This window comes from Hymenobacter arcticus, assembly GCF_054779975.1.
Genome location: NZ_BAAGXF010000001.1, coordinates 113914 through 171180 on the forward strand (window position 1 = coordinate 113914; position 57267 = coordinate 171180).

General features: G+C 59.5%; 49 protein-coding genes (2 of these 49 cut by a window edge). 34 read left to right on the forward strand and 15 right to left on the reverse strand.

Annotated elements, in window-relative coordinates; all coding sequences use genetic code 11:
* Both ACYVGC_RS00490 and ACYVGC_RS00495 read left to right on the forward strand, forming a co-directional pair.
* Positions 1 to 1228: the 3' portion of a DEAD/DEAH box helicase gene (locus tag ACYVGC_RS00490; protein WP_460581814.1), read on the forward strand. Its footprint begins 224 nt before the window's first position; only the last 1228 of its 1452 coding nucleotides appear in the window; the start codon falls outside the window, past its left edge; the stop codon is at positions 1226 to 1228.
* A 169-nt stretch (positions 1229 to 1397) separates the two neighbouring features.
* Positions 1398 to 1877, forward strand: a complete 480-nt coding sequence (locus ACYVGC_RS00495; RefSeq protein WP_460581815.1) for a hypothetical protein — start codon at positions 1398 to 1400, stop codon at positions 1875 to 1877.
* Positions 1878 to 1992: 115 nt separating this feature from the next.
* Here ACYVGC_RS00495 and ACYVGC_RS00500 read toward each other — a convergent pair whose 3' ends face one another.
* The 3 genes from ACYVGC_RS00500 to ACYVGC_RS00510 form a co-directional block, all read right to left on the reverse strand.
* Complete coding sequence (locus ACYVGC_RS00500; protein ID WP_283566006.1) at positions 1993 to 2169, reverse strand: hypothetical protein; 177 nt, start codon at positions 2167 to 2169, stop codon at positions 1993 to 1995.
* Positions 2170 to 3160: 991 nt separating this feature from the next.
* Entirely contained in the window at positions 3161 to 4072 is a 912-nt protein-coding gene (locus ACYVGC_RS00505; protein ID WP_460581816.1) for a helix-turn-helix domain-containing protein, read from the reverse strand.
* Positions 4073 to 4386: 314 nt separating this feature from the next.
* Positions 4387 to 6144, reverse strand: coding sequence for a L,D-transpeptidase family protein (locus tag ACYVGC_RS00510; RefSeq protein WP_460581817.1), 1758 nt, complete (start codon positions 6142 to 6144; stop codon positions 4387 to 4389).
* A 372-nt stretch (positions 6145 to 6516) separates the two neighbouring features.
* On the opposite strand from ACYVGC_RS00510, the gene ACYVGC_RS00515 reads away from it, so the two are divergent.
* Together ACYVGC_RS00515 and ACYVGC_RS00520 are read left to right on the forward strand one after the other, a co-directional pair.
* Positions 6517 to 8331, forward strand: a complete 1815-nt coding sequence (locus tag ACYVGC_RS00515; RefSeq protein WP_460581818.1) for a M1 family metallopeptidase — start codon at positions 6517 to 6519, stop codon at positions 8329 to 8331.
* A gap of 122 nt (positions 8332 to 8453) precedes the next feature.
* Positions 8454 to 9362, forward strand: coding sequence for a cyanophycinase (locus tag ACYVGC_RS00520; RefSeq protein ID WP_460581819.1), 909 nt, complete (start codon positions 8454 to 8456; stop codon positions 9360 to 9362).
* 11 nt (positions 9363 to 9373) lie between these two features.
* Here the strand turns inward: ACYVGC_RS00520 and ACYVGC_RS00525 are convergent, their stop codons facing one another.
* Together ACYVGC_RS00525 and ACYVGC_RS00530 are read right to left on the reverse strand one after the other, a co-directional pair.
* The gene (locus tag ACYVGC_RS00525) at positions 9374 to 10309 is read right to left on the reverse strand and encodes an alpha/beta hydrolase family protein (RefSeq protein WP_460581820.1); all 936 of its coding nucleotides are present in this window, start codon (positions 10307 to 10309) and stop codon (positions 9374 to 9376) included.
* Between the two features lie 120 nt (positions 10310 to 10429).
* Positions 10430 to 11365 (reverse strand): isoaspartyl peptidase/L-asparaginase family protein, encoded by a 936-nt coding sequence (locus tag ACYVGC_RS00530; protein WP_460581821.1) that lies wholly within the window; start codon positions 11363 to 11365, stop codon positions 10430 to 10432.
* A gap of 270 nt (positions 11366 to 11635) precedes the next feature.
* Between ACYVGC_RS00530 and ACYVGC_RS00535 the strand changes: the two genes are divergently transcribed.
* Together ACYVGC_RS00535 and ACYVGC_RS00540 are read left to right on the forward strand one after the other, a co-directional pair.
* Positions 11636 to 12064 (forward strand): DUF3127 domain-containing protein, encoded by a 429-nt coding sequence (locus ACYVGC_RS00535; RefSeq protein WP_460581822.1) that lies wholly within the window; start codon positions 11636 to 11638, stop codon positions 12062 to 12064.
* 155 nt (positions 12065 to 12219) lie between these two features.
* Positions 12220 to 12849 carry an RNA-binding domain-containing protein gene (locus ACYVGC_RS00540; protein WP_460581823.1) on the forward strand — a complete coding sequence of 210 codons (630 nt, stop codon included), beginning with the start codon at positions 12220 to 12222 and terminating at the stop codon, positions 12847 to 12849.
* Positions 12850 to 13204: 355 nt separating this feature from the next.
* Here the strand turns inward: ACYVGC_RS00540 and ACYVGC_RS00545 are convergent, their stop codons facing one another.
* The gene (locus tag ACYVGC_RS00545; protein ID WP_460581824.1) at positions 13205 to 14728 is read right to left on the reverse strand and encodes an alpha/beta hydrolase-fold protein; all 1524 of its coding nucleotides are present in this window, start codon (positions 14726 to 14728) and stop codon (positions 13205 to 13207) included.
* Positions 14729 to 14843: 115 nt separating this feature from the next.
* On the opposite strand from ACYVGC_RS00545, the gene ACYVGC_RS00550 reads away from it, so the two are divergent.
* The 8 genes from ACYVGC_RS00550 to ACYVGC_RS00585 all read left to right on the forward strand — a co-directional run bounded on the left by ACYVGC_RS00550 (position 14844) and on the right by ACYVGC_RS00585 (position 22055).
* Complete coding sequence (locus tag ACYVGC_RS00550) at positions 14844 to 15548, forward strand: alpha/beta hydrolase-fold protein (protein WP_460582404.1); 705 nt, start codon at positions 14844 to 14846, stop codon at positions 15546 to 15548.
* Between the two features lie 84 nt (positions 15549 to 15632).
* Positions 15633 to 16802 carry an ATP-grasp domain-containing protein gene (locus ACYVGC_RS00555; protein ID WP_460581825.1) on the forward strand — a complete coding sequence of 390 codons (1170 nt, stop codon included), beginning with the start codon at positions 15633 to 15635 and terminating at the stop codon, positions 16800 to 16802.
* A gap of 129 nt (positions 16803 to 16931) precedes the next feature.
* A complete protein-coding gene (locus ACYVGC_RS00560) occupies positions 16932 to 18035 on the forward strand; it encodes a carboxylate-amine ligase (protein ID WP_460581826.1) in 1104 nt (367 codons plus the stop codon).
* A 117-nt stretch (positions 18036 to 18152) separates the two neighbouring features.
* On the forward strand, positions 18153 to 18947 hold the full coding sequence (locus ACYVGC_RS00565) for a type 1 glutamine amidotransferase (RefSeq protein ID WP_460581827.1): 795 nt from the start codon (positions 18153 to 18155) through the stop codon (positions 18945 to 18947).
* A 79-nt stretch (positions 18948 to 19026) separates the two neighbouring features.
* Positions 19027 to 20217: a hypothetical protein gene (locus ACYVGC_RS00570; RefSeq protein WP_460581828.1), complete on the forward strand. Its 1191-nt coding sequence runs from the start codon at positions 19027 to 19029 to the stop codon at positions 20215 to 20217.
* A gap of 83 nt (positions 20218 to 20300) precedes the next feature.
* Positions 20301 to 20792 (forward strand): YkvA family protein, encoded by a 492-nt coding sequence (locus ACYVGC_RS00575; protein ID WP_460581829.1) that lies wholly within the window; start codon positions 20301 to 20303, stop codon positions 20790 to 20792.
* Positions 20793 to 20856: 64 nt separating this feature from the next.
* The gene (locus ACYVGC_RS00580; RefSeq protein WP_460581830.1) at positions 20857 to 21156 is read left to right on the forward strand and encodes a YciI family protein; all 300 of its coding nucleotides are present in this window, start codon (positions 20857 to 20859) and stop codon (positions 21154 to 21156) included.
* A 128-nt stretch (positions 21157 to 21284) separates the two neighbouring features.
* Positions 21285 to 22055 carry a LysM peptidoglycan-binding domain-containing protein gene (locus tag ACYVGC_RS00585; RefSeq protein WP_460582405.1) on the forward strand — a complete coding sequence of 257 codons (771 nt, stop codon included), beginning with the start codon at positions 21285 to 21287 and terminating at the stop codon, positions 22053 to 22055.
* A 99-nt stretch (positions 22056 to 22154) separates the two neighbouring features.
* On the opposite strand, the gene ACYVGC_RS00590 is transcribed toward ACYVGC_RS00585, so the two are convergent.
* A complete protein-coding gene (locus tag ACYVGC_RS00590; RefSeq protein WP_460581831.1) occupies positions 22155 to 23003 on the reverse strand; it encodes an SDR family oxidoreductase in 849 nt (282 codons plus the stop codon).
* 163 nt (positions 23004 to 23166) lie between these two features.
* On the opposite strand from ACYVGC_RS00590, the gene ACYVGC_RS00595 reads away from it, so the two are divergent.
* The 3 genes from ACYVGC_RS00595 to ACYVGC_RS00605 all read left to right on the forward strand — a co-directional run bounded on the left by ACYVGC_RS00595 (position 23167) and on the right by ACYVGC_RS00605 (position 25944).
* On the forward strand, positions 23167 to 24027 hold the full coding sequence (locus ACYVGC_RS00595) for a Rossmann-fold NAD(P)-binding domain-containing protein (protein WP_460581832.1): 861 nt from the start codon (positions 23167 to 23169) through the stop codon (positions 24025 to 24027).
* A gap of 29 nt (positions 24028 to 24056) precedes the next feature.
* Positions 24057 to 25352 carry a BaiN/RdsA family NAD(P)/FAD-dependent oxidoreductase gene (locus tag ACYVGC_RS00600; protein WP_460581833.1) on the forward strand — a complete coding sequence of 432 codons (1296 nt, stop codon included), beginning with the start codon at positions 24057 to 24059 and terminating at the stop codon, positions 25350 to 25352.
* 139 nt (positions 25353 to 25491) lie between these two features.
* Positions 25492 to 25944 (forward strand): ferritin family protein, encoded by a 453-nt coding sequence (locus tag ACYVGC_RS00605; RefSeq protein ID WP_460581834.1) that lies wholly within the window; start codon positions 25492 to 25494, stop codon positions 25942 to 25944.
* Between the two features lie 222 nt (positions 25945 to 26166).
* Here the strand turns inward: ACYVGC_RS00605 and ACYVGC_RS00610 are convergent, their stop codons facing one another.
* Complete coding sequence (locus ACYVGC_RS00610; protein ID WP_460581835.1) at positions 26167 to 28161, reverse strand: DEAD/DEAH box helicase; 1995 nt, start codon at positions 28159 to 28161, stop codon at positions 26167 to 26169.
* A 462-nt stretch (positions 28162 to 28623) separates the two neighbouring features.
* A complete protein-coding gene (locus ACYVGC_RS00615; protein WP_151088786.1) occupies positions 28624 to 28821 on the reverse strand; it encodes a cold-shock protein in 198 nt (65 codons plus the stop codon).
* 154 nt (positions 28822 to 28975) lie between these two features.
* Between ACYVGC_RS00615 and ACYVGC_RS00620 the strand changes: the two genes are divergently transcribed.
* Positions 28976 to 29401, forward strand: coding sequence for an acyl-CoA thioesterase (locus tag ACYVGC_RS00620; RefSeq protein ID WP_460581836.1), 426 nt, complete (start codon positions 28976 to 28978; stop codon positions 29399 to 29401).
* Here ACYVGC_RS00620 and ACYVGC_RS00625 read toward each other — a convergent pair.
* Positions 29398 to 29823: a hypothetical protein gene (locus ACYVGC_RS00625; protein WP_460581837.1), complete on the reverse strand. Its 426-nt coding sequence runs from the start codon at positions 29821 to 29823 to the stop codon at positions 29398 to 29400. The two genes, ACYVGC_RS00620 and ACYVGC_RS00625, sit on opposite strands and share 4 nt — an antisense overlap.
* A 20-nt stretch (positions 29824 to 29843) precedes the next feature.
* On the opposite strand from ACYVGC_RS00625, the gene ACYVGC_RS00630 reads away from it, so the two are divergent.
* From ACYVGC_RS00630 to ACYVGC_RS00650, 5 genes are all read left to right on the forward strand, one after another.
* Positions 29844 to 33341, forward strand: coding sequence for a UvrD-helicase domain-containing protein (locus ACYVGC_RS00630; RefSeq protein WP_460581838.1), 3498 nt, complete (start codon positions 29844 to 29846; stop codon positions 33339 to 33341).
* Positions 33342 to 33450: 109 nt separating this feature from the next.
* Positions 33451 to 35220, forward strand: coding sequence for a DUF885 domain-containing protein (locus ACYVGC_RS00635; RefSeq protein WP_460581839.1), 1770 nt, complete (start codon positions 33451 to 33453; stop codon positions 35218 to 35220).
* 68 nt (positions 35221 to 35288) lie between these two features.
* Complete coding sequence (locus ACYVGC_RS00640; protein ID WP_460581840.1) at positions 35289 to 35642, forward strand: thioredoxin family protein; 354 nt, start codon at positions 35289 to 35291, stop codon at positions 35640 to 35642.
* 171 nt (positions 35643 to 35813) lie between these two features.
* Positions 35814 to 36797 carry a glycosyltransferase family protein gene (locus ACYVGC_RS00645; RefSeq protein WP_460581841.1) on the forward strand — a complete coding sequence of 328 codons (984 nt, stop codon included), beginning with the start codon at positions 35814 to 35816 and terminating at the stop codon, positions 36795 to 36797.
* Positions 36798 to 36845: 48 nt separating this feature from the next.
* The gene (locus ACYVGC_RS00650; RefSeq protein WP_460581842.1) at positions 36846 to 37613 is read left to right on the forward strand and encodes a YdcF family protein; all 768 of its coding nucleotides are present in this window, start codon (positions 36846 to 36848) and stop codon (positions 37611 to 37613) included.
* Between the two features lie 67 nt (positions 37614 to 37680).
* Here the strand turns inward: ACYVGC_RS00650 and ACYVGC_RS00655 are convergent, their stop codons facing one another.
* Entirely contained in the window at positions 37681 to 39078 is a 1398-nt protein-coding gene (locus tag ACYVGC_RS00655) for an NAD-dependent succinate-semialdehyde dehydrogenase (RefSeq protein ID WP_460581843.1), read from the reverse strand.
* Between the two features lie 226 nt (positions 39079 to 39304).
* Here ACYVGC_RS00655 and ACYVGC_RS00660 point away from each other — a divergent pair, with 226 nt between their 5' ends.
* From ACYVGC_RS00660 to ACYVGC_RS00670, 3 genes are all read left to right on the forward strand, one after another.
* A complete protein-coding gene (locus ACYVGC_RS00660) occupies positions 39305 to 39865 on the forward strand; it encodes an RNA polymerase sigma factor (RefSeq protein ID WP_460581844.1) in 561 nt (186 codons plus the stop codon).
* Positions 39866 to 39879: 14 nt separating this feature from the next.
* On the forward strand, positions 39880 to 40770 hold the full coding sequence (locus ACYVGC_RS00665) for an anti-sigma factor domain-containing protein (protein ID WP_460581845.1): 891 nt from the start codon (positions 39880 to 39882) through the stop codon (positions 40768 to 40770).
* A 136-nt stretch (positions 40771 to 40906) separates the two neighbouring features.
* Positions 40907 to 41452, forward strand: coding sequence for a heme NO-binding domain-containing protein (locus ACYVGC_RS00670; protein WP_460581846.1), 546 nt, complete (start codon positions 40907 to 40909; stop codon positions 41450 to 41452).
* Between the two features lie 68 nt (positions 41453 to 41520).
* Here ACYVGC_RS00670 and xseB read toward each other — a convergent pair whose 3' ends face one another.
* Both xseB and xseA read right to left on the reverse strand, forming a co-directional pair.
* A complete protein-coding gene (xseB, locus tag ACYVGC_RS00675; protein ID WP_460581847.1) occupies positions 41521 to 41817 on the reverse strand; it encodes an exodeoxyribonuclease VII small subunit in 297 nt (98 codons plus the stop codon).
* Between the two features lie 28 nt (positions 41818 to 41845).
* On the reverse strand, positions 41846 to 43237 hold the full coding sequence (gene xseA, locus ACYVGC_RS00680) for an exodeoxyribonuclease VII large subunit (protein WP_460581848.1): 1392 nt from the start codon (positions 43235 to 43237) through the stop codon (positions 41846 to 41848).
* Between the two features lie 189 nt (positions 43238 to 43426).
* On the opposite strand from xseA, the gene ACYVGC_RS00685 reads away from it, so the two are divergent.
* Complete coding sequence (locus tag ACYVGC_RS00685) at positions 43427 to 45484, forward strand: M13 family metallopeptidase (protein ID WP_460581849.1); 2058 nt, start codon at positions 43427 to 43429, stop codon at positions 45482 to 45484.
* A 58-nt stretch (positions 45485 to 45542) separates the two neighbouring features.
* On the opposite strand, the gene ACYVGC_RS00690 is transcribed toward ACYVGC_RS00685, so the two are convergent.
* Positions 45543 to 46601, reverse strand: a complete 1059-nt coding sequence (locus tag ACYVGC_RS00690) for an acyltransferase family protein (RefSeq protein WP_460581850.1) — start codon at positions 46599 to 46601, stop codon at positions 45543 to 45545.
* A 167-nt stretch (positions 46602 to 46768) separates the two neighbouring features.
* On the opposite strand from ACYVGC_RS00690, the gene ACYVGC_RS00695 reads away from it, so the two are divergent.
* The 5 genes from ACYVGC_RS00695 (at position 46769) to ACYVGC_RS00715 (ending at position 54342) form a co-directional block, all read left to right on the forward strand.
* Complete coding sequence (locus ACYVGC_RS00695) at positions 46769 to 48829, forward strand: M13 family metallopeptidase (protein WP_460581851.1); 2061 nt, start codon at positions 46769 to 46771, stop codon at positions 48827 to 48829.
* Between the two features lie 231 nt (positions 48830 to 49060).
* Positions 49061 to 50563, forward strand: a complete 1503-nt coding sequence (locus ACYVGC_RS00700; protein WP_460581852.1) for a type IIL restriction-modification enzyme MmeI — start codon at positions 49061 to 49063, stop codon at positions 50561 to 50563.
* Entirely contained in the window at positions 50553 to 51893 is a 1341-nt protein-coding gene (locus ACYVGC_RS00705) for a type IIL restriction-modification enzyme MmeI (RefSeq protein WP_460581853.1), read from the forward strand. The genes ACYVGC_RS00700 and ACYVGC_RS00705 overlap by 11 nt, the downstream gene beginning before the upstream one ends.
* 282 nt (positions 51894 to 52175) lie before the next feature.
* The gene (locus ACYVGC_RS00710) at positions 52176 to 53378 is read left to right on the forward strand and encodes a zinc dependent phospholipase C family protein (RefSeq protein WP_460581854.1); all 1203 of its coding nucleotides are present in this window, start codon (positions 52176 to 52178) and stop codon (positions 53376 to 53378) included.
* 217 nt (positions 53379 to 53595) lie between these two features.
* Positions 53596 to 54342, forward strand: a complete 747-nt coding sequence (locus tag ACYVGC_RS00715) for a peptidylprolyl isomerase (protein ID WP_460581855.1) — start codon at positions 53596 to 53598, stop codon at positions 54340 to 54342.
* A 157-nt stretch (positions 54343 to 54499) separates the two neighbouring features.
* Here the strand turns inward: ACYVGC_RS00715 and ACYVGC_RS00720 are convergent, their stop codons facing one another.
* A complete protein-coding gene (locus ACYVGC_RS00720; protein WP_460581856.1) occupies positions 54500 to 55801 on the reverse strand; it encodes a metal-dependent hydrolase family protein in 1302 nt (433 codons plus the stop codon).
* A gap of 102 nt (positions 55802 to 55903) precedes the next feature.
* Here ACYVGC_RS00720 and ACYVGC_RS00725 point away from each other — a divergent pair, with 102 nt between their 5' ends.
* Together ACYVGC_RS00725 and ACYVGC_RS00730 are read left to right on the forward strand one after the other, a co-directional pair.
* Positions 55904 to 56158, forward strand: a complete 255-nt coding sequence (locus tag ACYVGC_RS00725) for an acyl-CoA-binding protein (protein ID WP_460581857.1) — start codon at positions 55904 to 55906, stop codon at positions 56156 to 56158.
* 139 nt (positions 56159 to 56297) lie between these two features.
* On the forward strand, positions 56298 to 57267 hold the 5' portion of the coding sequence (locus ACYVGC_RS00730) for a hypothetical protein (RefSeq protein ID WP_460581858.1). The gene runs 74 nt beyond the window's last position; the window shows 970 of its 1044 coding nt (coding positions 1-970); the start codon lies at positions 56298 to 56300; the stop codon falls past the right edge of the window.

Sequence of the window (57267 nt, forward strand, 5' to 3'; positions counted from 1 at the left end):
CCCCCGCGGCCGCGTGCGCTGCCTCATTCTCACGCCCACCCGCGAGCTGGCCATCCAGATTGGCGAGAGCTTTAAGGCCTACGGCCGCCACCTGCCGCAGCTGCGCTCCACCGTTATTTTCGGGGGCGTGGGCCAAAACCCGCAGGTGCAAGCCTTGCAGCGGGGCGTCGAAATATTGGTAGCCACCCCCGGCCGCCTGCTCGATTTGATGAATCAGGGCTACGTGAACTTGCAGCACGTGGAAGTTTTCGTGCTCGACGAAGCCGACCGCATGCTCGACATGGGCTTCATCCACGACATCAAGCGCATCTTGCCTAAGCTGCCCGCCGGCCGCCAGAGCCTGTTTTTCTCGGCCACCATGCCGAATGTTATCAAGGAGCTTTCGGCCACCATCCTGCGCCCCAACCCGGTGCAGGTAGCCGTAACGCCCGTGTCGAGCACCGCCGACACGGTAACCCAATCGGTGTTCCTAGTTGACAAAAACGACAAGCCCGCCCTGTTACGCCACGTGCTCAAGGACCCCGCCATCAAGCGCGTGCTCGTGTTTACCCGCACCAAGCACGGCGCCAACAAGGTGACCGAAACCCTGGAAAAGGCCCAAATCACGGCCGAAGCCATCCACGGCAACAAGAGCCAGAACCACCGTCAGCGCGCCCTCAGCAACTTCAAGGCGGGCACCACCCGCGTACTGGTAGCTACCGACATTGCCGCCCGCGGCATCGACGTGGATGAGCTGACCCACGTTATCAACTACGAAGTACCTAACGAGCCCGAAACCTACGTGCACCGCATCGGCCGCACCGGCCGCGCCGGGGCTTTCGGCACGGCGTTTACATTTGTAGAGGAAGAAGAGCGCGCATATCTACAAGATATTCAGAAACTTATCCGCAAGCAGCTCGACGTAGATAAGGAGCATCCGTACTCCACCAACAGCGTGGCCCCGGTGGCGCTGATGGGCAATGAGCGCATCATCCGGCCCAAAGGCCCGGCTGGCCGCCCCGCCCGCGATGGGCGCAGCGGTGGCGGTAGTGGCCAGGGCCGCAGCGGGGCCCCGCGTTCCAGCGGCTCTACCTCGGGCGGTGGCCGCAGCGAGCACCGCGGCGGCGGGCGGCCCCAATCGTCGGGCGGCGGCGAGCGCTCGGCTTCGGGGGGTGGCGCACCGCGCAGCAGCCGGCCCTTCTCGGGCGGGCGTGGCGGCAGCGAGGGTGGCAACCGCCGCTCCAGCTAAGCTGGCCTTTCAATAGCACTTGGTTGAATTAATTTCCGGTTGCTTAGCTTCTTACCCGAAGCTAAGCAACCGGATTTTTTTTACCTTCGCAGAAACAAAAACCCGGCAGACTGGCTTTTTCAGGTAGCTTCCTCGTCTTACTCTAACGCCGTTTTTCTGGCTCATTAGCATGACTTCCCGCGTTTCCCTCCCCCTCATTCAGGCGCTGCGCGACACCGCCCGCCGCCTCGCCGCCGAAGCCCCCTACCAGTGGGGCCACATGGGCAGCTGCAACTGCGGCCATTTGGCCCAGACCGTGACGCGCCTCACCAAGGCCGAAATTCACACCCAGGCCCTGCAGCGCTACGGCGACTGGGAGCGCCAACTTGTGGACTACTGCCCCACCAGTGGCCTGCCTTTCGACCAAACTATCGACGAGATGCTGGCGATGGGCTTCTCGCGCTCAGACCTCACCAACCTCGAAAAGCTTGGTGACCCAGCCGTGCGCATCGGCATTCCGTTTGAGCGGCGCAATGCCATGCGCCACAACCAGCGCGACGACGTGGTGCTGTACCTGCGCACCTGGGCCGACCTGCTGGAGCAGCAGCTGGTCGCTACCCTGCCCATGCCCGCCTTTGCCGAGCCTACCCTGGAGGCCGCGCACGCTTAGACGTACGCGCCATCATCCAGCCCAACAACAGAAAGCCCCGGCTACGCAAATTGCGTAGCCGGGGCTTTCTGTTGTTGGGCTGGGCCAGCCACGGGGACTGACTCAGCAGGCTGAGTTAATAGTTGACGTTGCTGCGCTGGGCCTCGCGGTAGCCTTCGGCGCGGTGTTCGCGCTTGTAGGCGGCATCGGCGCTAGGGTCTTTCTCCGCGTCGGGGGCCGTGGAGCAGGCAGCGGTCAAAAACAGGGCCGCGCTGGCGGCCAGCAGCAGAGAGTAGGTGCGCAAGCTTTTCATACCGCGAAGGTAAGGCCTAGCGGCCTAAAGCTGAAAGTCAGCCGTGGCATATTTTACCAAGCGGCTCCTCATTTCGTCCGGTCTGCCTAGCTGGCCATGGGTTTTCAGAGGCCTTCTGCAAGCACCTCCGCAGCAGCACTACTTAGCACTTGCGAACCCCTATTTACAATTGATTAAGACTCGAAAAATAGCTTAGTGAGTACGATACTGCTCCCTTGCGGCGGCTACAAAAGTCGCGGTTGCTGCTGAGCAGGGCTAGTATGGTTGGCTGAGTTATTTACTAGCATTTTCGGCCGTTATTCTGCAACTCTGTTACTAGAAGGTTCTCTATCGGCTCACTGAGTACTTACTTAGTTAGTTCACGTTTTTTGCATTTCAGCAAGCTAGCTAGGAGTCAACTTGGTTAGCAACCACACGTACTACTCAGTGCCAAAAGCATCCCTGACGACAATTGCATTAAAAAAATATAAGAACCGCTGAAAAATTAGTTCTTTTTACCTGCATTAAGTCTTTTAGTTAAAAGAGATAACCTCTTGAAAATAAGAAACTTATTTCATAATAAAAATCATTATGCAATCACTGAAAGAGTGGCAGCTTCCCATTTAACTTAACCCAGTTTAGCGGTGTGGCTTACCAAGGTAGCGGATCGGCTAAATCGAGCCGATTTCAGCATCTGTTTTCAGTTCGCGACGGGCACGACGGATTGAACTATGCGCCCAACTGCTTAGGCAAACGCTGTTAGCCTGCGCTGGCTGGCTGCTAAGGTAGGCTAACCGCTATCGATTATTGTCGGCACTACCCCCATTAGTAGAGAATAAGCCGACAGCCACCTGTGTTTTTGGCTTCTGCTTCCCCTCATTGCCCGTTGGAACAATGCTTAGCGCAAAGCCGCACCCGGGAGGTTTTATCCCTGCTGACAAATGGTCCGTGCAAAGCGGTCGCTTAGTTCTTACTGCTAGCAGCCAAACGTTTTGCAGGAGCCAATGCAAGCTCAGGCCTCGGGCTGATAATCGGCGAAAGAGCCATCTTGGTAGAAGATAACGATGCGCCGGATTGCCTTGCCTGAGTTGCCCAGAAAGGGGAGTAGCGCGGCCTCGGTTGATTCCTCGCGCCCGGCCGGCTTGGCAACAGCCGTAGTCATCGGCAGCGCCGGCCCGGTAGCAGGAGCTACCACGTAGCTGCTCATCGCTACCGCCGGCATTGGCGGGGTCACGGCTGGCGGCACCGAACTAGCTGGCGCAGCCGGCACAAACCGCGCGGCTCGGAATGGCTTACCCGCCGCGGGAAAAGGCGGTGAAACCGGCGCGAAACCGGCAGGAGCCGGCAGTGCGTGCGTAGCAACCGGAACTTCAATGCGGGGCGCAGCAGCTGTGCGGGGCGGGGCGGCGGGACTGGCCGGAGCAATGGGCTGTTTTTCGGCCTCTGAAGCAGCTAGGCTGCTAGCCGCATCAGGCTCTTCGGCTGGCACAATTGCCTCCGGGCCTAAGAAGGTGGCACGGGGAGCCGGGCTGGCCATCCTCAGTGGCTGGGGAACCATAGCAGCCGTGCTCGGTGCGGCGGGAGGCGCCGTTGGCACTGCACTGGCTACCTCGGGTGCTGGAAGTACCGTATCGGGGGTGGCACTGGCTACGGCTGGAGGAGCTACGCTTGGTGCTACCGGGGCATCGGTGGGGGCCAGAGCTGCCGTAGTGGTTGCCTCCAGCATTTCACCAAGGCCGCTTAGCAGCCAGGGCAGCGAAATATCAGGGAAAGCGCTGATAATGCGCTGCACCACTTCCAGGCTGGGCTTATTACGCTCGCTCAGAATATGGCTCATCACGGGCCGGCCGACCCCAATAAAGTCGGCAAACTGCGTGGGGGTGAGTTGTTTAGTATCCAGCAGCTGCCGAATGCGAGTTACCATATCAATCCTATTTGCTTCACAAATGTACGGAGCGATACCGCTGGTTCCTACTAGCTAAAGAAAACACAATTGATAACAAAAGTATGAGTACAAGGAAAGATATTCTATTTACAGATGTTTTACACATGTTAACAATTGATTTTCTTTCTTAATGCGACACAATTGTTTATGATAACCTCGTCAAAACAAATGCAATGCTTATTATTGACTGCCTCTTCAACTGCACAAAAAGACCCCAGCACATTTGTACTGGGGCCTCAATAAGCAGTAACAACTATCTGGCCAACTTAGAACAAGCCACCCGGAATTAGATATTAGTTGAAGTACTCTTTAGCGAGCGACTTGTCGTGGCCGTAGATGTCGTCGCGGAAGTGCGCGTGGCCATCGGCATCAGCCCAGGCCGTGAGGTAGACCAGGTACACGGGCAGCTTTTCCTTGAGGGTGATGTACTTCTCGCGGTGCTGGGCAATGGTATCCTCAATGGTAGGCTGGTCCCAGTTGGAGTTATTGCGCAGCAGGTAGGTGGCCAGCTTCACCGGCTCCTCCACCCGCACGCAGCCGTGGCTGAAGCTGCGCTTGGTTTGCGAAAACAGCTCGTTGTGGGGCGTGTCGTGGAGGTAGATATCGTTGGAGTTGGGGAAGATGAACTTCACGTCGCCGAGGTCATTTTTGGGTCCTGGGCGGCGGCGCACGGTGTACTTGAAGTTGGCCTGCGTCACGTTGGCCCAATCGATGCTAGCGGGGTCTACTACCTTGGCTTTGCGGCCGTAGCCCTGCACCACCTCCATGTCGAGGCGGTCGAGGTAGCTGGGGTTGGCCGTGAGCTTGCCGCGCAACTCCTTGTCGATAATGCTGTAGGGCACGTTCCAGTAGGGGGCCAGCACCACGTACTCCATCTTGTCGGAAAAGACGGGGGTAGCGGTGAGCGTTTTTCCCACGATGACGCGCATGGTGAGGGCTTCCTTGCCCTGCTCAAACACCCGCAACCGGTACTCGGGAATGTTGACGAGCAGGTAATCGGGCTCAAATTTTTTGGGCAGCCAGCGCCAGCGCTCCATGTTCAGGATAACCTGATTGATGCGCTCCTGGATGGGCACGTTGAGCTGGCGCAGGGTTTCGCCGCTCACCAGGCCGGTGGGCGGCAGGCCGAGGTCACGTTGAAAATTTTTCACGGCCGTTACCAGTTTGGGGTCGTAGCCGCTGGGGGCGGGGGCCGTCACGTTGTTGACGGGCGTAGCCGTGGCCGCTACCGTGGCCGGGGTCTGGCCGGTGGCTTCGCCGCCTAGCAAGCGCTGGCGCAGCAGGTCTACTACGGGCAGCGCATCGCCGGGCTTGAGGTGGGTGGTCCCCGGCAGCGCGGGCCAGCCGCCGGCCGTCTGCCGGGCCCGCAACAGGGCCAGCGCTTTCTTGAGGTGGTTGTACTCGGGGTGCAGCGGCGCAAAATCATAGTACGGGTACGTGCTCTCCCGCTCGCGCAGAATGGTCATGAGCGCGTGGTCGAGCTTGATTTTATTGCGCTTGACTTTCCACGCTTCGTTCTTGGTATCGCGGGGATTGGCCACGCCCCGGTAGTAGTCCGAAGCCCAGGCAAAATAGGTGCCCGACAGTGCCACGTCGAGCGTGCGCTCCAGCTGGTTACGGCGCGCAGTGTCCTGGTCCACACCTTTGAGCGTGGCTAGCATATCATCTAACTTCTTGACGTTATAGCGCTTAGGGTCAAGGCCATCATCCTTTGCTTTAGCTACTACCGTCAGGAACGTGGCGGCCTGGGGCACGAGCTGATGCTGCTTGAACCAGCCTAGCCGAAACTGCCGCTCGCGGTAAAACTTACGGGCCCAGCGCTCCTGCGCCTTAAAGTGGGCGTCGGCCTGCATGGCCCGAATGACGAATACGCTATCGAGGCGCGGCTCGGGGCCGCTGGTGTCGGCGGCCGTAACCTGGCCGGTTTTGGAGCTGGCCTGGTCGGCCTGGTTGGCTTGGTCGCCACCACAGGCCACCAGTAGAAACGGCAGCGTCAGCAAGCCCAGAAACAGGGCTGCTGATAGAAAATGAAGTTGAAGCTGTTTGAGCATTACTTGAAAAAGATGGGCGGCAGGCGGCGCGCTGGCTACTGCCAGCAGGCCCCGGCTCCCGCCCCGAGGTGGCATGAAAGGTGCTCGTTTTACTGAGCAGCTACCGGGCAGGTTGTACCGGCATAGTCAGGCCTTACGCAAATAACGCGCCCAAGCGCCCAGATACGGTTGACCAAATTGAGTGAAGGGCCGTATTTTTTAGCTGCCCGCCACGGCGTGGGCTGACCACTGGCTCCCGTTGCTACCGAGCCCCTGACATTACCGGGCCGCAGGCAGGGGCGGCCCCTTGCACCTCAACTCAGCTGATTCCGACAATCAACCTGACGCTTTGAAAGCGTAAAGCTTTTTGTTCAACATGCTATATTTCTTACCATGGCTTTTCTTGCTGCTTCCCCCGCCGACCCGCACAGCTATGCCCCTACCGGGCTGCTCCGAGCCCGACACCTGCGACTGGTCCTGACCGTCGATTTTGCGCAGCGCACGCTCGCTGGCACTGCCACTTGGCTCTTAGCTGGTGGCCCCGCTCCCACACCCGCCGAGCTGGTACTCGACACCCGCGGCCTGCTGTTGGAAGCCGTGCAGCTGGGCGAAGCGGCCAACGGCCCGGCCGCCAACTACCACCTCACCCCCGCCGACGCGGTGCTGGGGCAGGCCCTCCGCATCTGGGTGCCGGCGGGTACGGCGGCGGTGCGCATCACCTACCGCACGGTGCCCGAGGCCGCTGCGTTGCAATGGCTGACCCCAGCCCAAATAGCGGGCGCGCACCCGTTTTTGTTCACGCAGTCGCAAGCCATTCTGGCGCGTACCTGGCTGCCCTGCCCCGACTCGCCAGGCCTGCGCTTCAGCTACGAGGCCACCGTGGAAGTGCTGGGCCCGGAGCGCGGCCAGCTGCTGGCCCTGATGAGCGCCGAGAACCCGCAGGCCACTGCCGCCGATGGCCGCTACCACTTCCGGCAGCCGCAGCCGATGCCGGCCTACCTGCTGGCGCTGGCCGTGGGCCAGCTCGACTTTGCCCCACTGAGCGGGCGCACCGGCCTCTACGCCGAGCCGGCCACGCTGCCCCGCGCCGCCCACGAGTTTGCGGAGCTGGAGGCGATGGTGGTGGCGGCTGAACAATTGTATGAACCCTATCAATGGGGGCGTTACGATTTGTTGGTACTGCCAGGTAGCTTTCCATTTGGCGGTATGGAAAATCCATGTCTAACATTTGTAACACCCACAATTATAACCGGCGACCGCAGCATGACCAGCCTGGTGGCGCACGAGCTGGCCCACTCGTGGAGCGGTAACCTGGTTACAAATGCAACCTGGAATGATTTCTGGCTGAACGAGGGCTTCACCGTGTATTTCGAGCGCCGCATTATAGAGCAGCTCCACGGCCGGCCCTACGCCGAGATGCTGCAAGTGCTGGGCGAAGCCGACTTGCACCACACCCTGGCGGAGCTGGGCCCGGCCAGCCCGGCCACCCACCTGCGCCTGCACCTGGCGGGCCGCGACCCCGATGAGGGCCTCAACGACATTGCCTACGAAAAAGGCTGCCTGCTCCTGCTAACCCTGGAGCAGCTGGTGGGCCGCCCGCGGCTCGACGCCTTTATTACGGAGTACTTCGCGCACTTCGCCTTCCAAAGCATGGACACCGACCGCTTCGCCAGCTACCTCACTCAAACACTGCTGACGGCCGAGGAGGAGGCGCGCCTTCACCTGCCCGCCTGGCTCGATGGCCCCGGCCTGCCGGCTGGCGCACCCGTGGCCCGGTCGGCGCGCTTCGTGGCCGTGGCGGCGGCGCTGGCCCGGCTGGCCGCCGGCACCCCACCCGCCGAGCTGCGCTCTATAACTAAGGAGTGGAGCAGCCAGGAGTGGGCGCACTTTTTGCGCGGCCTGCCCCCTACCCTGCCGGCCGCCGACCTGGCGCAGCTCGATGCGGCCTTCCACTTCACGGCCTCCGGCAACGCGGAGCTGCTGGCTGCCTGGTTTCCGCTGGCGCTGCGAGCTGGCTACGCACCGGCCAATGCCGCACTCGAAGACTTTCTGCTCCGCGTGGGGCGGCGCAAATTCCTGGTGCCCCTCTACCGGGCGCTGCTGGCCGCGCCAAACGGCCGGGTCCGGGCGCAGCAGCTTTACCAGCGGGCACGGCCCAACTACCACTCGGTAGCCACGGGCAGCCTCGACGCACTGGTGCTGGGGTGAGTGGCCCCGGCCGTGCTGTACCCCAGGACGCCCGACCGATTCTCGTAATTTCCCGGCCGGCTGGTAATCCCCAAAACGGCAGCCGTACTTTTGCCTTCTTCCAATCAGACTAGCTACTACCGTTGAAACATCTTATTCCACGCGGCAAGCTCATTGCTATCGGGGGCAACGAGGATAAGGGCACCTACCCTACCGTTCGAAGCAAGCGCCAGTATTACCTGAATTTTTTTGAACTGGGTATTCTCAAGCGCGTCGTGTCCGAGTCGGGCAAAGATGACCCGCGCATTGAGGTCGTCACCACTGCCTCCATGATTCCGCAGGAAGTGGGTCCGATTTACATCGGCTCCTTCGCCATGCTCAACTGCCACAACATTGGCATTATGGACATCCGCACGCCCGCCGATGCCCGGCAGCCCGAATACCTGGCCCGCCTGCTGGCTGCTGACGTGGTCATGTTTTCAGGCGGCAACCAGTCGCGCCTGCGCGAGATGTTTGGCGAAACCGATTTTCTCGATACCCTCACCCGTCGCTACTACGCCGAGCCCAACTTCGTAATCGCCGGCACCAGCGCCGGGGCCATGGCCATGTCGCAGCACATGATACGCGGCGGCTCGGTGCCCGATGCCTTGCTGAAAGGCGCCGTAAAAATGGGCACCGGCTTCGGGCTGATTGCCACCGCCCTCATCGACTCGCACTTTGTGAAGCGCGGGCGCTTCGGCCGCCTCATCGAGGCGGTGGCTCTTTACCCCAAGCTCATCGGCATTGGGCTGGGCGAAGACACGGGCGTGCTCATTACCGACGGCCACCTAGTCGAAACCATCGGCTCGAACCTGGTCATCATTCTGGATGGCCACGAGATTGAACACAATAACACGGCGGCCGCCAAAAAGGGGACGACCCTTTCCATCGAAAACTTCAAGATGCACGTGCTGGCCAAAGGCAACGTGTACTGCATCACGGAGCGTAAGTTTTACGTGAGCAAAGAGGCCGTCGCGCCCGCTACACCGCCCAACGCCACGCCGGCTACCTAAGCCACGCGTTCTTAATCATTAAAATTTTTATTTACAGCTTGTTCCGATAAATCCAGATTAGACGTTGGCCCCTCATCCAGTAAGATTTTCTGGGCAATCAACCGGTTGGTTGGGCTCAGAATGCTGAAATGGCTCGCGCCCCGCACGGGGATAAACCGAACCTTGGGATTGGTCGACGTTTTGGCCATTGCCCGCAACGATTCAATGTTGCCCTCCTCCGTGCCCTCAAATACCCAGACCGGGGTTTGAATCGAATTCAGCCATAGCCCCGGCGTGCGCAGCTCGACTTCGCGCTGGTTGGCTACGTTGAAAGGCAAGAACCCCGAATCGGTGCCGTAGTCGGCGGCACTTTCTACCGCCCCAAATGCGAAGGTGGCGCGGTACTGGTTGGTGCTTTCGGCCACCAGCAGCGCCAGCGTGCCGCCGGTGCTGTGGCCCCCCAGGTAAATGCGCTTGGCATCAACGTAGTCTTGGGCCTGCAAAAACTTAGTGGCGGCCAGCACATCATCCACCTCGCCCAAAAACCCTTCTTTACGGCCAGGGTTATCATTGCCGCCGCGCAGAGAAGGAAACAGCATTACGATGCCCGCCCGGCGGTAGGCACTGGCCGTCTGGTCGTTATCGGCGGGCGCGGGCGTCCACACGTCGCCAATAGAGTTGCAGTCGCCGCCCGCTAGCCAGATAATAGCCGGATGCTTCTTGCCATCGTGCGGGTCTGGCGTGAGGTAGGCCGCCAACTTCCCAACGGACGACTCGTAGCTAACCAATTGAAAATCTTTAGTTTGCGGTTCTTCAACCGGCTCTTGCTCAGTGGCCTGCGCTGTAAGCTGCGTTTTGAAGCCGCGGCGGGCATCGGCCAGCGAAAGCTTCGTTTCCGTTTTTGCTGGCTGCGGCTCGCAGCCGGTAGCAGTAAGCAACAATAACAGCGCAATTGGCAGCAGTTTCATAGGCTATGCGAGTGCCTGCTAGTGGCGGCCAAAGCTACTGCCTGGCCGACTTCACCACCAAGTTACCTTAGCAACAATCAAGTAATCAATGATTCTTTTTATACTAAGCTACGCTTTCAGCTAATAGATTTCCACCTGCTCCTCCCCGGCCGCGTTGCGGCTGGCGCGGTACATACCTTCCGAGTTGAAGGGCAGCGCCAGGTTGCCGGCCGCGTCCACGGCAATGAGGCCACCCTCGCCGCCCACCGGGGCTAGCTTATCGTGCACCACCACGCGGCAGGCCTCGGCCAACGACAATCCTTTGTACTCCATGAGGCAGGCCACGTCGTAGCCCACCACGGCCCGAATAAAAAACTCGCCGTGCCCGGTACAGCTAATGGCGCAGCGCGCATCGGCCCAGGTGCCCGCCCCAATAAGCGGCGTGTCGCCAATGCGCGAGTAGCGCTTGTTGGTCATGCCGCCGGTGCTGGTGGCGGCGGCCAAGTGGCCGCGCTGGTCGCGGGCCACGGCCCCCACGGTGCCTTTTTTCCAGTTGGGGTCGGCGGCCGGGGCCGGGCTGGCCACGTGGTCGAGCTGCATGCGGCCGGCCGCAATGGCCTCCTGCAGCTGGTCGAAGCGCTGCTGCGTGAAAAAATACTCGGCAGGCTGCATGGGCAGGCCGTGCTCGCGGGCCAGGTCGTCGGCCCCGGGGTAGGCCAGCAGCACGTGCTCGGTAGCCTCCATCACAAGGCGCGCGGCCCGAATGGGGTTTTGTACCTGGCGCACGCCGGCCACGGCCCCAGCCCGGCGGGTGGCCCCGTCCATGAGAGCGGCATCCATCTCGTGGTGGCCGTCGTGGGTAAACACGGCCCCGCGCCCGGCATTGAAGAGCGGGCAGTCTTCGAGGCTGCGCACGGTGGCCTCTACGGCGTCGAGGGCGGGCGCGCCCTGGGCTAGCAGGGCCGTGCCCGTCGCCAGCGCGGCGCGCAGCGCGGCCCGGTAATTGGCTTCTAGCGTGGGCGTAAGCGAGGTGCGGGCAATGGTGCCAGCGCCCCCGTGCAGGGCAAGAGCAAACATATTATGATTGAGCAATTAACTAAGTTTCTTGCGCAAGAACGGCACTTTCTACGGCTTCTACTGGTTAAAACAGTACGTATCAGCAATAATTTATTGCCTGCCAAGTAGTTAGCCTACAAACTGTGCGCTATTTTTTTTAGCCAAACCTGCGGTAAGTACCTGTAAACTGCGGGGTAGCTACCAAGCTATTCTGCCAAAAACCCGGCTTTCTTCGGTTTTTTTTCGTAGGTTTGGCCTTTAGTTTTCTCCATTTCAAATTTCCCCTTTCCGATGGCATACGACGTAACCGGCCGCCTGCACGAAATCTTTGACGAACAGCAGGTAAGCGAAAAATTCCGCAAGCGCGAGTTCGTCCTCGAAGTGCAGGATGGCCAATATCCTGAGCAAATTAAGTTTCAGCTGGTGCAAGACAAGACGGCCCTCATCGACCCCTACAAAACGGGCGACGAGGTGAAGGTGACCTTCAACCTGCGCGGCCGTGGCTTCAACAAGAACGGCCAGATGCTGTACTTCACCAACCTTGAAGCCTGGCGCATTGAGGCGGCTACGGCCGGCGCTCCCGCCGGTGGCGGTGGCTCGGCCTACCAGCCCCAGGCCCGCCCGGCCGCTCCCCAGAATCAGAACCCCAGCCTCCAGGCGCAGCCCCGCCCCGCGGCGCAGCCCATCGCCGGCGACGACGACAACGACCTGCCTTTCTAAGTTGGCTATCAGCTAAAAGCTGCTAGCTATTAACTTGTTCAATGTGCCGCTTTCCTGTTTGGGGAGCGGCACATTTGCGTTTCAACCTGCGTTCAGTGCCTTGTACTCACAAAAAAGCTAACAGCTACTAGCTGAGAGCTAACAGCTTAAAAGAAATGGACTTACGCGCACTTATCAGCCGGGGCGAGGGCGAACGGCTCGAATTCAAAAAGAAAACCACCCACCCCACCCGCATTGCGCGCACGCTGGCTTCGCTGGCCAACACGCACGGCGGCCAGGTGCTGGTTGGCGTGGAGGACGATGGCCGAATCGTGGGCGTGCGCGATGCTGAGGAAGAGATGTTTGTGCTGCGCGACGCCGCAGCGCACTACGTTGACCCGCCCCTCACGCTGAACTTCCGCGAAGTGGAAACTGAGGATGAGCTTATCGTGCTGGTAGTCAGTGTATCCGAAAGTCCTACCAAACCCCACCGCGCCCAAATAGCCCCCGGCGAGTGGCGCAGCTACGTGCGCGTGCACAACGAAAGCGTGCAAGCTAGCAGCCTCACTGAAAAAGTTTTAGCGCACGAGCAGCCCGAAACCGCTTTCGAGAAACTACCGCTGAATAAGGACGAGCTGCGCGTGCTCGACTACCTTAAAAACACGCAGCCCCGCATCACGGTGGCCCAGTACACCAAGCTCATCAACGTGAGCCGCCGCCGCGCCTACCGCACCCTCATCAAGCTGGTGCTGCATGGCTACTTGCGCTACCACGACAAAGAAAAAGAGCCTTATTATACCTTGTAGGTGAGATTTTTATCAAGGCCTAAAGCTGGCTCTCTTGACTCTCGCAAATACAAAAAGGCCGCCTAATTGGCGGCCTTTAGCATGGCTAACAATAGCGTTGCTCACAGAATCTGTGAAACTCCCGCTACGTAGTGAACTAGTCTTGTTTGCGAGCGCGGGCTACTTTCTTCTCGTCCTTCTCAGCTTTCTTTTCTTTTGTTGTTTTAGCGGGCTCTTTCTTTTTCTCTTTTCGGGCGTCTTGGGCTTTGGCCATGAGTGAAAATGGTTGGGGTGGAGGGAATAAAAACTAGGTCAGCGCTGCAAATTAACGCATTCTGGCCGGTTGATGTTGTGTAGCAGGCGCGTTGCTTACTGGTTAAGCAGTAGGCAGAGCCGGCCAGTAGCGCTCGCGCAAAATGCGCAAGTGGTGCTGCTCGTGGCCCGCCGTAATAAACAGCAGCGACCGCACCGTGACGGGGCCGCCGTTGGCGCGGCCGGCGCGGTCGAGCTGTCCGCCATTCAGCCCCGCAAAAAAGGCGATGGTGGCAGCACGCACGGCGTGGTATTCGGTTAGCAAATCGCTCATCGTATGGTCATTAGCTTCGCTATTGGCCACGTAGTCATCCTGCTCGAAGCCGGGTAGCTCCTGCGCATCGGTGCGGGCAAAGCGCAGGGCGCGGTAGGTGAAGATGCGCTCACTATCGGTGATGTGTACCAGCATTTCCTTGGGCGTCCACTTGCCGGGGGCGTAGCGCATCAGCGCTTGCGCCTCAGTGAGACCCGAGAATTCGCGGTGCAGCTCGGCGGCTTGCTGGCGCAGCTGCGCCAAGGGGTCGGCATCGGCGGGCACCAAGTCGATATAGGCTTGCGTATAAGGCAGATACGTGCCGGGCGCGGGGCGCTCCTGGCTGGCAGTGGGGGCAACGGACATAGGGGCAAAGGTAGCCGCCCGCCGCAGATACTGAAATTTCAGATGAGCCGCGCCAAGTGGGCGGCGCACCAATGGTCGGCCACCCAGCCGCCAGCGCGCCGGGCGCGGCTCCCGGGCCGCCACCTCGGCCGGTACCAACTCCTTGATACCGAAGGCCCAGCGCAAAAAATCGGGCATGATGGTGCCCCAGGTATCGGGGTGGTGATGGCCGCCGGGCACCTCCAAGTAGCGCGCGGCAGCGGTGGGCAAGCCCTGCGCCGCCAGGGCCGCCAGCATATCCAGGGTATCATCAATGGCGTCGATGATGCCGTTGTGGTTGCGGTCAGTGGTTTCGTCGTCGGTGCCGGTTTGCAGCCAGAACTGCTGGCCGGGCCGGGCCGGGCGGGCCGCTATCAGGCTGTGCATCAGGCGGTCGGCATCGGTATAGCCGTCGTTCAGCCCCCGGCCCCGCCACCAGAAGGAGCCGCTGAACGCACCCCCGCGCAAAAACGCCTCGGGGTGGTGCCAGGCCAGGTCGAAGGCCATGAGACCACCCAGCGACATGCCCGCCACGGCGGCCTCGGCGGGGTTGGCGCTGGCGTGGTAGTGCGCCTGCACATAGGGAAGCAACTCCTTGAGCATGAAGTCGGTGTAGCGGCCGGCGCGGCTGCCCCGGCCCAGGTAGTCGGGCCGGGCGGCCACGCCGTACTCCTGCAGGCGGTCGGCCGCGTGAATGGCCACCAGCACAAACGGCCGCACCTCGCCCCGCCGAAACATACGGTTGAGCGTAGCCGGCAGGTGCAGGCGCCCCAAGTCCTGCCCATCCTGGAGGTAGAGTACCGGGTAGGGCTGCGCGGCCCGCGCCGAAAAGGCGGGCGGCAGCACCACATCCAGGCGCACCACGCGGCCCAGCGCCACCGAAAACAAAGACTCATCGCGCCGCACTACCACGGTAGCTCCGCGCGGCGACTGAAACCTAAAAACTGCCATTGGCTTGCAAATAAACACGCCTCGCCCCATTTTAAAGAAAAGTTGGCCGTTCGGTTTTCCTGCTTAGTTTGCGGCCGGTTCCGGTGTGCGCGTCATCCCCGCCGGCCCCTGCCTCTTGCACGAAGAATATCGCCGCTTCTACTCCCAGCACCTGGGCACCGACATGGAAATGCTGGTCGTGGGCGACTACGGCTACCCCGTCCTCATTTTTCCTACCTCCAACGGCCGCTACTACGAGGCCCGCGATTTTCAACTCACCGAGTCGGTGCGCTGGTTTGTGGAGAACAAGCTTATCAAGCTGTTCTGCATCGACAGCGGCGACAAATGGAGCTGGTACGCCAAGCACCTGCACCCCGGTACCCGCGTGCACAACCATGGTCTCTACGACCGCATGATTAGTGAGGAGCTGGTGCCCAGCATTCAGCACGAGTGCCAGGTGGATAAAATCGGGGTAGCTGGCTGCTCACTCGGTGGTTATCAAGCACTTAACTATTCCTTTCGCCACCCCAACCAGGTAGCCCACATGTTCTCGATGGGCGCCGCCTTCGACATTCGCATGTTCTTGGAAGGGCACTACGATGAGCAGGCGTATTTCCATAATCCGCTCGATTACATGCCTAATGCTCAGGATGATAACTTCTACCAGATGAACATCGTGCTGGGCACCGCCGAAGACGACTTTTGCAAGGGCTCCAACTACCAGATGTCGGAGATTCTCTCGCGCAAAGGCATCCCGCACCGCCTCGACGTGCGGCCGGGCACCCACGACTGGCCCGTGTGGCGCGACATGTTCCCCACCTACGTCTCCTCTATCCTTTAGGCAGTTACTTTCGTAAACGCTTCAGCGCTTGCGCAGATTCCTACCCTTTCCAACTCCTTAGAACACTCCGTTCTTCCCCTACCCATGAAAAAAATTGGCATCTTGTTCGGCCAGGAAAACACCTTTCCCCAGGCCTTTGTGGACCGCGTTAACCAGAAAGCCGTTGATGGCATCACGGCTGAGTTCGTTAATATTCAGGAAGTAGAGCAGGCCGTTGCTACCGACTATGCCGTCATCATCGACCGCATTTCGCAGGACGTGCCCTTCTACCGCGCCTACCTTAAAAACGCCGCCCTGATGGGTACGGCCGTGATTAACAACCCGTTCTGGTGGAGCGCCGACGAGAAGTTCTTCAACAACGCCCTTGCCGTGCAGCTCGGCGTGCCCGTACCCAAAACGCTGCTGCTCCCCAGCAAGGCCCGCCCTGACGACACCAGCGAAAACTCGTTTCGTAACCTTGGTATGTTCGATTGGGAGAAGGCATTTGAGAAAATCGGCTTTCCAGCCTTCATGAAGCCCCACTCGGGCGGCGGCTGGAAAAGCGTGTACAAAGTGGATAACCCCTACGAAGCCTACCGCGCCTACGACGAAACCGGCCAACTAGTAATGCTTTATCAAGAGGCCGTTGACTTCACCGACTACTTCCGTTGCTACTGCCTCGGCGGCAAAGACGTGCTCATTATGCCCTACGAGCCGCGCAACGCCCCGCACCAGCGCTACCAAACCGAGATGAAAACGCAGGGCGAAGACGGTAAAAAGCTGCTCGCTACCATCGAAGATTACGTGTTGCGCCTGTGCCAAGGCCTTGGCTACGACTTCAATACGGTAGAGTTTGCCGTGCGTGACGGTATTCCAATTGCCATCGACTTCGGCAACCCTGCCCCCGACGCCGACATCAACTCGGTAGGTCCCGAAAACTTTGAGTGGGTAGTGGAGCACGCCGCCAACCTGGCCATTGCCCGCGCCCAAGCTCAAAAGCCCGGTGCCGACAACCTCACCTGGGGCACTTTCGTGCAGAAATCAGCGAAAGCCGTAGCCATTGGCAAAGGCAAAGGCGCGGTAGAAATAGGTGCCGCCGTGCACGAAACCAACGACCTGGGTGCCAACCCGCCCAAGCTTACCAAAAAAGCGTCGGCTCCTGCCAAGAAGCCAAGTGCTCCCAAGCCCGAGCCCATCACGGGTGCCGAGCCTAAAGCCAAGCCTGCGCCCGCTGCTAAAGCGCCTGCCAAGCCTAAAAAGCCCGCTGCTAAATAGCTAGCCTTCGTTTTAATCATGCGAAAAGGGCTGCCATCGCTCCTGGTTGGCAGCCCTTTTTTGCCAATTTGCCTGGTGAGCAGGCCCTTCTAGCTTTCGCCTATCCACTTCCTAGTTAGCTCACTGCTTATGTCTCGCCCTGTTTTCACCCTCGGCATCGAGGAAGAGTTTCAAACCATCGACCCCATCACGCGGGACCTGCGCTCGCACATGTCAAAAATCGTGGAAGACGGTAAAATCACGCTGCACGAGCAGGTGAAGGCCGAAATGCACGAATCAGTAGTGGAAGTGGGCACCAATATTTGCAAGAATATTCAGGAAGCGCGTACCGAAGTGGTACACCTGCGCCGCCAGGTAATCGAGCTGGCCGACCGCGTGGGCTTGAAAATTGCGGCGGCTGGTACGCACCCGTTTTCGCGGTGGCAGGACCAGCCCATCACGCCCGACGCGCGCTACGATAAAATTGTGGAAGAATTGCAAGAAGCCGCCCGGTCCAACCTGGTTTTTGGCATGCACGTCCACGTCGGCATCGAAAACCGCGATTTGGGCGTGTACATGATGAATGCGCTGCGGTATTTCCTGCCGCACTTGTTTGCGCTCAGCACCAACTCACCCTTTTGGGAAGGCCGCGAGACTGGCTACAAGTCCTTTAGAACCAAGGTATTCGAGCGTTTCCCGCGCACGGGTATCCCCGGCTTTTTTCACAGCGCCAGCGACTACGACGAGTTTCTGGCGTTGCTGATAAAAACCGGCTGCATCGACAACGGCAAAAAAATATGGTGGGATATTCGCCTCCACCCCTTCTTCGATACCATCGAATACCGCATCTGCGACATGATGATGCGCGCCGACGAAACCATCGCGGTGGCGGCCGTAATGCAGGCGCTCGTAGCCAAAATATACAAGCTTAAAGAGCAAAACCTGAATTTCCGGGTGTACCGCAGCGCCCTTATCAAGGAGAACAAGTGGCGCGCCGCCCGCTACGGCATCAGTGGCACCCTCATCGACTTTGGTACGCAGGAAGAGAAGCCGGCTCGCCAGCTCATTCTTGAACTACTTGATTTTGTGGATGATGTCCTCGATGACCTCGGCAGCCGCCACGAGGTAGAGTACATCCTTAAAATGCTGGAAATGGGCACCGGGGCCGACCGTCAACTAGCTGTTTTTCACGAGACTGGCGACTTGACCAAGGTAGTCGATTATATTCTGGCCGAAACCACCCACGGTCTATAGATAATTCGTATTAGGCAGGTTGGCCGTATTTTTGCCACTTAACTAACCTCCGGCTAGCTAATTATTAGCCACTATACGCTTTATTTTATGAGTAAATTTAGAATTGCTATTCTGGATATGTACAACAATTTCCCTAACGAGGGAATGCGTTGTATTCGGCAGTTGCTGCGCCGCACAGAAGCCACGCAGCAAGTGGAGTTTATAGTTGACACATTTAATGTACGGGCGAATAACGAGGTCCCGGATTTCAGCTATGATATCTATATTTCGAGTGGCGGCCCCGGCAGCCCCTTGCAATCGGACGAGCCTTGGGAACCGCTGTATTTCGACTTTATCGACAGTTTATTTGCCTATAACAGTACGGCTGAACGCAAAAAACATCTGCTACTTATCTGCCACTCGTTTCAGCTAATAAGCCGGCATTTGGGCCTCGGTGAGGTAAGCAAGCGCAAGTCGACTTCGTTCGGTGTGCTGCCTGTGCACTTAACCGAAGCAGGCCACGCCGACCCGGTTTTTACGCAATTGCCCGAACCGTTTTACGCCGTCGATTCGCGTGATTATCAGCTCACCGATTTGCATCCCGAGCGCCTAGCCGAATTAGGCGTGGAAATACTTTGCCTGGAGAAGGAGCGGCCACACATTCCGCTGGCCCGCGCGGTAATGGCCTTGCGTTTTTCACCCGAAATAGTAGGCACGCAGTTTCACCCCGAGGCCGACGGGGAAGGCATGCTACGTTACATGCTCACCGACGAGCGTAAGCAGCAGGTAATCACCACGTACGGTGAGGACAAATACCACGAAATGGTGCATTTGCTCGCCGACCCCAATACTATAGAATTGACAGAAGGAATTATTATTCCCACGTTTTTACAACGAGCATTGGCTACTTTGCTTGAGCCTGCGCTTACGTAAATTTTTAGCCCAGCCCTAAAAAGATAATGGCGCGAACCGGCAGGTTCGCGCTACTTTTTTGCCTCTAATTCCCCCTGCGATGATTTCTGCTCCCCGTCAATTATTTAACGAGGCTTTCACTCCTGAGCGCTACCAGGAAATGCTAGCCGATATGGACCAGCAACTACCTGGGCAGCTTGACTTTAGGATAGCAGAAACGCCCGTTTTCGTCCCGACTACACTCCGGGATAAATTAATTCGGGCGGGCCAGGATATTATTGACGTGTTGCAAAAGCCTGATTTTAAAGAGCTTACCGACGGCGCTATTCCGCCCAGCCAGCGCGTGCCGAATGAAGATGACCACGCCGAGTTTTTGACGTTCGATTTTGCCATATGCCGAAATGCTGACGGCGAGTTGGAACCCCAACTGATTGAAATGCAAGGCTTTCCGTCGCTGTATGCTTTTCAGGCCTATTTACCCGGCGTATTTGCGGCGCACTACCCCATCCCTGATATCGTTTCACCTTTTATTGAAGTAGCGGATGCCGCAGCCTATCACGCCAACTTTAGAAGATTACTACTCGCGGATGAAAACCCAGAGAATGTAATTCTACTGGAATTATTCCCTGAGCGTCAAAAAACCCGTATTGATTTTGCCCTGTCCAAAAAGTACTGGGGAATTGAGGCTGTTTCGTTGCCCGATATTAAGAAACGTGGTCGGCAGTTATTCTACGAGAAAGACGGGCGCGAAATCCTAATTAAGCGCATCTACAATCGCATCATTTTTGACGAGTTGGCGCGTTATCCCGAACTACGGCCCGCTTTCAACTTAACCGACGATGTTAATGTGGCGTGGGTGGGTCACCCCAACTGGTTTTTTCGCATTAGCAAATATACTTTACCGCTTATTACCAGCTCTTTTGCGCCCCCAAGCTATTACCTTAATGAGTTAACTAAGTATCCGAACGACTTGGAGAACTACGTATTAAAGCCGCTTTTTTCGTTTGCGGGTGCTGGCGTACGACTTCATATCACGGCGGCTGATTTAGATGCGCTACCCGACAAACAAAATTATTTATTACAGCGCAAGGTTACTTACGAGCCCGTAGTTCAATCGCCCGATGGCCTAGTAAAGTGTGAGCTTCGCCTGCTTTACACTTGGCCCCATACCGACGCTCAGCCCAAATTGGTAGCTGGGCTGGCCCGCCTAAGCCGGGGCGAAATGATTGGCGTTGATTTTAATAAGAATAAGGACTGGGTAGGTGGCACTACGCCCCTATTTGAGCGGTAAGTTATCGCCTTTTTGCAGCGTAGTCAACTCCGGCAGCGCTGCTACGTATCAGGCAGCTATTGTCCGCCCCAAATTCCAATCTTATGTCAACTCTTACTGAGCAAGGCCTTAGAATTTCTAAAAACGCTATTTTCAACGTATTCGTCAACCGGGCAAGCAAGCTACTTGGCAAGCCATTTAAGATAATTACTATCCTCAATGAAACTGCCACTAAACTTGCTAACAAAGAGAGTAAGGATAACAAGTTTAAACAGCTTTTTGACGTTGCCCTGACGCTGGTTCGCTTGGTGCGCAGCTACGTAACGGGAGACTACCGCCAGATTCAAACCAGCACAATTATTTCGGGATTGGCAGTGCTACTCTACGTGCTAAATCCTATCGACTTAGTACCCGATTTTATTCCGGTGTTAGGATTCTTAGATGACTTGAGCCTGGTTAGCTGGTTTCTCGGGAAGTTTCAGGTAGAAATTGAGCGCTTTCGCGATTGGGAAAGCCAATCGACCCAATCAATTGCCTCCGCACCAGCTACCGGCGACCAGTCACTGCCAGCTATAGCAGAATTGGGTCATTCATAATATCCTTGCGGTGTATTTTAGTATTACCTGGCTATTTAATAGTTAGGCTTTATAGGTAGTTACTATGTCCGTATTTGCCGTTTCTCTGCGTCTTCCTGACTCATTTTCCGAAGACTTTTTAAATCTCATCCCCCAGCATCGTACGTTCATTAATAATCTGCTTTCCGAACACGTAATTGAGTCATATGCAATTGGTGCTGACCGTGGCCGGGGCTGGGTATTTATTAATGCGGAAGATGAGGAAGCCGTGCGTGGCATAGTAGCGCAATTTCCGCTTTATCCTTACTTGCAAGTAGCTAGCATTGATAGGTTGTTTATTTTTGATAGTGCGGCTACTCAGTTTCCTCAGATTAGCCTTAATTAGTCAAATATCTGACAATTAGTACTTTATATCCTAAATAATAAGCACGCGTGGCTTTCCGTATCTCTCTCCTTATTGCTGCCATCACCGCAACTTGCGGTGGGATATTACCTGCACCAGCCGCCAGTTCCATGACAACGCAGCTACTTACTACGCGGCTGGTTACGGCAATTAAATCGCTTAAATCTATCCGTTGCAATGCGGAAGCAATAGAGCGTATCGGCAACAAGGCAACTCCGGATTATACGACAATGAAAATTACGTTTAATCCCTACCGGGTTTATCTAAAAAACCAGAAAGGCGTGGAGGTATTATACGCTACCGGCCAGAATGACAACGAGGCGTGGGTATATCCGGCAGCATTTCCCTACATTACGCTTAGCCTCAACCCGCAGGGCTCGCTTATGCGCAAGGGCCAGCACCACACAGCTTTACAAGCTGGCTTCGAAACAATTGCTGATTTGCTAGGGGGCCCTGATGGCCGGGGCGAAAGTGTATTCAGCCGCTCTTTCCGCTACGCGGGAGATAGCACCGCGCATGGTAAGCCATGTTACGTTCTGCGCTCCGACTATCCCCAATTTCGCTACATCACCTACCGCGTGGGCAAAAACGAAACAATTACGTCGGTTTCGGCGCGCTTTAGCTGCGGCGAATACCGCATCGTAGAGCGTAATAACCTGAGCGTGGATAGCAAATTGACCGAGGGGCAGGTATTGCAGGTACCCAATTCGTATGGCCGGCGCGTTATTGTGGTAGTAGACGCAGCAACTTATCTGCCGGCCTCGGTTACGGCTTTTGACGATAAGGGATTATATGAAAAATACTCCTTTCTGAACGCAGTTGTAAATCAGCCTATTCCGCTGGCTGAGTTTAGCAAGGATTACAAGGGCTATAAATTCTAATTAACAATCGGATAATCATTAAAAAAGGGCAGCCCAATTAGGCTGCCCTTTTTTAATGATTATCCGATTGTTAATCTACACTGTGCGCCAATTAATACACTAGCGGCGCATGGTTTTCTCGATAGTATCCCACATATCCGGCGTTAGGGCTTCCAGTTTATTGAATTCGCCGGCCCCGTTGAGCCACTCGCCGCCGTCAATGGTGACGACCTCCCCGTTGACATAAGCCGAAAAATCGGATACAAGGTAGGCGGCTAGGTTAGCCAGCTCCTGGTACTGGCCCACGCGCTTGAGGGGCACGCTGGCGGCGGGGTCGAGCTGGCTGGCCAGCGGCTCGGGAAACAGGCGGCTCCAAGCACCTTCGGTAGGAAAGGGACCGGGCGCAATGGCGTTGGAGCGGATGCCATACTTGGCCCACTCCACCGCCAGGGACCGCGTGATGGCTAGTACGCCTGCCTTTGCCGCAGCCGAGGGCACCACGTAAGCCGAGCCGACAGAGGCGTAAGTGGTTACAATATTCAAGATGGTGCCGGGCTGCTTGTCGGCTATCCAGCGCTTGCCCACAGCCAGAGTGCAGTTGTAGGAGCCGCGCAGCACAATGTCCACTATCACGTCAAACGCCTTATGGCTCAGGCGCTCGGTAGGGCTGATAAAATTGCCCGCCGCGTTGTTGAGCAACACATCCACGCGGCCAAACTCGGCGTAGGTGCGCGCCAACATATCTTCTACTTCATTGTATTTACGGACGTCACAAGCTACGGCCAGCACGCGGCCACCCGTTTGCTGTCGTAGTTCAACTGCTGTTTGTTCCAGTACAGCGAGTTTGCGGCTGGTGATGGTCACGTTGGCCCCTAATTGCAGAAAGTAGGTGGTCATGGCGCGGCCCAGACCAGTGCCGCCACCCGTCACAATGATAGTTTTACCCGCCAAAGCGTTATCGCGAAGCATGGGTTGTGCAAAAGAATTTGTCATGGTTTTTGGTGGGATAAAAGCTAGCCAACTACTGGGTGGCCCGAAGGTAAGTAGCACTTCCCCACTGCATGGCTTTGCGGCATTCATGTGCAACTTGCAGCCTTTTAGCATAGCGAACTAGTATTCAAGCTTAATTTTTATGTCCGTTACCCCCGTTGTCAGTGCAGTTGCCTCCCCTTCCGCCGTTGCCGTGCTTGGGTGCGGCTGGTTGGGCCTTCCTCTGGCAAAGCACTTGCTGGCGCAGGGCCACCGCGTGCTGGGTACTACTACTTCGCCCGAGCAGCTGCCCCTGCTGGCGGCCCAGGGTATTGAGGGCCAGCTGCTGCAACTAGGCAGCGACTTTACAGCAGCCGATGAGGTGCGCCTCACCAACCTACTCAGCCAGGTAACTACGCTGGTGCTCAACGTGCCGCCGCGCGCGGCGGTGGCCGGCGGCTACCCGCAGCTGCTGCGGCCGGTGCACCGGGCCGTAGCGGCGGCGCGGGTGCAGGCCGTGCTGTTCGTATCCACCACCGGCGTATACCCCGACGAGCCCCGCCCGATGCGTGAGACGGATGCCGTGAGCACCCGCGACGCCGCTTCTGATGTGCTGCGCACCGAGGGCCACTTTGTGCCGCGCTACGGGCAGTGGAAAAGCACCGTGGTGCGCCTGGGCGGCCTGATAGGCCCTAGCCGCGCCCCAGGGCGCTTTTTGGCGGGACGCAAAAACCTGCCGCAGGGCGACGCGCCCACCAACCTGCTGCACCTCACCGATGCGGTGGGCGTATTAAGCGCCATCATCAGCGAGAACGTGTGGGGGCACACGTTCAACGTTTGCGCACAGTCGCACCCGTCGCGGCGCGAGTTTTACCCCGCGGCCGCCACCTACATTGGGCTAGAGCCGCCTACCTTTCAGGACGGGGGCAGCAGCAGTAAGCTCATAGATTCCAGCCGGCTGCGCAGCCTGATTCCCTACGCGTTTCAGCACGATGACGTGCTAGCGGCGCTCCCCTACTGCTAGGGAGCCGGCGGGGGTTTTACCTTTGTGGCATGTCGCTGCCTTGTTCCCCTGTTATTTCTGCACCTTCCCTGCCAGCCATTGCGGTACTGGGCGGCGGGGCGGCAGGCTTTTTTGGTGCCATTGCCTGCGCCGAGGCCAACCCGCATCAAGTAGTTTACTTATTGGAGAAGAGCCCCAAGCAGCTAAGCAAGGTACGCGTGTCGGGCGGCGGCCGCTGCAACGTGACGCACGCCTGCGAGTCGGCCGCGCAGCTGGTGCAGCACTACCCCCGCGGCGGCCGGCAGCTCAAGGAAGCCTTCAAGCAGTTTGGCGTGGCCGATACCATTGCGTGGTTTGCCAAGCGCGGCGTGGCCCTCAAAACGGAAGCCGACGGTCGCATGTTTCCAACCACCGACAGCAGCGAAACCATTGCCCGCGCCTTGGAAGACGCCGCCCGGCGCGCCGGCGTGCGCGTGCTCACCCGCACCGCCGCCGAACAGATTACCGCACTGCCCGACGGCCACTTTAGCTTGACTCTCAGCGGCGAAGGCAGCGCCAAGCTGGGTCCCGAGCTGCATGTGGGCCGCTTGCTGGTAGCCACGGGCGGCAACCCCAAATCGGTAGCCTACGACTGGCTGCGCACCCTGGGCCACACCATTGCCGAGCCGGTGCCCTCACTTTTTACATTTAACGTACCAGCCTCGCCCCTGCGCGAGCTACCCGGCGTGAGCGTGCCCCACGCCCGCGTGGTGCTGGCCGGCGAAAAATTGCAATACGAAGGCCCACTGCTAGTTACGCACTGGGGCGTGAGTGGCCCGGCCGTGCTCAAGCTCTCGGCCTGGGGCGCGCGCCGCTTGCACGAGCTGGGCTACCACGGTACGGCGCTCATCAGCTGGGTACCCACGCACACCGATGAAACGCTGCGCCCCTGGGCCCAGGCCTTCCGCCTCGAAAACGGTAAGAAGCAGGTGGCGGCGCACCCGCAGTTTGGCCTACCCACGCGCCTGTGGCGCACGCTGGCCACGGAAGCGGGCATCGGCCCCGAAACCCGCTGGAATGAGGTGCCCGCGAAAGCCCAGAACCGCCTGTTGGAGTTGTTATTACGCACACCCTTGCAGGTGCAGGGCAAAACCACGCACAAGGACGAGTTTGTAACCTGCGGCGGCATCCCGCTGAGCGAAGTCAACCTCACTACCTTCGAAAGCCGCCGCGTCCCTGGCCTTTTCTTCGCCGGTGAAGTACTTGATATTGACGGTATTACGGGCGGCTTCAACTTTCAGGCTGCCTGGACAACTGGCTTCCTGGCTGGCCAGGCTATGGCCAAGGTAGCGCAGCCCGTGAGCTGAGGTATAGAACAGAGTAGGTATGGAGAATAGCCAGCAATGGGCAGCATAAAATTGCGGCATCTGGCGCTGCACTGTAACCCTGCGGGCAGTTGACTAGTAAACTCCCTCACCTTTCCAACTTACATTTCCTTTTCCAATCATGGAAGCCAAAGTAACCCAAACCGCCCTCAACGCGCTCATCACTGTTCTTAAGGATGGCCAAAAAGGCTACGCCGACGCGATGGTTGACGTGAAGGACCAACACCTGAAAGACCTGTTCAAGAAATACTCGGCCCAGCGTGCTAGCTACGTGACGGAGATTGAGGACCAGATGTTCAAGCTTGACCTGCACCCCGATACCAGCGAAGGCTCGTCGGTACTTGGTGCTATCCACCACGTTTGGATTGATTTAAAATCTGCCGTAACCGGCCACGACAACCACGCCATCCTCGCCGAGTGCGAGCGTGGTGAGGACGTAGCCAAGAAGGCTTACGAGGAAGCATCCAAAATTCAGGACCTCCCCGGCGACCTGAAGTCGATTATCGAGAAGCAGTCGCAGGGCGTACTGGCTGCTCACAACGAAATCCGCGGCCTGCGTGACTCGGCTAAATAAGACAAAGTTGCGAATCCACGAGATTCACTAACTTTTTTAACAAGAAAGGCTGCCTATTCAGGCAGCCTTTCTTGTGTTTAACTACCTCGTTTGCTGACCCCAACCAGGAGAGTAGCAAGCATCACGTAAGCAAACAAAAAGGGCCGCCCGGTTGGGCAGCCCTTTTTGTTTGTTCACTGCTAATCAATCGTCTATAAAGTCCGAGCGGTTCGCAGGTCGGAATTATTCACCCGAGTCGCGCTTGCCTTTGTAGCCGCCGCCGTAGCTGCTGCCACCGCCTTGACCACCTTTGTAGCCACCACGCTGGTAACCACCGCCTTGGCTGCCGCCGCGGTCGCCGCCACCGTAGGAGCTGCCGCCTTCGCGACGGTCGCCGCCTTTGTAGCCACCACCGTAGGAGTTACCGCCTTCGCGGCGCTCGCCCCCACCGTAGCTGCTGCCACCGCGGTTGCCACCACCAAACGGCGGGCGGCCACCTTCGCGGCGGTCGCCGCCGCCGAAGCCGCCGCGACGCTCACCCCCACCGAAGCCACCTTCGCGGCGCTCGGGGCGGTTGGTACCTTCTTCTTTAGCGGCTGCGTCCTGCACCGGGGTAGCGATGCTGAACGTAACCGGCTGGCCCTGGATGCTGCTGCGACCAAGCTGGCCCACAATCTCCTCGGCAAACTCGTTCGGTACTTCTACAAAGCTGAACTTGTCGTAGAGGGCGATGTCGCCTACTTTGTTGCCGGGCAGGTTGGTGCTCTCGCCAATCAAATCAACCACGTCGCGGGGGTGCAGGCGGTCTTTCTTGCCCATGCTGATGAACAGACGCGTGTAGCCGGGGCGGGTAGCGCCTTTTTCGCGGCTAGCGTCGAGGCTTTGCTCGTTGCGCTTATCCTCTTTCATCGTCATTTTCAGCAAAGCTGCGGCAATGTCGAGGGAGGTAACTTCTTCGCTCTGGTCGAGCAGGCGCTGCACGCGGCCGATGTACTTATCGAGGCCACCTTTCTCCACAACCTCTTTAATCTGGTTGAGGAACAAAGTTGTCTTCACTTCCGACACGTCAGCAAACGACGGCACTTGCGCCAGTTTGATGTCGGCCTTGGTGAAACGCATGATGTCGCGCAGCTTGTAGATGTCGCGGCCACTCACGAAGGTGAAGGCACGGCCATTCTTGCCGGCGCGGCCGGTACGGCCAATGCGGTGCACGTAGTACTCTTCGTCGGCGGGCAGGTCGTAGTTGAATACAGCCTCCACGTTGTCAACGTCAATACCACGGGCGGCTACGTCGGTAGCAACCAGGATTTCGAGCGTGTTTTTGCGGAATTTATCAAGCGTATTCTGACGCTGAGCCTGGCTCATGTCGCCGTGCAGGCCGTCGGCGAAGTAGCCTTTGGCTTGCAGGTCAGCCACGATTTCGTCCACCATGCGCTTCGTGTTAGCGAAGATGATGGTCGATTTCAGGTTGTACATGTCCATTACGCGGGTCAGGACATCCTTCTTCTGCGGGCCCCGCACTTCGAAGTAGCTCTGCTCGATGTTGGACACCGTCATCTGCTGGTGGTTGACCTTCACTACCTGCGGGTCGCGCTGGTACTTCTTGGTCATGTCCATAATCGGCTTGCTCATCGTGGCCGAGAAGAACACCGTTTGGCGGCTCTCGGGCATCTTGCTGAGTACAAACTCGATATCCTCGCGGAAGCCCATGTCGAGCATTTCGTCAGCTTCGTCGAGGATGATTTTAGTGGCCTTGTCGAGCTTCAGCGTGCCGCGCTCGATGTGGTCCATTACGCGGCCAGGGGTACCGATTACGATTTGCACACCGCGCTCCAAGGCGCGGAACTGCCGGTCGTAGGACGAGCCACCGTAGATGGGCACTACAGCGAGGCCTTTCTTGTACTTACCCAGCTTCTGAATTTCGCCCGAAACCTGCACGGCAAGTTCGCGGGTGGGGCACAGTACAATTACTTGTACGTCACGGCTTTCGCCGTCCACACCTTCGATGGCGGGAATGGCGAAGGCAGCCGTTTTGCCGGTACCCGTCTGGGCCTGGCCGATTACGTCTTTGCCGGCGAGCAGCACGGGGATGGCCGAGGCCTGGATGGGCGAGGCTTCCTCGTAACCCATTTCGGTGATGGCGCGCTGCACTTCGGGCGAGAGATTGAGCTCGTCAAAGCGAACTTTAGGCTTCTCGTTGGTTTTTGCGGGGGTATTTTCTACTTGTTCGGTATCCATGTTGGAACGGAATTGGTTGATGGGCTGCCTGGTTTTCCAAAACCTGGGCAGCTTGTGGGGAATGAGACTACGCTCTGAAAACAGCCGGCTCAACAGCGGCGGCGCTTCTTCCCCCTCAACCTTCCTACTAACGACAAGGCGGAAAAAATACGACCGATAAAACGGGAAACTACTCGGCAGCCAATTACTTACTCTGGGCCACCCCGGCCACTCAATGGGGCCGTTCTCAAATGCGGGTGCAAAGGTACGGATTTTATTTGGAAAAGGCTAACGTGGTAACAAGAATATTTTTTTAAGTCGTCTGTCATGCTGAGGAAGGAAGCATCCTATCGCGCCAGAACAAGTCGTTGATGCGCTATAAGGTGCTTCCTTCGTCAGTATGACAGACGATTTAAGAGAGTCACAAAAAAGCGCCTTCCCGCGTGGGAAGGCGCTTTTCGGTAGCACGAAAGGTGAGGCAGCTTAGAGCAACGACACTTTCACGGCGTTCGGGCCTTTGCGGCCTTGCGCCTCTTCGTACTGAACTTTGTCTTTCTCTTGTAGCGACTTGGCGTCTACTAGGTCGGTGACGTGGACGAAGATGTCTTGGCCAGTCTCGTCGTTTTTGATGAAACCAAAGCCTTTGGTTTCATTGAAGAATTTTACCGTTCCGGTCGGCATAATAAAAAAAGTTTGGGGTGTCGCCAAAGCCCAGTGGCAAGCTGGGGACCTTGGATGCTAACACACCGGAGCGGACCGGAACAGCACCACAGAGCCTTGGGTTGCGCCAAAGATAGACAAAATCCCCGAACTTCGTCACGCTCAAAAAAAACTTATGGACACGCCCGCCGCCCCTACTCACGCTTACAGTCACGTCTTTACCGTGGAGGAGTCGGACATCGACCAGCTTGGCCACGCCAACAACGTGGCCTACGTGCGCTGGGTACAAGATATAGCCGCCGCCCACTGGCACCACCTCTACCCACCCACCGCCGAATTGCCGCCCCAGGTGTGGGTGGTACAGGAGCACCGCGTGCGCTACCTGCGCTCAGCCTACGCCGGCGACGAGCTCCGCGTCAGCACTTGGGTGGCCGACGTGAAGGGCGCTAGCTCTAAGCGCCTCACCCGCATCGAGCGCGTGAATGATGGGCAGTTGCTATGCGCCGCCGAAACGCAGTGGGTGCTACTGGATGCGGGTAGCGGCCGGCCGGTAAGGGTACCGGGGAAGGTGGTGGAGCGGTTGCTGCCAGCCACCAGTTAAGCAGAGCCGTGAATCTGGATACCGGTTGCTTCCCCGGTGGTTAAATTAATAGTGGTTTCAAAGTACCCGTTGCCGCCATCTAGCACAAGTACTGCATATGATTCAAAGCTGGATGCGTCTTCTGGGCTATGCCAATTGCTCTTCAAAGTGAATCCGTTAATCCAGATTATTTTTTCTTCCTTTTTATTCGAGTAGGCTACATATTGTATCCCGAAACCATCCAAGTCGACCCGCTCATATTCGTTGTAGTCAACATACTCATTATACGCCGCTAGGGTGCTAATGAGTATCTCCTTCATTCGAGTTGTTTCTGGTGGCGACAGCTGTGCTTCAATAATTCCCTCCTTGGCGAGCTCCCATGCGAATTTCATGGAGCTTTTGAAGCCATCGAAATTCAATTTGTAATAAACCGGGTAGTCCATATTTATTAGTACTTACATTAATGCCTGCCCCTTTCCGCATCTATTCCGCCTCGGCCGGCTCCGGCAAGACGTACCAATTAACGAAAGAATACCTGAAGCTGGCGCTGGGTTACCCGCAGCCGGCCGACCCCACCGGCGAGCGCATCTACAAGCCCGATTATTTTAAGAGCATTCTGGCGATAACCTTCACCAACGACGCGGCAGGCGAGATGAAGGAGCGCATTGTGGGCGCCCTGCGCCGCTTTACGCAAGCCCCTGGCGATAAGCTTGATGCGTTACTAGTGGAGGTTGCGGCCGAGCTGGCCCAGGAAGGCCAGCTGCCCGGCTACCTGCGCACGCCGGCCGAGTGGCAGCGCGAAGTGCGGGGGCGCGCCACGGCCACGTTTCGGCTGGTGCTCTACCACTACGCCGACTTTGCGGTGAGTACCATCGACTCGTTTGTGCAGCGCATTGTGACGGCTTTTACGCGCGAGTTGAATTTGCCTGCCACGTTTGAGGTAGAATTGGATACCGATAGCGTGCTGCGCTCAGCGGTGGCCGCGCTGCTGGATAAGGTGAACCGCGACCCGCAGAGCAAGTTGCTGAGCCAGACGCTGGCCGACTACGCGCTGGGCCAGGCCGAGCAAGGCCGCAACTGGAACAAGCTACCCGACGAACTGCTGGACTTTGGCCGGGCGCTATTCAGCGAGAGCGTGCACGAGGCCGTGGCTCAACTGGGGCAGAAAACGATGGCCGATTTCCGAGCGCTCGACCAGGATATTCGGGCGCGGCAGCGAGCGGCTGAAGACGCAGTGCAAGCCCAGGCTGACCGCGCGCTGGCCGTGCTGGCGGCGGGCGGCATTGAGGCAGAGCACCTTGCCAGTGGTAGCGGCGGCATTTACGGGCACTTTACCAAGTGGGAACGCTGGCTGAGTCCGCCCGAGAAGGATGGGATTTTCCCGACCGCCACGGCCCGCAAGACGCTCGATAGCGGCAAGTGGTGGAGCGAAAAGGCCAAAAAAGCGGGCTTGGTGCCCGCCGTTGAAGCCGCCCAGCCCGAGCTGGAAGCAGCGTTTAATGAGCTGCTGGAACTGCGGTTGCAGCACTTGCCCGGCTACGTGCTGCTGGGGGCGGTGCAGCCGTTTTTATTCCATGCCTCGCTACTGAGCGAATTAAATAAACTGGTGGAAGAAATCAGCCGCGAGCGCAACGTAGTGTTGATTTCCGAATTTAACCGACGCATTGCGGCCATTGTGCTGAATGAGCCAGTGCCATTTATTTACGAGCGGCTGGGTGAAAAGTACCGACACTTATTAATCGACGAGTTTCAGGACACGTCGGTGTTGCAGTGGAATAATTTATTGCCGCTGGTGGAGAATGCGGTAGCCAACGGCGGCTTATCGCTGGCGGTAGGCGATGCTAAGCAAGCTATTTATCGCTGGCGGGGCGGCGAGTTGGAGCAGATTTTACGGCTTTACCAGGGCGATACTAATGCTCTGGCAGCCCGGGCGCGCGACGCCAACATGCGCCGGCTGCTGGATGAGCGCTATTACACCTTGCAGCAGAACCTGGAGCCGCATTCGCTGGCTATTAATTACCGCAGCGAGCCGGCAATAATTGGGTTTAATAATGAATTCTTTTCTTACGTGCGGGAGCGCAGTGGGGAGCACGCCTTGGTGCAAGGAATTTTTGAGCCAGGGTTTCAGCAGGATTTTCCAGGCGGGGTAATTACATCGGGGTCGCAGACTGGGCACGTCGAATTATTATTTACGCAAGATGACGCGCCCGCTCAGCGCTACGCGCCTGCTACCGGCCAGTACCTAGCCGAAATGCTGCCTGGCTACCCGGCCGAGGCGGTGCTCGACTACGCCGAAAGCACTTGCTACCTGGCCTTGCAGCTGGTAGAGCAGGCTTTGGCCGATGGCTACCACCTGCGCGATGTGGCCGTGCTATGCCGCACCCGCCGCCAAAGCCGACTGTTAGCTAAGTTCTTGAAAGAGCGTGGCTTCCCCATTATATCGGCCGATTCGCTGGCCTTGCAATTTGCCGAGGTAGTGAACCTGCTGGTGGCTGTGATGCGGGTGCTGCACCAGGGCAGCGATACCCTGGCGCGGGCTGAGGCGCTGTTGCTGCTGGACAAGGTAGTGCGCCACCTAGCCCCCACCCCGGCGCGGGCCTGGCACATTGCCGATGTAGCCAATAAGAAGGAGAGCAGCACGCCCTTTTTTGACGAGTTGCGCAGCTTGGGCTTCGACGTGAACGAGCAGACCACCGGTAATTTGGGGCTCTATGAATTAACCGAAAAGCTAATTGGTATTTTCGGATTGCTGGGGGCAAATGCGGAGAGTGACTACCTGTTTCGCTTTCTGGATTTGACCTTGGAATTTAGTTTGAAATTCGGTAATAATCTGGGCAATTTTCTGACGCACTGGGACGAGCGCAAGGGCTCGCTTAGCATTAATGCGCCGGGCGGGGCCGATGCCGTTACCATTACCACGGTGCACAAGGCCAAGGGGCTGGCGTATGGCATTGTCATTGTGCCGTTTGCCGACTGGTCGCTGGTGCCTCACGCCGGCGAGCTGCTGTGGGGCCGCCTCGACGCGCGCGAAAAACCCCTGCCCGAGCTACCCGATGTAGCTGTGGTGCGTCTCAATAAGACATTGATTTACACTCCATTGGCGGAACAGGATGCCGAAGAACGCGAAAAGACGCTGCTCGACGGGCTTAATACGCTCTACGTAGCGTTTACCCGCCCCCGCCACCGGCTCTATATACTCAGCAAAACGCCCGCCGAAGCTAAAAAAACAACCGGCGAATTGCCGCCCTCATCGGCGGAAGCTGTACCGGCCGCCGCCCAGGGCGCGGCCCGCGACGTGGCCGACCTACTAGCTGGCTATCTGCGCCAACTAGGTCAATGGCAGGCCAATAGCACCAGTTTCGTATTAAACAAAGGCGCGGCGGCGACCCCCAAAACCAGGAATCAAAAACCGGAAACCAACTTCGCTCTTACCAACCTCACCTCCACGCCCTGGCCCGAGCGCCTCAAGCTGCGCCGCCACGCTACCACCGTATTTGATTTTGACGAGCAAGAGAAGCTGGGAGAGCTCAACCGCAAGCTGCACTACGCGCTGCGCCGGCTGCTATCGGCCCAGGATTTGGGCCGCACGCTACGTCAGCTGGTGGCCGAAGGCGTGGTGAATCAGCAGGAAAGGCCGGCCCTGGAGGCTGGCCTCACCCAACTGCTGGCTGACCCGTACCTGGCCCCGTTTTTTGCCGAAAACCTGGCCGTAGAAACGGAGCGCGAGATATTAATTGGCGGCCGCACCCAGCGCGCCTACAAGCCCGACCGCATTGTGTTTGGCGCGGGCTCCAGCCGAGCCGAACAGACGGTGACCATGCTGGATTTTAAGCTGCCACCGCCGCAGGATATTCACAAAATCCGGCTGCGTGATTACGGTAATTTATTTCGGGAATTAGGCTACGCCGAAGTGCGCGGCATTATTTATTATTTCGGGTCGGGCGAGGTAGCCGAGGTGTAACTATAGGGTTATTAGCGGGTAGCCGCGGGCGAGTAATAATGGGGCTAACTATTGGTATTACCCGGCAGTTGGTGCTGGCTGCGCCCGGCCCCACCCCTACTTTCGCTGCATGAAACTTCGCTACCTGCCTTTGCTAGCGCTGGCCCTGCCTGGCTGCACCAGCAATTCTACTAGTACTGCCACCAGCTCGATTACGGGCACGCCGGCCGATGCGCGCTTCGACCGCTTCAAGAATCAGTTTATTCTGGATTTGTGGAAGCAGAATCCCGACTACGCTTCGTCGCAGGGCTTTCACAAGTACGACTCGCTGCTGGTGATTCCGGATGCGGCGCAGCGCCGGCGCGAGGCGGCTTTTGTAACCCAGAACCTGGGCGCGCTCGGCCGTTTTTCGCTCGACAGCCTATCACCTAACAATCAGATTGACTATCACTTACTTACCAACGAGTTGCGTTCGCAGCGCTGGTACGCCGACACGCTCAAAAGCTGGCAGTGGAACCCCGCCAGCTACAACCTGGGCGCCAGCGTGGGCGACTTGCTCAACGGCCGCCACTACCCGCTGGACCGCCGCCTGCGCAATATCTCCGACAAAATAGCCGGGGCGCAGGCGTATTACCAGGCGGCGCGGGCCAACATTTACCAGCCCACCGCAGAGCACACCAAGCTAGCTTTTGAGCAAAACCAAGGCGGCCTGGCCGTATTTGGGGCGGCCCTGGCTGACTCGGTACGCAAGTCGGGCCTGCGCACTGCCGAAAAGCAGTTGTTAACTCAGCGCATTGCCGGGGCGCGCACGGCCATTGATGGCTACCTGGGGTATCTGGCGAAGGCCATGCCCGCGTATGTTCCCAGGTACCGGTCGTTCCGCATTGGTAAGGCGTTGTTTGCCCGCAAGTTTGCGCTGGATGTTCAGTCGCGCTACTCGGCCGACGAGGTGTTTAAGCTTGCTCAGCAGCACAAGGCCGACCTGCTGCACGACATGGGCCGGCGGGCGGCGAGGCTTTTTCCGAAGTACTGCGCTGGCCAGCCCATGCCCGCCGACACGCTAGTGCTTATTCGCCAGGTTATCAATCAATTGACCCTCAAGCACGCTCCGCGCGACGGCTTTGTGGACGCGGTGAAGCGCCAGATTCCGACCCTCACCAAGTTTGTGAACGACCACGACCTGCTGACCCAGGACCCCAGCAAGCCGCTGGTAGTGCGCGAAACGCCGGGCTACATGCGCGGCAGCGGTGCGGGGGCCAGCGTGAGCGCCCCCGGCCCCTACGACACCAAGGCCAACACCTACTACAACGTGGAGCCGCTGCCCGCCACCTGGACGGCCGCCCAGGCCGAGAGCTACCTGCGCGAGTACAACGACTATACCTTGCAGATTCTCAACATCCACGAGGCCATTCCGTGGCACTACACGCAGCTCGTGTACGCCAACCGCTCGCCCTCGCTGGTGAAAAGCATTTTCGGCAACGGGGCCATGATTGAGGGCTGGGCCGTGTACTCGGAGCGCCTGATGCTGGAGGCCGGCTACGGCAACAACTCGGACGAAATCTGGCTGCTGTGGGACAAGTGGAACATGCGCTCGACCCTTAATGCGGTGGTTGACAACCTCATCCAGACCCAAAACGCCAGCGAGGCCGATGTGGTGGCGCTGCTCACCGGCGTGGGCTTTCAGGAAGAAGCCGAGGCCCGCAACAAGTGGCACCGCGCCACCCTCAGCCAGGTACAGCTCAGTTCCTACTTCACGGGCTATACCGAAATAGTGGCCCTGCGCGATGAAATCAAGCAGCGCGAGGGCAGCAAATTCAACCTCAAAAAATTCAACGAGCAGTTTTTGAGCTACGGCAGTGCCCCGGTGCGGTACATTCGGGAGTTGATGCTGCGCCGCTAAGCACTTTAGTTAACCTGAACCTTTGCCCGACGCTGCCAGTTTGACGACAATCTTTTCTTGCTTTAGTTATGACCGAAGACGCCCGCCAGCACGTGGTTGATACCGACGACGACCACCTACGCCGCCTCACCCACGAGCACCTCAAGGTATTCGCCAAATTCACGTCCGAGAATTGCGACATCTGCTCCTCCCTGGCTCCACCATTTGCCAAGTTTGTGGACGAGCCGGAGAACGTGGGCATCCTCTTCGTGCGCCTCGACACAGACCAAAACCCGGTGGCCAAGAAGATGATGGAGCAAAAAATAGCCCCCTTCTTCGTGAGCTACTGCCAGGGCCGCCTCATCGAGTGCGATGCCCTCACCGAAGAGGCGCAGGTAGAAGCGCAGCTTGCGCGCCTGCGCGCGTTTGTGCCCGCCAAGTAAGCGCAGCCGGTATTTTCGATAGTCTGCCGGGTGCACAAAACGCCCGGCAGACACTCCCGGCCCACGTTTTGCGCGGGGCTACGCACGCCTCCTTTTACCTCGATTTAGAGAAGGCGCTTGCCGGCATGCTGCCTATCGGCCACCGGACAGATTATTCCATAACCAGCAGACATGCAGGCGTTTCCATCGCTATCCGTTGTTATTCCCTCCTACAACCAGGGCCAGTTTATTGAGCGCACGCTGCTAAGTATTTTAAAGCAGGATTATCCCGGGCGGGTGGAGGTTATCGTGGCAGACGGTGGCTCGACGGATGAGACGGTGGCCATGCTAAAGAAGTACGACGCCCAACTCACCTGGTGGTCGGCCCCCGACGCGGGTTTTGTCGATGCCGTGACCAAGGGCGCGGCCCGCGCCACGGGCGAAATTCTGGCCATTCAAAGCTCCGACGATTACTACCTGGCGGGCGCGTTTCGGAGCATGGCGGCCGCGTTTCAGCGCCACCCCGCGGCCAGCTTTGTGTCGGGCGGCGACTACGCGATAAACCTGGAAGGCGTGGTGGTGGGTGAAAACCACCCGCACGGCGAGAGTACGCCCCGCAATATTTTGCTGCACGAAGTGCCTTCCCAGCACGCCACGTTTATTAAGCGGCATTATTTCGACCTCACTGGCGGCCTGCGCGCCGAGGTCGACATGTGCGCCGATGTAGACCTGTGGTACCGCGTGGCTAACCTGGAGCCCGGCCAGTACATCGACGAAATGCTGGCCGTCTACCAGCTGCAGCCCAACCAGCGCACCGCCACCAGCGACAAATGGCTGGCCAGCCTCATTCGGATGGTGGAGCTGTGCGAGCAGGAGCCGCGCTACAACCAGGTATTTCGCCTCACCCCCGCCGAGCGGCGCGACCTGTACACCTACTGGGAAGTGCGCTGGACGGCCAAGCGCGACAAAGCCGCCGCCCGCCCCATTGCCTTTGCCAAGCTGCCCGGCTGGCTCGGTTACAGCCCCCGCACGCGCCGCACTATCCTGGAGGCCAGCCTTAATCCACTTGTGCGTAAGCTGGCCAAAAAGGTACTGCCCATTCGCTGGGTGCGGGTGCTGAAACCCCTCGAAACCTACCCCATCAGCCAGGCCGAGCTGGACTGGTGGCAAGCCTGAGTTGCACCACTGCCGCCAGCGCTGTTCACTTAAAACCACCTGCTTATTTTGTTCTTCATACTTTCTAAAGTCCTCGATTTCATACTATTGCCCACTGTGTGGCTGGTGGGACTGCTGCTGGCCGCGTGGCTGGCCCGGCCCGACGGCCGGGCGCGGGCGCGCTGGCTGGGCGCGGCGCTGCTCGTGGCGCTCCTCGGTACCAGCAATGCGCTCGTTAACGAGGCGCTGCTGGCCTGGGAAGTGCCGGCCGTGCCCTTGGCCGCCGTGGCCCCAGCCGATGCGGCAGTGTTGCTCACGGGGGTCACCATCGGCAATAAATCGCCCCACGACCGCGTGTATTTGAGCCAGGGCGCCGACCGATTTACCAATGCGCTGTGGCTGTACCGGGCGGGGCGGGTGCGGCGCATTATTATTTCGGGTGGCTCGGGGGCCGTGCTCACCACCCAGGGCACCGAGGCCGGCAGCCTGCGCACGCTGCTGCGCCTGGCCGGCGTGCCCGATGCCGACATCCTGCTGGATGAGCACAGCCGCAACACCCGCGAGAACGCGCTGTTTACCAAAGAGTTGTTAATTAAGCACCCCGATATCAAGTCGTTGATACTCGTAACGTCGGCCTTCCACGAGCGGCGGGCATTGGGCTGCTTTGCGCAGGTGGGCCTGCACCCGCAATCCTTTCCAGCCGATTTTCGCACCAGTGACCGCAGCTGGACGCCCGACTACTGGCTGCTGCCCAGTGCCAACGCCCTCAGCGATTGGAGCTTGCTGCTGCACGAATTATCGGGCTGGGTAGTGTACAAAGTGGTGGGATACTGCTGATTAAAGAACGTCATGCTTCCCTGCGGTCTGCATGACGTTCTTTTTGATTTCTTGGAATGCTTCCTGATTACTCCGTTCTATTGGTAGCCGGCTTCTCCTCCTTCGCAATCCAAACGGTTTTTTGGTTGACGAACTCGTGCATGCCCAGGCGCGAAAGCTCGCGGCCGTAGCCCGAGTGCTTCACGCCGCCAAAGGGCAACTCGGGCATTGATTTCACCATACTATTAATGAATACGGCTCCGCTCTCCAGCTGCCGGGCAATGGCTTCGGCCTGCGCCAAATTGCGGGTCCACACGGCCGCGCCGAGGCCGTAGGGCGAGTCGTTGGCCAGAGCCACGGCGTGGCCGGCGTCGCGGGCGGTGAGCACCAGCGCCACCGGCCCAAAAAACTCTTCCTCATACGCCCGCTGGCCCTTGCGCACGTTGGTGAGAATGAGGGGGTCAAACTGCGTGGCCCCGGCCTGGGGCTGGCCGCCGGCCAGCGCTACCCGGGCACCCTGCGCCACCGAGGCGGCTACCTGCGCGGCCAGCGCATCCGCAAGGTCGGGGCGGGCCAGGGGGCCGTAGTCGGTAGCTTCGTCGAGGGGGTCGCCGTAGCGCAGGGCCTGCAAGTGACCTTTTAATAATCGCACAAACTCGGGCTGCACGCTTTTCTCCACGATGAAGCGCTTGGCGGCGATGCAGCTTTGGCCGGCGTTGAGCATGCGGGCCTGGGCGGCGGTTTGGGCCGCTAGCGGCAGGTCGGCATCGGCCAGCACGATAAACGGGTCGGAACCGCCCAGCTCCAGCACGGTCTTTTTGATGTGCTGCCCGGCCGTGGCCGCCACGGCCGCACCCGCCCGCTCCGAGCCCGTGAGCGTAGCGGCCCGCACCCGGTCGTCGGCCAGCAGCTGGGGCACCAAGTCCGTGTCAATGAGCAGGGTGCGAAACGCGGCCGGCGGCAGGCCCGCATCGTGCAATAGTTTTTCCAAAGCCAGCGCGCACTGCGGCACGTTGGGCGCGTGCTTGAGCAGGCCCACGTTGCCAGCCATGAGGGCGGGCGCGGCAAAGCGCACCACCTGCCACAGCGGGAAGTTCCAGGGCATAATGGCCAGTACCACCCCCAGCGGCGCGTGGCTGATGAAGCTGCGGCCGGCATCGGTTTTCACTTCCTCATCGGCCAGAAAAGCAGCGCCGTGCTCGGCGTAGTAGTCGCAGCAGGTGGCGCACTTCAGGGCTTCGGCGCGGCCATCGCGCAGGGGCTTGCCCATTTCGATGGCCATGAGGTGGGCCAGCTCGTGTTGGCGCTCGCGCAGGAGCGTGGCGGCCCGGCGCAGCACCGCCGCGCGCTCGGCAAAGGCGGTACTACGCCACTGCGCCGCCGCCCGGTGCGCCTGCGCCAGAATGCGCTCGGTTTTCGCCCACGAGAAAGCCGTGAAGCGGCGCAACCGCCGGCCAGTGTAAGGGTTTATCGATTCAATAGCCATAGCAAGGAAAGAGCAAGCCCGTAAATTTTGGGTAAACAACCGCCGCCTTGTTTTATAAACCGTACAGTAGGCTACCAGGTTACGCACTTAGTACCAGGGGCTCAGGCCGCTGCTGCTGGCTGCCTGGCAGCACCACACCGCCCAAAACGCAAAATTATCCTACATTCGCCGCGGGTTGCCGAACGTTTCGGCTGGCCCCGTCGGTTTTGTTCTTTCGTTTTTACCCGTGTCCGACCTCCCCTCCATATCCACCCCCACTGCCGCCGAAGCGGCACTGGTCGGCCGCCTGCGCGACCGCGACCAGTCGGCCATGACCGAGTTTTACGACCGTTACTCGGCGGCGCTCTACGGCGTTATCAACCGCATCGTGAAGGATGAGGAAGAGGCCGCTGATGTGCTGCAAGAGGCCCTGGTAAAAATCTGGCATTCAATGGCTAGCTACGATACTTCCAAGGGGCGCTTATTTACCTGGGTGGTGAATATCAGCCGAAATTTAGCCATTGACAAAATCCGCTCACGGCAGCACCGCGTAGGTTCTCGCACTCAGGGCCTCGACGATAGTCTGGCTGCGCAACGCCAGGCGGCTCCCGAGACTTTCCGCCCCGAGCACGTGGGCTTGCAGGAAATCACCCGCAAGCTGGTGCCCGAACAACGCCAAGTTATCGACCTGCTCTACTTCGGCGGCTTCACCCAAAGTGAGGCAGCCGAGGAACTCAACCTGCCCTTGGGAACGGTTAAAACCCGCGCCCGCACCGCTCTGAAAATACTGGCCAAACTTATCCGTTAATAATATCCAAGTCCGTGGAAGATTTCCAAACCTATATCGAATCAGGCCGCCTAGAGCAATACACTTTAGGTGAGCTTGACCCGGCCGCCCAGGCCGAAGTAGAAGCCTGGGCGGCGCGCTCACCCCAGGTCCGCCAGGAGCTGGATGAGCTGCTGGATGGCATCGGCTTCTACGCCGAGGCTCATGCCCAAACGCCCTCCGCCGCCCTGCGCGACCGGGTACTCCGTAATGTACTAGCCGAAATTGGGACTACTGCCGCTGTTGCGCCGGCGGCAGTAGCCCCTGTCGCGGCCGCCGCACCGGCCCCCACCATGCGGGTGTCGGCTTCCAACCCGCACCTCGCCGAAACTGCTTCTGTTAGTTCGCCCGTGGCCCAGCGCAGTGGGTGGGCCATTGCCGCCTCCATAGCCTTGCTGCTGAGCCTGGCGGCCAATGCGCTGCTTTATAGCCGCTGGCAACAGGCTGACTCTGACCTGGTTGCTGCGCAAAATACCCAAGCCCGCTTTGCCCAAACCTCACAGGTGATGGAGCGCCGCCTCAGCTCCACGCAGGAGCAGCTGCACGTACTGCGCTCGCCCCAGGAGTTTAAGATGGTGGCCCTGGCCGGTACCCCGGCCCATGCCGATGCCAAGGCCCGGGTGCTGTACAGCGCTGCCACGCACCGCGTATTCGTTGATGTGCAAAACCTGCCCAAGCTGCCCGCTGGCAAGCAATACCAGTTGTGGGCCTTGGATAAGGGCAAGCCCATTGATGCCGGCGTGCTGGCCTTCAACACGGCCGCCGGCGACAGCCTCCAGCAAATGAAGGATATTGCCAGTGCCCAAACCTTCGCCATGACGGTGGAACCCACCGGCGGCAGCGTGGGCCCCACGCTCACCACTATGACAGTAGTAGGTAATATTTAGGCTGTTACCGCTCCCTATTTACGGAAAGCGCCCGTTTTGCCCTAGTGGCAGAGCGGGCGCTTTTTTATTTGGATGAGCCGTTAACATTTCCAGCGGGCCTGCGTTGTATTCGCCAAACCGCTAGCCCTATCAGTTTATGCACGGCACCATATTTACGCTCCTCAAACGCTACGTTCAAACGCAATACGACCACAGTACCTGGCTGAAACTGGTGGACGCCGCCGACCTGAAATCAGGCGATTTCAGCCACAAAGAAGTTTATCCCGACGAGCACATGTATGCCCTGATAGGCCAGGCCGCCACCAAAATAGGCGTTTCGCCCGGCGAGCTGCACGAAAAATTCGGCGAATACCTGGTTCCGGATTTGATGTACATGTATCAGAAATACATTAACCCCGACTGGCGCACGCTCGAAATGCTGGAAAATACCGAGCACAGCCTGCACAACCAAGTGCGCCGCGAACACCCCGAAAACTCGCCGCCCGTGCTGCAAGTCAAGCGCCTGAACGCCAACGAGGTAATGATTAATTACGTATCACCCCGCCGCATGGGCGGCCTGGCCATTGGCATAGTGCGCGGCCTAGCCGCATACTACGACGAGGCCGACCGCATCGACGTGATGCCCACCACCAGTGAGGACGGCGAGCGCGTGCAAATTCACGTGCGGCGCGGCAGTAAATAATTAATTCGATAAGTAGAAAAGGCGGCCCGCAACTTATGCGGGCCGCCTTTTCTACTTATCAAATTACGTTAAAATAACCTTGGTGAGGCGGGGCGGCCCGGCCCACCCGACTGGTAATCGTCGGCGTCATCATCATCTTCGTTATCAGGCGTTTGCTCGACTTCTTCAGGCTCGGCATCGTCCTCATCCAGCGAGTCGAATACGCGGTCGAGCGAGGCTTCGGCGTGGCGGAGCTTGTGGCGGCACAGGCGAATTAATTCGGCCGAGCGCTCGGCGCGGGCCGTGAGGTCGTCTACGTCTACCTGGTCGGTTTCGAGGCTGCGAAGAATCGTTTCCAGCTCCTGAATGGCTTCGTTGTAAGTCACTGCTGTTTAATTAATTACAGGTTATTGATTATGAATTAGCTGGTTGAACAGGAACAGGCAATTGACGCAAAATGTGATTTTCGCGTCTGAGAATGGTCGTTTCTAAAGTCAGCGCTTTTAACTCATAGTTTTTAAGTGCTTTCTCCAACTGGCGCTGGAGTAAAAAGCGTTGCGTGAGCAGGTGCTCACGGCGGCGCTGGTGGTGGCGCGCAAAGCGGCGCAGTACCGTGCGGGCGCGGCGGCGCAGTTGCTGCTCCTCCTGGCCTATGGCGCGACGAGCGGCGGCGGGCAGCGTGTAGCGGTAGCCTTCGAGGTGCTGGCCCAACTGGCGTAGGTGCTGGCGCGGGGCGTGGGTGGCCTGGCGGCCACGTTGGGCCAGGGCCGCCTGCGCGTGGCGCAGCTGCTGGTGAGCGGCCGCGCGCGAGCTGTCGGTCAGGCGCTGCACCTGGGCGTGGTGGCGGGCCAGGTGCTGGCGCGTGCGCTCGGTCACGCGGTCGGCGTATTCCAGAAAAATACCTTCGAGGCGGGCTAGGCGCTCAACCAGGAAAGCGGCCACGGCGGTGGGCGTTTTGAGGGCGCGGTGGGCCACCAGGTCTACCACGGCTTCGTCGCGCTCGTGGCCGATACCGGTGAGCACGGGCAGCGGAAACGCGGCTACTGCCGCCGCCAGGCCATACTCGTCGAAGGCCAGCAAGTCGGTTTTCGAGCCGCCGCCCCGAATGATAATCACTACCTCAAACTGCCCCCGGCGCGGCCGAATGGCATCGAGCGCCGCCCGAATGCTGGCCGGCGCATCCTCGCCCTGCATCAGCGCAGGGAAAAGGGTCAGCGCAAAATCAAACGGCGCTTCCTCTAGCTGACGCACAAAGTCTTGAAAGCCAGCGGCCGTGGGCGACGAGATAACGGCCAGCCGCTGCGGGCCCAGTGGCAGCACGAGTTCTTGTTGGCGCTCAAGCAGGTCTTTTTCTTGCAGCTTGCGCAAGGTGGCTAGGCGTAGGCGGGCCAGCTCGCCCACCGTGTAGCTGGGGTCGAGGGCCAGCACATCGAGCGAAAAGCCGTATTGCTCGTGAAACGTCACCTTCACGCGCAGCAGCAGGCGCAGGCCGGGGCGCAGCTCCTGGCCGGTGGCCTCGGCAAAGGCGGGCGCGAGCTGGGCGTAGCGGCTGCCCCACATGGTGGCGCGGGCCTGCGCCGTGAAACCCAGCGCCGCCGCGTCGGCCGCGGGCTCGGTGAGGGTGAGGTAGCAGTGGCCGCCGGCCTGGCGCGGGCGCGTCATTTCGGCCACCTCGGCCACCACCCAGTAGCTATCGGGGAAGCGATGGTGCAGCGCGGCGCGCACCTGCGCCATGAGCGCGCCCAGGCTGAGTGGCGCGGCGGGCTCGGTGGGCGGGGGCGCGGCGCGGCGGGGGTATAAAGGCATAAGTGGAGAAGTAAGCCGGGGCCAGCCGCTGAAAGTTCCGCTGCCGGAGGCTGACCTGGCCCCGGCAAGCGGCCGCAAAAGTACCAGCCGGCAGTTAGTAGCGCCCACAAATACTTTTTTTCGCAACCGTAACCGGCGCTTAACTTGCGGGCCTTAACCCCACCCCCTCCCATCCACTTTTTTCTTTTTATGTCAACAACTTCCCGTTACCAGCGGGGCGCGGCCCTGGCCGTGGCGGCGCTGGGCCTGGCCGCCGCGAGCCCCGCGCTGGCCCAAACCACCGCTAGCGCTGGCGTGGGCATCAACCCCGCCAACATTGATAAGTCGGTGAGCCCCTGCGACGACTTCTTTCACTACGCATCGGGCAACTGGCTGAAAAACAACCCGGTACCCGCCGCCGAAAGCCGCTGGGGCAGCTTCAACGAGCTGGCCGACCGCAACAATGCCACCCAAAAGGCCATTTTGGAGGAGCTGGCCCGCAACTCGGGCAAGGCCGTGAAGGGCACCAACGCCCAGAAAGTAGGCGACTTCTACGCCGCCGCTATGGACACGGCCGCCATTGAGCAGGCCGGCCTCACGTACCTCAAGCCTTATCTCGACCGCATTGCGGCCATCAAAACGCTGCCCGAAATGCAGAAGTTTTTGGCTGACCCCAAGGCGCAGGCCGGCAGCGTGTGGTTTAACTCGGGCGTGGGCCAGGACGAGAAAATCAGCACCCAGTACGCGGTGCAGTTTTACCAGGGCGGCCTCTCGCTGCCCAACCGCGACTACTACCTGAAGGACGATGCGCGCTCGAAAAACATCCGGGCCGCGGCCATAACCTACCTGACCAACACCTTCAAGCGCCTCGGCGACAGCGAAACGGCCGCCGCCGCCAACGCTGCCACCGTTATGCGCATTGAAACGCGCCTGGCCAAAGCCAGCAAGAGCCCGGTGGACCTGCGCGACCCGCAGGCCAACTACAACAAGATGACCGTGGCCGAGGCCAGCAAGGCGTTTCCCAACCTCAACCTGCCCCTGCTGCTGAAGGATAACCACCTCGGTACGGCCAAGGAAGTGATTGTGGGCCAGCCCGAATTTATGAAGGAGGTGAGCACCATGCTTGCCGCCGAGCCCATTGCCGACCAGCGCCAATACCTGCGCTTTCACCTGGTGAGCAGCGTAGCCAGCGCCCTGCCCAAAGCCTACGGCGACGAGGCGTTCCGCTTTTCGCAGGTGCTGAGCGGTGCCAAGCAGCAGCAGCCCCGCTGGAAGCGCATGCTGCGCTCGACGGACGGCGCGCTGGGCGAGGCTTTTGGCCAACTGTATGTGGATAAGGCATTTAGCCCCGCTGCCAAAACCCGCGCCAAGGAAATGATTGAGAACCTGCGCAAGGCCTACGCCGAGCGCATTATGGCCACCGACTGGATGAGCGCGGCCACCAAAAAGGAGGCCCTGGTGAAGCTCAATGCTTTCACCGTAAAAATCGGCTACCCCGACAAGTGGAAGGACTACTCCAAGCTTAACATCAACCGCCAGAGCTACTTGCAGGATGTGCTGGCCGCCCGCACCTGGGCCGCCGAGGACAACCTCAGCAAGTTTGGCAAGCCCATCGACCGCACCGAGTGGGGCATGACGCCGCCCACGGTGAACGCCTACTACAACCCGCCGATGAACGAGATTGTGTTCCCAGCCGGTATCCTGCAATCGCCGTTCTACGACCCCAAGGCCGATGACGCGGTGAACTACGGCGGCATTGGCGCGGTAATCGGCCACGAAATGACCCACGGCTTTGATGACCAGGGCCGGCAGTACGACTCGAAGGGTAACCTGCGCGACTGGTGGACCAAGGAAGACGGCGACAAATTCAACGCCAAAGCCGCGATGGTGGGCAAGCAGTACGACGCCTTCATGCCCCTCGACTCGGTGCACGTGAACGGCAAGCTGACGATGGGTGAAAACCTGGCCGACCTCGGTGGCCTCACCATCGCCTACAACGCGTTTCAGAAAACGCCGCAGTACAAGGAAGGCAAGAGCATCGACGGCTTCACGCCCGACCAGCGCTTCTTCCTGGCCTGGGGCCAAATCTGGCGCACCAACATTCGCCCTGAAGCGGCTCGCCAGCAGGTACTTACCGACCCGCACTCGCCGGCGCAGTTCCGTACCAATGGCCCGCTCATGAACATGCCCGAGTTTTACAAAGCCTTCGGCTGCAAGCCCACCGATAAGATGGAGCGGCCCGCCGCCGAGCAGGCCCGCATCTGGTAGATTACCAGTTAGTTGGTTAACTAATTCTAAAAACCCGCTCCCTTCCGGAGCGGGTTTTTTAGGTGGTGGCCGGGCGGGTGCGGGCCGCTAGCCAGGCGCGCACCGGCTCGTCGTAGTAGCGCAGCAGCCCCCAGGCCAGTACCAGGAAAAAGCCGGTGAGGGCCACCATTACGGGGGTAGCCTGCGCCACGGTAGGCCGCGTGGCCTGCACCCAATTGGTGAAAATATAAATAAATGGGTAGTGCACCAGGTAGAGCGGGTACGACAGCCGCCCCGCCCACCGGCAAAGCGCCCGCAGCCACCCCGCTTGCACAGGCGAACCAGCCCCAGCCGCCACCATTAGTGGGAAAACCACGATAACGCAGGCGGCCTCATATAGGCCGGCATAGGGCCACGCCGGCGCGGCAAAGAGCGCCAGCAGCAGCCCCGACAGCACCCAGTAGGCCTCGGGCAACCGAAAGCGCAGGCCCCGCCGGTAGAGCAGCAGCCCCGCAAAAAAGGGAAATGCCGAGCGGATGGGGGCTACCCACAGCGTGTCCCAACTCCAGCCGCCTTGCAGGCCACCCTGGCTCCAGGCGGTGGCCACCAGCGCGCTGGCCGCTAGGGCCACCACCCAGGCCAGCGCCCGCGGACCCAGCCGCGACCCCGCAAGTGCGTAAACGATGTTAATCAGGTACTCTTGCAGCAGCGACCAGCACGGCGCATTGAGCGAGTGCGTTTCGCCCGCCCGGTGCGGCAGCGAGGAAAAAGGCAGTAGCAGGACCCCAAAACCCAGGGTTGCCAGCATGTGCCGCGGGCTCGCGTACTGAATGAGCGGGGCATACGGGTCGAGGTAGAAACAGAGCGCCCCGAGAACAGTAGTAAGCAGCACCAGGGGGTGCAGGCGAATCAGCCTAAGCCGAAAAAAATCGCGCACCCGCAGGGCCGGCCAACGGTCGTCGTAGGCATAGCCGATAACATAGCCCGAGAGCAGAAAGAAGAAATCGACGGCCAGGTAGGCATGCCGCAGCGGAATCAGGGCGTACGCGCCAAATACCGCCGCCTGCAAGTGGTAGATAACTACTAGCAGCGCCGCCGTACCCCGCAGCCCATCCAGGGTTTCAAAATGCTGTTTCAACTAATCAATTGATAATTAATGATTTATACTACAAGTTGCGCCGCAAAGATAGGCTGGGGCACCAGCTAACTTGAAATAGCGGCCCCGGTGCCCGGTCGATGCAACACTGCTACTGGTACGTAGTCTATAACTTCCCCTCAGAATTCATCAACTCCTCCAACATGCCCATGCTTACAACCGTATTCCGTCGCTTCACCCTGGCTACGCTGGGCCTTGGCAGCCTGGCCGCTACCACTGCTTTTGGGCCGCCCGTCCGGCGCCCCGCGCCGCCGCAGCAGGGCGTGGGCATCAACCTCGCCAACATCGACCAGTCGGTGTCGCCGTGCGAGGACTTTTACCACTACGCCAACGGCAACTGGCTGAAAAGCAACCCTGTGCCGGCCGCCGAAACCCGCTGGGGCGCCTTTAATGAGCTGGCCGACCGCAACCAGGGCGTGGAGAAGCGCATTTTGATGAAGGCTGCCGCCGACCGCTCGGCCAAGCCGGGTTCGAGCATCCAGAAAGTGGGCGACTTTTACGCCGCCGCCATGGACTCGGCCGCCATTGAGGCCGCGGGCCTCAAGTACTTGCAGCCCCGCCTCACGCAGATTAAGAACCTCAAAAGCCTGGGCGACATTCAGAAGTACATGGCTGACCCCAAGTCGTTTGGCACGGGTTGGTACAGCTTTGGCGTGCGTCAGGACAGCAAGAACAGCACCCAGTATGCCGTGGCGATGGGCCAGGGCGGCCTGGGCCTCGGCGACCGCGACTATTACCTGAAGGAAGATGGCCGCTCGAAAACCGTGCGTGCCGCCTACAAGGCTTACATGACCAGCGTGTTTCAGCTGCTGGGTGATGCGCCAAGCCTGGCCGCCACCAACGCCGATGCCGTGCTGGCCCTCGAAACCAAGATGGCCACCGCCAGCCGCAGCCGCGTAGACCTGCGCGACCGCCTCAAGAACTATAACAAGGTGACCGTGGCCCAGGCCACCAAGGACTACCCCAACCTCGATATTCCGCTGATGCTGAAAGGCAGCGGCCTTAGCAGCGCGCAGGACCTCATCATCGGTCAGCCCGAGTTCCTGGCCGCCGCTAACACCCTGATGGCCAACACGCCCATTGCCGACCAGCAGCAGTACCTGCGCTGGCACCTGGTGGAGGGCGTGACCTCGGCCCTGCCCAAGGCGTACAGCGACGCCAGCTTCCGCTTTTCGCAAACGCTCACCGGGGCCAAGCTCCAGCAGCCGCGCTGGAAGCGCTCGCTGCGCGCCACCGATGGCGCGCTGGGCGAGGCATTTGGCCAACTATATGTGGATGAGGCGTTTAGCCCCGCCGCCAAGGCCCGTGCCAAGGAGATGGTCGAAAACTTGCGTAAGGCCTACGCCGAGCGCATTATGGCCACCGACTGGATGAGCGCCGACACCAAGAAGGAGGCCATTCAGAAGCTCAACGCCTTCGCCGTGAAAATCGGCTACCCCGATAAGTGGAAGGATTATTCGGCGCTGAAAATCACGCGCCAGAGCGCGCTCGAAAACCTGTTTGCCACTGCCGAATGGCGCTCCAAGGACAATACCAGCAAGTTTGGCAAGCCCATCGACCGTGGCGAGTGGGGCATGACGCCGCCCACGGTGAACGCCTACTACAATTCGAGCATGAATGAAATCGTGTTCCCGGCCGGCATTTTGCAGCCCCCCTTCTACGATCCCAAGGCAGATGACGCGGTGAACTACGGCGGCATTGGCGCGGTAATCGGCCACGAAATGACCCACGGCTTCGACGACCAGGGCCGCCGCTCCGATGCCAAAGGCAACCTGCGCGACTGGTGGACCAAGGAGGACAACGAGAAGTTCAACGCCAAGGCCGACATGGTGGGCAAGCAGTACGACGCCTTCTCGCCCCTCGACTCGGTGCACGTGAACGGCAAGCTGACCATGGGTGAAAACCTGGCCGACATCGGCGGCATCACCATCGCCTACCAGGCGTTCCAGAAAACGCCGCAGTTCAAGGCCAGCCAGAAGATTGACGGCTTCTCGCCCAGCCAGCGCTTCTTTTTGGGCTACGCCCAAATCTGGCGCGCCAACCAGCGCCCCGAGGCCCTGCGCCAGCAGGTGCAAACCGACCCGCACTCGCCCGGCCAGTACCGCACCAACGGCCCACTGTCCAACATGCCCGAGTTTTACGAAGCCTTCGGCTGCAAAGACGGCAACAAGATGGTGCGCGCCACCGCTGACCGCTCGCGCATTTGGTAAGGTATTTGCAAATAGCTTAAACGACGAAAAGCCTGGCCGTATTGGTCAGGCTTTTTTTGTGCTTGCGACTGACCCCACCCCCCGGCCCTTCGGGAGAGGGGGAGCCGGTTATGCACGGCACCAAGTCGTCAGGCTCCCCCTCTCCCGAAGGATGTTGCGCATAAAGCAAGGGGGGCCGGGGTGGGGTGCGTCGTTGAACATTACTACCTTGCCCACCCATCCCGCCTGCCCATGCCCCTTTCCCTTTCCGAGTTAAAAGACCGCGCCATCCGCTTTGCCCAGGAGTGGCAGGATTCTACCGACGAGCGCGCCGATGCCCAGTCGTTCTGGATTGACTTCTTCCACGTGTTCGACGTGAAGCGGCGGCGCGTAGCCTCCTTTGAAGTCCCGATAAAAAAAGCCGATGGCAAGCAGGGCTTCATCGACCTGCTTTGGAAAGGCACCCTGCTAGTGGAGCACAAGAGCCGGGGCCGCAGCCTCGACCGCGCTGGGCAGCAGGCCCGCGACTACTTCCCCGGCCTCAAAGACCACGAGCTGCCCAAATATATTCTGGTAAGCGACTTCGCCCGCTTCCGGCTCTACGACCTCGACGAAGGCACTGAGCACGAGTTTGGGCTGGCGCAGCTGCACGAAAACCTGCACCTCTTCGCCTTCCTCACCGGCTACCAGAAGCGCGAATACCGCCCCGAGGACCCCGCCAACATCCGGGCCGCCGAGCTGATGGGCGAGCTCCACGATGCCCTGCTGCACAACGGCTACCACGGCCACAAGCTGGAGGTGCTGCTCGTGCGCATCCTCTTCTGTTTGTTTGCCGAGGACACGGCCATCTTTGAGAAAAACGCCTTTCAGGAATTTCTCGAAACCCACACCCGCGACGATGGCTCCGACGTGGGCACGCGGCTGGCCGAGTGGTTTTCGGTGCTCGACCAGGCGCCCGCCACCCGGCAGCGCGCCCTGCCCGCCTACCTGGCCCAGCTGCCCTACGTGAATGGGTCGCTGTTCACGGAGTTTTTCCCGTTTCCGAGCTTCGACGCAGCGCTGCGGCAGCAGCTCATTTTGTGCACGTACTTCGACTGGTCGCGCATTTCGCCCGCCATCTTTGGCTCACTGTTTCAGAGCGTCACCGACCCCGTGAAGCGCCGCAACCTGGGGGCGCACTACACCTCGGAGGCCAATATCCTCAAGGTTATTCAGGGGCTGTTTCTGGATGAGCTGCGCCAGGAGCTGGCCGCCGCCGGCCAAAACCGCACCCGGCTCAACGCCCTGCACACCCGCCTGGAGAAAATTCGCTTCCTGGACCCCAGCTGCGGCTGCGGCAACTTCCTGGTCGTCACCTACCGCGAGCTGCGCCTGCTGGAGCAGGAAATACTGGAGCGCCAATTCGCTGCCCAGGTGGCGACCGGCCAAACCGTGGACCTCGCCCTCTACGCCCGCGTGCAGGTAGACCAGGCCTACGGCATCGAGGTCGAAGAATTTCCGGCCCGCATTGCCGAAGTCGCCATGTGGCTCATGGACCACCAGCTCAACCTGCGCCTCTCCGAAGCTTTCGGCAACCTCTACCTGCGCCTGCCCCTGACGCGCACCGCCAAGATTGTGCACGGTAATGCGTTGTTAGTAGATTGGGCAGAAGTACTTAATTTGCCGGATTTATCAACATCTTATAAAAACGCACGACCGCACGACCGCACGACCGCACGACCGCACGACCGGAGCGGATACCTATGTGCTTGGTAACCCACCATTTATAGGCTCAAAGTTAATGAGCGTGCAGCAACGCGAGGAACTACTGGCAATCGCTGGCCCCAAGCTGCAAGGTGCGGGAGTGCTTGATTACGTAGCGGCTTGGTATTTAAAAGCTGCCCAACTCATTCAAGGCACTGCCATTCGCGTGGCACTGGTGAGCACCAATAGTATCACGCAGGGTGAGCAGGTCAGCATTTTGTGGGGTGAGATGCTGCGGCTGGGAGTCAAGATTCAGTTTGCGCACCGCACCTTCAAATGGAGTAATGAAGCGCGTGGTAATGCGCAAGTTTTCTGCGTAATCGTCGGATTTGGACAGGAAGAATTACCGGTACGCCGCCTGTTCGACTACGCTACCCCCCGCAGCGAGCCGCAAGAATTGAAGGTGAATAATATCAACCCGTATTTGGTAGATGCGGAAAATGTAGTGGTAGCCAAGCGCACCAAACCGCTAAGTAATGTGCCTGAAATAAGCTATGGTAGTATGGCAAACGATGGAGGACATTTGCTTTTGTCAGATGAAGAAAAAAATGAATTGCTGGCAAAGGAGCCAGATGCTGCGCAGTTCATCAAGCGTTTTGTAGGCTCACAAGAGTTTATTAATAATATCCCCCGGTGGTGTATATGGCTTGTTGGTGCATCTCCAAGTGAGATGCGAAAGCTACCGGAAGTGGTTAAGCGTGTTGAAGCAGTGCGCGATTATCGCAAAGTGAGCAAGCGCGCTGCAACAGTTAGGCTAGCCGACTTTCCATCTTTATTCGGAGAGCAGCGCCAACCAAAAACGGAGTATATTTTGATTCCCGGTGTTTCCTCAGAAAATAGGCGCTTCATACCAATTGGCTTTATGCCGCCTGATATTATTGCCTCTGACTTATGCCGAACGGTGCCTAGTGCTTCCCCTTACCACTTTGGTGTTCTCACTTCAACCATGCACATGGCTTGGATGCGAACAGTTTGCGGGCGTCTGAAGAGCGACTTCCGGTACTCGGGACTACTCGTCTACAACAACTTCCCCTTCCCCCAAAGTCCCACCCCCAAGCAAACAGCCAGCGTGGAAGCCGCCGCGCAAGCGGTGCTGGCGGCCCGGGCCGAGTTTCCCGCCGAGAGCCTGGCCACCCTCTACGACCCGCTCACGATGCCGCCGGCGCTGGTACGCGCCCACGCCACCCTCGACCGCGCCGTGGATGCCTGCTACCGCGCCGCCGCCTTCCCCACCGAGCTCAGCCGCCTCGAATTCCTGTTTCAGGCGTATCGTCAGCTGCAAGCGCCGCTACTGCCCGCCCCCGCGCCCAAGGCCAAGCGCGCCCCGCGCCGGCCGGCGTAGGTGGGTTAGGTCGCCCTCCGGGTGACCCCACCCCTTCGGGAGAGGGGGCTAGGGGGTGGGGTCACCCGGAGGGCAAACCAGCCCCAACCGCCCACGAAAAAGCCCGGCTTCCTTGCAGAAAACCGGGCCTCGTAACCGCTACAGCCAGGAGCTGGGCGGCTCCGAATCGAAGATACGCAAAAATTGGCAGTACGAGGCGTAGCAACGGAAATATGGCGGCCCGGCCCGAACTTAGGGCCCGTCAGGCGGGCCCCGTGGGGTAGTAGCCTGGCCTTCTTTCTTATGAAAAAAACTCTTCTGAGCCTGGGGCTGCTGGCCGGGCTGCTGGGCCCGACCGCGCCGGCCGCCCGCGCCTGGGGCGTGGTGGGGCACCGCGTTGTTACGCAAGTGGCTGTGTATGAGCTACCCACGGCCATGCAGGCGTTCTACTTCCGGCACCTGCCCGAGCTGGTGCGCCTGAGTACTGCCCCCGACGAGCGCCGGGGCCAGGACCCGCAGGAGGCCGGCCGCCATTTTATTCGCCTCGACCACTATTCGGAGGATAATCCGTTTGCCAAAATGCCCCGCAGCTACGACGAAGCGGTGGAGAAATTTTCGGCCGACACGCTCAAAAAATATGGTACCCTGCCCTGGGCCGTGCTCGACGCCAAGCAGCGGCTCGTGGAGGCATTTCAGGCCCGCGACACGGCGGCCATCATCCTACGCTCGGCCGAGCTGAGCCACTACGCCGCCGATGCCTTCGTACCACTGCATACCACCGTTAATTACGACGGCCAACTCACCGGGCAGGCCGGGTTGCTGGCGCTTTGGGAAAGCCAACTGCCCGAGCGCTTTTTGAAAGATTACAAGCTGGATGGCGAAGAAGGCAAGGTGCTGAAAGACCCATTGGCGGCCATCTGGCTGGCTATTCAGGGTAGTTACGGCTTCCTCACCGCCACGTATGACCTTGAAACCAAAACCAGCAAGACCTTTAAATCGCAGACGAAGTACACGTTTTCGCACCGGTTTGGCCGTACCCAGCGCCGCTATTCCGACACCTTTGCCGATGCCTACGAGAAGGAAGTGGGCGGCATGGTGGCCTTCCGCCTGAAAAGCGCTTCCCCGCTGGTGGCCTCGCTCTGGCTCACGGCCTGGCAGGAAGCGGGCCGCCCCGACCTGGCCCAGCTGCTGGCTCCGCCCAAGCTCAGCAAGGAGGAGAAAGACCAACTAACCACCCAGCTCAAAGCCTGGAAAACTAACACCCTCTACCACGAGCAGCTGCTGCTAGCCCAGCAAAAAGAGAAAAAAAGCATTGACGCCGACGAGATAAAAGCCGCCGATGGCGAGGCTGCCCCGCCGCCCCCACCCGAGCCGGTAGCGCCCGTTGCGCCGGCCGCCAAGCCGAAGGCTATGCCCGCGCCCGCCGCGGCACCAACCAAGGTGAAGGTAAAAACAAAGGGCATGGAGGGTACCAAAAAACAGAAAACATCGGACTTTACCTGGTGATAAATAATTTGTTTAGGAGGTAGCCTGAAACCAGAAAGAACGTCATGCTGAACGCAGTGAAGCATCTCGCGTGAATCGTTGAACGGTGTAAGCGAGATGCTTCACTACGTTCAGCATGACGTTCAATACTGTTACTTACTTTTCCTAACTAGGTTAAAAGACATTTGGCTTAGGCAAAGCCACTTCGCACGCCGCTTTCCCGATTCCCAACACACCTATGATGCGCTATTTTTCGTGGGCGTACCCGGCGGGGCTGGCCGTGGGCCTACTGGCTGCCTGCGGCCCCGCCGACCACCCTACCGCGACCCCGCCCCCGCCGCCCAAGCCGGTGGGCCCCGACATTGCGGCCCTCACCGACAGCACCGCGCCGGCCGCACTGCTGGCCTACGGCCGCCAGTACCCCGGCTCCGAAGTGCTGTTTAAGACGCGCATGGGCAACATCCGGGTGCGGCTTTATGATGATACGCCCGTGCACAAGGCCAACTTTTTGCTGCTCGCGCGGCGCGGGGTGTTCGACGAAACGGTGTTCAACCGGGTGGTGAAGGGCTTTGCCGTGCAGGGCGGGCAAACGAGCGGCGTGCGCAGCATTCACCTGCGCCGCTACCGCCTGCCGCCCGAGTTTCGGCCCCAGCATTTTCACGTGAAGGGCGCGCTGGGCATGGCCCGCTACGACGACGACAAGAACCCCGGCCACCTGTCGTCCAACACCGACTTTTACTTCGTAGTGGGCGAAAAGCTGACATCCTATCAGTCGCGCGCCGCGGCCAGCCGGCCACTCACCCCGGCCCAGGTGGCCGCCTATGCCAGCAAGGGCGGCGTGCCCACGCTCGATGGCAAGTACACGGTATTTGGCGAAGTGATTGAGGGCCTGGATGTGGTGGATAAAATCTCGCAAATACCCGTTGACCCGCAGGATAAGTGGCCCATCAAGGACGTGGCCATGAAGGTAGAAGTGGTGAAATGAGCGCGTAGAAACAGCTAGTATCAAGCAGAACGTCATGCTGAACGCAGTGAAGCATCTCTACCGCGCCATCAGGGCCAGTAACCTTATCGGCGTGGCAGAGATGCTTCACTGCGTTCAGCATGACGTTCTGCTTTTTAACAAAAATTTGTAAACCAGCTTATTGCAGATACACTTTCCCCTCCTTCATCACGAATTTAGGCCGGGTCAGCGTCGAGATATTTTGCAGCGGGTTATCCTCCACGGCTACCACATCGGCATACTTACCAACCTCCAGAGTGCCCAGGTTGGTGGGGTCGCCGAGCAGCTCGGCGGCGTTGAGCGTGGCCGTGCGAATGGCGTCGAGCGGCGACATGCCAGCCTCGGTCATGTAGGTGAATTCCAGCGCGTTCTGACCGTGGCGGTACACGCCCGCATCGGTGCCGAACGCCACCCGCACCCCCGCCTTAATGGCCCGGCCGAAGGTGCCCTGCATTTGGGTGCCCACGGCCAGTGCCTTGGCCGCGATAACGGGCGGGAAGTAGCCAGGGTGCTGCCGCGTAGTGTCGGCCACCGACTTGCCGGCGATGATGGTGGGCACGTACCAGGTGCGGTTTTTGGCCATCAGCTGAATGGCCTCCGCATCCATGAGCGAGCCGTGGTCGATGCTGGTTACGCCGGCCCGCACGGCCCGCTTGATGCCCTCGGCGCCGTGGGCGTGGCAGGCCACGGGCATCCCTAAGTCGCGGGCCGTCTGCACGATGGCCCGGATTTCCTCTTCCGTGTACTGCGCGCCGGTACCGTCCTTGCTCAGGTCGAGCACGCCGCCGGTGCTGGCGATTTTGATGAGGTCGGCCCCGCGCCGAAACTGCTCGCGCACGGCCTGCCGGCACTGGTCGGGGCCGTTGGCTACGCCCTCGGCCGGGCCGGGATTCAGCTTGTCCATCATGAAATCGCTGAGGCCATCGGTAGGGTCCATGTGCCCACCGGTGGCCGAAATGGCCACGCCCGCCGAGTAGATGCGCGGCCCCGGCACCAGCCCCCGCGCCACGGCCTTGCGCAGGGCCGTGTTCACGCCCGAGCCGCCGCAGTCGCGCACCGTAGTGAAGCCCGCCCGCAAAGTAGTGAGCGCGTTGGCCTGGGCGCGGTAGGCCACGTCGGCGGGGTTCAGGGTAAATTGCTCGGCGAAGGACGCGCGGCTGGGCACCGACTCTAGGTGCACGTGGCAGTCGATGAGGCCAGGCAGCACGGTGCGGTTTTCGAGGTTGATTACCTGGTCTTGCGGCCCGCTGGCGGCGGTGTAGCCGGCCTGCACGGCCATGATGCGGTCTTTCTCCACCACCAGGGTTTGCTGGGTGAGCACGCGTCCGGAGCGCACGTCGAGCAGGTGGCCGCAGTGCAGCAGCGTTTTTTGGGCAAAAGCCGCGGGGCCGGTGAGGCCGAAGGCAGTGAGAAACACGAGGGAGCGGGTAGCTTTGCGCATAAGGCAACGAGTAAAAACCGGTGGGTAGAAAGGCCGCGCAAGCTACGCCGGCCGGCCCATCGGCTCGTATTCAAGCCATTAAAAATCACTTTCTTCTTCCCCATGACCACCCAGCAAGACTTTGAGGCCGCCGCCGAGCGTGCCCAGCAACTCCCCGCCAAGCCCTCCAACACGGTGCTGCTCCAACTCTACGCCCTCTACAAGCAGGGTACCGAAGGCGATGTAACCGGCGCCCGCCCGGGAGGATTCGACTTCAAAGCCATCGCCAAGTACGACGCCTGGCACCAGCTAGCCGGCCTCAGCAAAGACGCCGCCCGCCAGCAATACGTGGAGCTGGTAAGCGAGCTGGCCGGGTAGTCATTTGTCATTGCGAGCGCAACGCAGTGGAGCGCGGCAATCTTTTCTTGGCTGCCCGCATCATTACTTTACTAACCCAGGCGTGCAGGAAAGATTGCCGCGCTCTACTGCGTTGCGCTCGCAATGACAAATGAAAAAAATGAATATCTCCCGCAAAAAGCCCAGCTACCCGCTCACGCCGGCCCTGCGCCAGTACCTGCGCGACTACGACCGCGAGGCGCCGCTGCCGGTGAGCTACGCCGATTTGCTGCGCTTCAGCAACTCGTTTGCGCTGCTCGACCGGGCAGGCAAGGACACGCTGTGGCAAACCGTTTTTTACGAGCCGCAGAACATGCTGGAACTGAGTCAGGGCCTGGTGCAGGTGTACGCGCTGCTCAAAACGGCCGGCGACTTGTCGTTTGCCGACGACCTGCTGGCCGACCGCATCGACTACTGCCGCTTTGGCAACTCGCACCCGTTTCGGGTGCGCATCCTCAACCAACTCAACGACAACTACGACTACTTCTACGTGAAGCAGGCCGACGCCTCGCGCCTCTACGGCCTGGAGCTGGAGCATTTGCTGTCGCCCAACTCCATGAACTTCTTGGTAGACAGCGGTAATACGCTGGTGGAGGAGCACATTGCTGGCATCCCGGGCGACGACTTTATCCGGCTGCGGCTCAACCAGCCACACCTCAATCAGGTGCGGATTGCCAAGGAGTTTGTGAAGTTTAATGAGCGCTGCTTTGCCCGGCTGCTGGGCGATATGCGGGCCTACAACTACGTTATCGACGTGACGCCCGACTTCGAGGACGAGCAGTACCGGGTGCGGGCCATCGACTTCGACCAGCAGAGCTACGAGGGCCGCCGCGCTATGTACGTGCCGCAGTTTTTCAAAGACAACGGCCCCGTGGTGGAGCTGTGCGCCCGCCTGCTCAAGCCCAGCACCATGCGCCAGTACCAAACCGAGGAGCGCACCCTCATGGCCCGCCGCGCCCGCGCCGAGCGCCACCGTCTCAAGGCCCTGCTCGACGTAATGCGCCGCCAGGAGCTGGCCCCCGCCGACAAAGTGGAGGAGCTGCGTGAGGCTCTCAACCGCTACCACCGCACCCAAAAATTTGATAATTGCG

Coding starts and splice junctions, on each gene's coding strand:
- ACYVGC_RS00515 (WP_460581818.1), top strand. CDS start 6,517: ATGGCTTTTCTTGCTGCTTCCCCCGCCGACCCGCACAGCTATGCCCCT.
- xseA (WP_460581848.1), bottom strand. CDS start 43,237: ATGCCTTTATACCCCCGCCGCGCCGCGCCCCCGCCCACCGAGCCCGCC.
- ACYVGC_RS00720 (WP_460581856.1), bottom strand. CDS start 55,801: ATGCGCAAAGCTACCCGCTCCCTCGTGTTTCTCACTGCCTTCGGCCTC.
- ACYVGC_RS00505 (WP_460581816.1), bottom strand. CDS start 4,072: ATGGTAACTCGCATTCGGCAGCTGCTGGATACTAAACAACTCACCCCC.
- ACYVGC_RS00570 (WP_460581828.1), top strand. CDS start 19,027: ATGATTTCTGCTCCCCGTCAATTATTTAACGAGGCTTTCACTCCTGAG.
- ACYVGC_RS00655 (WP_460581843.1), bottom strand. CDS start 39,078: ATGGCTATTGAATCGATAAACCCTTACACTGGCCGGCGGTTGCGCCGC.
- ACYVGC_RS00500 (WP_283566006.1), bottom strand. CDS start 2,169: ATGAAAAGCTTGCGCACCTACTCTCTGCTGCTGGCCGCCAGCGCGGCC.
- ACYVGC_RS00640 (WP_460581840.1), top strand. CDS start 35,289: ATGACCGAAGACGCCCGCCAGCACGTGGTTGATACCGACGACGACCAC.
- ACYVGC_RS00605 (WP_460581834.1), top strand. CDS start 25,492: ATGGAAGCCAAAGTAACCCAAACCGCCCTCAACGCGCTCATCACTGTT.
- ACYVGC_RS00525 (WP_460581820.1), bottom strand. CDS start 10,309: ATGAAACTGCTGCCAATTGCGCTGTTATTGTTGCTTACTGCTACCGGC.
- ACYVGC_RS00695 (WP_460581851.1), top strand. CDS start 46,769: ATGCTTACAACCGTATTCCGTCGCTTCACCCTGGCTACGCTGGGCCTT.
- ACYVGC_RS00535 (WP_460581822.1), top strand. CDS start 11,636: ATGGCATACGACGTAACCGGCCGCCTGCACGAAATCTTTGACGAACAG.
- ACYVGC_RS00600 (WP_460581833.1), top strand. CDS start 24,057: ATGTCGCTGCCTTGTTCCCCTGTTATTTCTGCACCTTCCCTGCCAGCC.
- ACYVGC_RS00645 (WP_460581841.1), top strand. CDS start 35,814: ATGCAGGCGTTTCCATCGCTATCCGTTGTTATTCCCTCCTACAACCAG.
- ACYVGC_RS00615 (WP_151088786.1), bottom strand. CDS start 28,821: ATGCCGACCGGAACGGTAAAATTCTTCAATGAAACCAAAGGCTTTGGT.
- ACYVGC_RS00610 (WP_460581835.1), bottom strand. CDS start 28,161: ATGGATACCGAACAAGTAGAAAATACCCCCGCAAAAACCAACGAGAAG.
- ACYVGC_RS00725 (WP_460581857.1), top strand. CDS start 55,904: ATGACCACCCAGCAAGACTTTGAGGCCGCCGCCGAGCGTGCCCAGCAA.
- ACYVGC_RS00710 (WP_460581854.1), top strand. CDS start 52,176: ATGAAAAAAACTCTTCTGAGCCTGGGGCTGCTGGCCGGGCTGCTGGGC.
- ACYVGC_RS00530 (WP_460581821.1), bottom strand. CDS start 11,365: ATGTTTGCTCTTGCCCTGCACGGGGGCGCTGGCACCATTGCCCGCACC.
- ACYVGC_RS00620 (WP_460581836.1), top strand. CDS start 28,976: ATGGACACGCCCGCCGCCCCTACTCACGCTTACAGTCACGTCTTTACC.
- ACYVGC_RS00585 (WP_460582405.1), top strand. CDS start 21,285: ATGACAACGCAGCTACTTACTACGCGGCTGGTTACGGCAATTAAATCG.
- ACYVGC_RS00580 (WP_460581830.1), top strand. CDS start 20,857: ATGTCCGTATTTGCCGTTTCTCTGCGTCTTCCTGACTCATTTTCCGAA.
- ACYVGC_RS00715 (WP_460581855.1), top strand. CDS start 53,596: ATGATGCGCTATTTTTCGTGGGCGTACCCGGCGGGGCTGGCCGTGGGC.
- ACYVGC_RS00510 (WP_460581817.1), bottom strand. CDS start 6,144: ATGCTCAAACAGCTTCAACTTCATTTTCTATCAGCAGCCCTGTTTCTG.
- ACYVGC_RS00560 (WP_460581826.1), top strand. CDS start 16,932: ATGTCTCGCCCTGTTTTCACCCTCGGCATCGAGGAAGAGTTTCAAACC.
- ACYVGC_RS00595 (WP_460581832.1), top strand. CDS start 23,167: ATGTCCGTTACCCCCGTTGTCAGTGCAGTTGCCTCCCCTTCCGCCGTT.
- ACYVGC_RS00685 (WP_460581849.1), top strand. CDS start 43,427: ATGTCAACAACTTCCCGTTACCAGCGGGGCGCGGCCCTGGCCGTGGCG.
- ACYVGC_RS00495 (WP_460581815.1), top strand. CDS start 1,398: ATGACTTCCCGCGTTTCCCTCCCCCTCATTCAGGCGCTGCGCGACACC.
- ACYVGC_RS00555 (WP_460581825.1), top strand. CDS start 15,633: ATGAAAAAAATTGGCATCTTGTTCGGCCAGGAAAACACCTTTCCCCAG.
- ACYVGC_RS00565 (WP_460581827.1), top strand. CDS start 18,153: ATGTACAACAATTTCCCTAACGAGGGAATGCGTTGTATTCGGCAGTTG.
- ACYVGC_RS00625 (WP_460581837.1), bottom strand. CDS start 29,823: ATGGACTACCCGGTTTATTACAAATTGAATTTCGATGGCTTCAAAAGC.
- ACYVGC_RS00590 (WP_460581831.1), bottom strand. CDS start 23,003: ATGCTTCGCGATAACGCTTTGGCGGGTAAAACTATCATTGTGACGGGT.
- ACYVGC_RS00540 (WP_460581823.1), top strand. CDS start 12,220: ATGGACTTACGCGCACTTATCAGCCGGGGCGAGGGCGAACGGCTCGAA.
- ACYVGC_RS00575 (WP_460581829.1), top strand. CDS start 20,301: ATGTCAACTCTTACTGAGCAAGGCCTTAGAATTTCTAAAAACGCTATT.
- ACYVGC_RS00700 (WP_460581852.1), top strand. CDS start 49,061: ATGCCCCTTTCCCTTTCCGAGTTAAAAGACCGCGCCATCCGCTTTGCC.
- ACYVGC_RS00545 (WP_460581824.1), bottom strand. CDS start 14,728: ATGGCAGTTTTTAGGTTTCAGTCGCCGCGCGGAGCTACCGTGGTAGTG.
- ACYVGC_RS00635 (WP_460581839.1), top strand. CDS start 33,451: ATGAAACTTCGCTACCTGCCTTTGCTAGCGCTGGCCCTGCCTGGCTGC.
- ACYVGC_RS00670 (WP_460581846.1), top strand. CDS start 40,907: ATGCACGGCACCATATTTACGCTCCTCAAACGCTACGTTCAAACGCAA.
- ACYVGC_RS00630 (WP_460581838.1), top strand. CDS start 29,844: ATGCCTGCCCCTTTCCGCATCTATTCCGCCTCGGCCGGCTCCGGCAAG.